Source organism: Leucobacter komagatae, assembly GCF_006716085.1.
GTDB classification, from domain to species: domain Bacteria; phylum Actinomycetota; class Actinomycetes; order Actinomycetales; family Microbacteriaceae; genus Leucobacter; species Leucobacter komagatae.
In genome coordinates this window covers 3,162,022-3,219,692 of sequence record NZ_VFON01000001.1, presented here as the reverse complement: position 1 = coordinate 3,219,692, position 57,671 = coordinate 3,162,022, and the positions used below count along the sequence as shown (strand labels likewise).

49 protein-coding genes (2 of these 49 only partly in view) are annotated in these 57,671 nt (G+C 67.5%); 15 read left to right on the top strand and 34 right to left on the bottom strand.

What is annotated here, in order from left to right; genetic code table 11:
* The 3 genes from FB468_RS14525 to FB468_RS14515 all read right to left on the bottom strand — a co-directional run.
* Positions 1-1,748, bottom strand: partial view of a DUF7507 domain-containing protein gene (locus FB468_RS14525; RefSeq protein ID WP_170219756.1) — the 5' portion only. The gene continues 226 nt to the left of window position 1, outside the view; only the first 1,748 of its 1,974 coding nucleotides appear in the window; the start codon lies at positions 1,746-1,748; its stop codon lies beyond the left edge, outside the window.
* A 263-nt stretch (positions 1,749-2,011) separates the two neighbouring features.
* Entirely contained in the window at positions 2,012-2,659 is a 648-nt protein-coding gene (locus FB468_RS14520) for a response regulator (RefSeq protein WP_141887963.1), read from the bottom strand.
* 93 nt (positions 2,660-2,752) lie between these two features.
* On the bottom strand, positions 2,753-4,540 hold the full coding sequence (locus FB468_RS14515) for an acyl-CoA dehydrogenase (protein WP_141887962.1): 1,788 nt from the start codon (positions 4,538-4,540) through the stop codon (positions 2,753-2,755).
* A gap of 180 nt (positions 4,541-4,720) precedes the next feature.
* On the opposite strand from FB468_RS14515, the gene FB468_RS14510 reads away from it, so the two are divergent.
* Positions 4,721-5,350: a TetR/AcrR family transcriptional regulator gene (locus FB468_RS14510; RefSeq protein ID WP_211359146.1), complete on the top strand. Its 630-nt coding sequence runs from the start codon at positions 4,721-4,723 to the stop codon at positions 5,348-5,350.
* Here the strand turns inward: FB468_RS14510 and FB468_RS14505 are convergent.
* Genes FB468_RS14505 through FB468_RS14495 form a run of 3 tightly spaced genes read right to left on the bottom strand, consistent with a single transcriptional unit; the run spans position 5,347 to position 8,417 of the window.
* Positions 5,347-6,774, bottom strand: coding sequence for a sugar transferase (locus FB468_RS14505; RefSeq protein WP_141887961.1), 1,428 nt, complete (start codon positions 6,772-6,774; stop codon positions 5,347-5,349). The genes FB468_RS14510 and FB468_RS14505 overlap by 4 nt on opposite strands.
* Before the next feature lie 39 nt (positions 6,775-6,813).
* Positions 6,814-7,254, bottom strand: a complete 441-nt coding sequence (locus tag FB468_RS14500) for a hypothetical protein (RefSeq protein WP_141887960.1) — start codon at positions 7,252-7,254, stop codon at positions 6,814-6,816.
* A gap of 44 nt (positions 7,255-7,298) precedes the next feature.
* The gene (locus FB468_RS14495) at positions 7,299-8,417 is read right to left on the bottom strand and encodes a glycosyltransferase (protein ID WP_211359145.1); all 1,119 of its coding nucleotides are present in this window, start codon (positions 8,415-8,417) and stop codon (positions 7,299-7,301) included.
* Positions 8,418-8,584: 167 nt separating this feature from the next.
* Here FB468_RS14495 and FB468_RS14490 point away from each other — a divergent pair, with 167 nt between their 5' ends.
* Positions 8,585-10,660, top strand: a complete 2,076-nt coding sequence (locus FB468_RS14490) for an acyltransferase family protein (protein ID WP_170219755.1) — start codon at positions 8,585-8,587, stop codon at positions 10,658-10,660.
* 124 nt (positions 10,661-10,784) lie between these two features.
* Positions 10,785-11,465 carry a GntR family transcriptional regulator gene (locus FB468_RS14485; RefSeq protein WP_141887958.1) on the top strand — a complete coding sequence of 227 codons (681 nt, stop codon included), beginning with the start codon at positions 10,785-10,787 and terminating at the stop codon, positions 11,463-11,465.
* A 58-nt stretch (positions 11,466-11,523) separates the two neighbouring features.
* Here the strand turns inward: FB468_RS14485 and FB468_RS17175 are convergent, their stop codons facing one another.
* The 4 genes from FB468_RS17175 to FB468_RS17470 all read right to left on the bottom strand — a co-directional run bounded on the left by FB468_RS17175 (position 11,524) and on the right by FB468_RS17470 (position 15,772).
* A complete protein-coding gene (locus tag FB468_RS17175; RefSeq protein ID WP_246055910.1) occupies positions 11,524-12,141 on the bottom strand; it encodes a GntR family transcriptional regulator in 618 nt (205 codons plus the stop codon).
* A gap of 299 nt (positions 12,142-12,440) precedes the next feature.
* Entirely contained in the window at positions 12,441-12,998 is a 558-nt protein-coding gene (locus FB468_RS14475; RefSeq protein WP_281290292.1) for an arsenate reductase/protein-tyrosine-phosphatase family protein, read from the bottom strand.
* A gap of 16 nt (positions 12,999-13,014) precedes the next feature.
* Positions 13,015-14,412, bottom strand: a complete 1,398-nt coding sequence (locus tag FB468_RS14470; protein WP_246055908.1) for a tyrosine-protein kinase domain-containing protein — start codon at positions 14,410-14,412, stop codon at positions 13,015-13,017.
* Positions 14,297-15,772 carry a hypothetical protein gene (locus tag FB468_RS17470; protein WP_246055907.1) on the bottom strand — a complete coding sequence of 492 codons (1,476 nt, stop codon included), beginning with the start codon at positions 15,770-15,772 and terminating at the stop codon, positions 14,297-14,299. Before FB468_RS17470 ends, FB468_RS14470 begins: the two co-directional genes overlap by 116 nt.
* Before the next feature lie 114 nt (positions 15,773-15,886).
* Between FB468_RS17470 and FB468_RS14465 the strand changes: the two genes are divergently transcribed.
* From FB468_RS14465 to FB468_RS14455, 3 genes are read left to right on the top strand one after another with little or no spacing between them, the layout of a single operon-like run.
* The gene (locus tag FB468_RS14465; RefSeq protein WP_170219752.1) at positions 15,887-17,359 is read left to right on the top strand and encodes a lipopolysaccharide biosynthesis protein; all 1,473 of its coding nucleotides are present in this window, start codon (positions 15,887-15,889) and stop codon (positions 17,357-17,359) included.
* 11 nt (positions 17,360-17,370) lie between these two features.
* Positions 17,371-18,453, top strand: coding sequence for a polysaccharide pyruvyl transferase family protein (locus FB468_RS14460; protein ID WP_170219751.1), 1,083 nt, complete (start codon positions 17,371-17,373; stop codon positions 18,451-18,453).
* Complete coding sequence (locus FB468_RS14455; RefSeq protein ID WP_141887953.1) at positions 18,450-19,325, top strand: glycosyltransferase family 2 protein; 876 nt, start codon at positions 18,450-18,452, stop codon at positions 19,323-19,325. The genes FB468_RS14460 and FB468_RS14455 overlap by 4 nt, the downstream gene beginning before the upstream one ends.
* Positions 19,326-19,348: 23 nt before the next feature.
* Here the strand turns inward: FB468_RS14455 and FB468_RS14450 are convergent, their stop codons facing one another.
* Positions 19,349-20,404 carry an LCP family protein gene (locus tag FB468_RS14450; RefSeq protein ID WP_141887952.1) on the bottom strand — a complete coding sequence of 352 codons (1,056 nt, stop codon included), beginning with the start codon at positions 20,402-20,404 and terminating at the stop codon, positions 19,349-19,351.
* A gap of 42 nt (positions 20,405-20,446) precedes the next feature.
* On the opposite strand from FB468_RS14450, the gene FB468_RS14445 reads away from it, so the two are divergent.
* Positions 20,447-21,559 carry a glycosyltransferase family 4 protein gene (locus FB468_RS14445; RefSeq protein WP_141887951.1) on the top strand — a complete coding sequence of 371 codons (1,113 nt, stop codon included), beginning with the start codon at positions 20,447-20,449 and terminating at the stop codon, positions 21,557-21,559.
* 144 nt (positions 21,560-21,703) lie between these two features.
* Positions 21,704-24,337, top strand: a complete 2,634-nt coding sequence (locus tag FB468_RS14440; protein WP_141887950.1) for an Ig-like domain-containing protein — start codon at positions 21,704-21,706, stop codon at positions 24,335-24,337.
* A 472-nt stretch (positions 24,338-24,809) separates the two neighbouring features.
* Here the strand turns inward: FB468_RS14440 and FB468_RS14435 are convergent, their stop codons facing one another.
* Positions 24,810-27,410, bottom strand: coding sequence for an Ig-like domain-containing protein (locus FB468_RS14435; protein ID WP_141887949.1), 2,601 nt, complete (start codon positions 27,408-27,410; stop codon positions 24,810-24,812).
* Between the two features lie 302 nt (positions 27,411-27,712).
* Here FB468_RS14435 and FB468_RS14430 point away from each other — a divergent pair, with 302 nt between their 5' ends.
* Positions 27,713-30,367, top strand: a complete 2,655-nt coding sequence (locus FB468_RS14430) for a helix-turn-helix transcriptional regulator (RefSeq protein ID WP_141887948.1) — start codon at positions 27,713-27,715, stop codon at positions 30,365-30,367.
* Here FB468_RS14430 and FB468_RS14425 read toward each other — a convergent pair.
* From FB468_RS14425 to FB468_RS14415, 3 genes are all read right to left on the bottom strand, one after another.
* Positions 30,353-30,730 (bottom strand): winged helix-turn-helix transcriptional regulator, encoded by a 378-nt coding sequence (locus FB468_RS14425; protein WP_211359144.1) that lies wholly within the window; start codon positions 30,728-30,730, stop codon positions 30,353-30,355. The two genes, FB468_RS14430 and FB468_RS14425, sit on opposite strands and share 15 nt — an antisense overlap.
* A 28-nt stretch (positions 30,731-30,758) precedes the next feature.
* Positions 30,759-31,394, bottom strand: a complete 636-nt coding sequence (locus FB468_RS14420) for an NAD(P)-dependent oxidoreductase (RefSeq protein WP_141887947.1) — start codon at positions 31,392-31,394, stop codon at positions 30,759-30,761.
* Positions 31,395-31,506: 112 nt separating this feature from the next.
* Positions 31,507-32,196, bottom strand: a complete 690-nt coding sequence (locus FB468_RS14415; protein ID WP_141887946.1) for a helix-turn-helix transcriptional regulator — start codon at positions 32,194-32,196, stop codon at positions 31,507-31,509.
* Positions 32,197-32,302: 106 nt separating this feature from the next.
* Here FB468_RS14415 and FB468_RS14410 point away from each other — a divergent pair, with 106 nt between their 5' ends.
* Both FB468_RS14410 and FB468_RS14405 read left to right on the top strand, forming a co-directional pair.
* A complete protein-coding gene (locus tag FB468_RS14410) occupies positions 32,303-33,046 on the top strand; it encodes an alpha/beta fold hydrolase (protein ID WP_141887945.1) in 744 nt (247 codons plus the stop codon).
* Positions 33,047-33,154: 108 nt separating this feature from the next.
* Positions 33,155-33,700 carry a VanZ family protein gene (locus FB468_RS14405; protein WP_170219750.1) on the top strand — a complete coding sequence of 182 codons (546 nt, stop codon included), beginning with the start codon at positions 33,155-33,157 and terminating at the stop codon, positions 33,698-33,700.
* Here the strand turns inward: FB468_RS14405 and FB468_RS14400 are convergent.
* Both FB468_RS14400 and FB468_RS14395 read right to left on the bottom strand, forming a co-directional pair.
* Entirely contained in the window at positions 33,615-34,262 is a 648-nt protein-coding gene (locus FB468_RS14400; RefSeq protein WP_141887943.1) for a TetR/AcrR family transcriptional regulator, read from the bottom strand. The two genes, FB468_RS14405 and FB468_RS14400, sit on opposite strands and share 86 nt — an antisense overlap.
* Positions 34,263-34,270: 8 nt before the next feature.
* Positions 34,271-35,509 carry an MFS transporter gene (locus FB468_RS14395; protein WP_211359143.1) on the bottom strand — a complete coding sequence of 413 codons (1,239 nt, stop codon included), beginning with the start codon at positions 35,507-35,509 and terminating at the stop codon, positions 34,271-34,273.
* 284 nt (positions 35,510-35,793) lie between these two features.
* Between FB468_RS14395 and FB468_RS14390 the strand changes: the two genes are divergently transcribed.
* Positions 35,794-36,954 carry an MFS transporter gene (locus FB468_RS14390; protein ID WP_141887941.1) on the top strand — a complete coding sequence of 387 codons (1,161 nt, stop codon included), beginning with the start codon at positions 35,794-35,796 and terminating at the stop codon, positions 36,952-36,954.
* Positions 36,955-36,965: 11 nt separating this feature from the next.
* Positions 36,966-37,310: an MFS transporter gene (locus FB468_RS14385; protein WP_170219749.1), complete on the top strand. Its 345-nt coding sequence runs from the start codon at positions 36,966-36,968 to the stop codon at positions 37,308-37,310.
* Between the two features lie 92 nt (positions 37,311-37,402).
* On the opposite strand, the gene FB468_RS14380 is transcribed toward FB468_RS14385, so the two are convergent.
* The gene (locus FB468_RS14380; RefSeq protein WP_141887939.1) at positions 37,403-38,779 is read right to left on the bottom strand and encodes an NAD-dependent succinate-semialdehyde dehydrogenase; all 1,377 of its coding nucleotides are present in this window, start codon (positions 38,777-38,779) and stop codon (positions 37,403-37,405) included.
* 304 nt (positions 38,780-39,083) lie between these two features.
* Here FB468_RS14380 and FB468_RS14375 point away from each other — a divergent pair, with 304 nt between their 5' ends.
* Positions 39,084-39,458, top strand: a complete 375-nt coding sequence (locus tag FB468_RS14375) for an SdpI family protein (protein WP_141887938.1) — start codon at positions 39,084-39,086, stop codon at positions 39,456-39,458.
* An 87-nt stretch (positions 39,459-39,545) separates the two neighbouring features.
* On the opposite strand, the gene FB468_RS14370 is transcribed toward FB468_RS14375, so the two are convergent.
* From FB468_RS14370 to FB468_RS14295, 16 genes are all read right to left on the bottom strand, one after another.
* Positions 39,546-40,361, bottom strand: a complete 816-nt coding sequence (locus FB468_RS14370; RefSeq protein ID WP_141887937.1) for a CPBP family intramembrane glutamic endopeptidase — start codon at positions 40,359-40,361, stop codon at positions 39,546-39,548.
* A gap of 159 nt (positions 40,362-40,520) precedes the next feature.
* Positions 40,521-41,879: a flavin reductase gene (locus FB468_RS14365; RefSeq protein ID WP_141887936.1), complete on the bottom strand. Its 1,359-nt coding sequence runs from the start codon at positions 41,877-41,879 to the stop codon at positions 40,521-40,523.
* The gene (locus tag FB468_RS14360; protein ID WP_141887935.1) at positions 41,876-43,018 is read right to left on the bottom strand and encodes an LLM class flavin-dependent oxidoreductase; all 1,143 of its coding nucleotides are present in this window, start codon (positions 43,016-43,018) and stop codon (positions 41,876-41,878) included. Before FB468_RS14360 ends, FB468_RS14365 begins: the two co-directional genes overlap by 4 nt.
* A 75-nt stretch (positions 43,019-43,093) precedes the next feature.
* Positions 43,094-44,212 carry an LLM class flavin-dependent oxidoreductase gene (locus FB468_RS14355; RefSeq protein ID WP_141887934.1) on the bottom strand — a complete coding sequence of 373 codons (1,119 nt, stop codon included), beginning with the start codon at positions 44,210-44,212 and terminating at the stop codon, positions 43,094-43,096.
* 34 nt (positions 44,213-44,246) lie between these two features.
* Positions 44,247-45,908, bottom strand: coding sequence for an ABC transporter substrate-binding protein (locus FB468_RS14350; RefSeq protein WP_141887933.1), 1,662 nt, complete (start codon positions 45,906-45,908; stop codon positions 44,247-44,249).
* Positions 45,905-47,614: a dipeptide ABC transporter ATP-binding protein gene (locus tag FB468_RS14345; RefSeq protein WP_141887932.1), complete on the bottom strand. Its 1,710-nt coding sequence runs from the start codon at positions 47,612-47,614 to the stop codon at positions 45,905-45,907. The genes FB468_RS14350 and FB468_RS14345 overlap by 4 nt, the downstream gene beginning before the upstream one ends.
* On the bottom strand, positions 47,611-48,498 hold the full coding sequence (locus FB468_RS14340) for an ABC transporter permease (protein WP_246055906.1): 888 nt from the start codon (positions 48,496-48,498) through the stop codon (positions 47,611-47,613). Before FB468_RS14340 ends, FB468_RS14345 begins: the two co-directional genes overlap by 4 nt.
* A complete protein-coding gene (locus tag FB468_RS14335) occupies positions 48,495-49,508 on the bottom strand; it encodes an ABC transporter permease (RefSeq protein ID WP_246055905.1) in 1,014 nt (337 codons plus the stop codon). The genes FB468_RS14340 and FB468_RS14335 overlap by 4 nt, the downstream gene beginning before the upstream one ends.
* The gene (locus FB468_RS14330) at positions 49,505-50,899 is read right to left on the bottom strand and encodes an amidohydrolase (protein ID WP_141887931.1); all 1,395 of its coding nucleotides are present in this window, start codon (positions 50,897-50,899) and stop codon (positions 49,505-49,507) included. The genes FB468_RS14335 and FB468_RS14330 overlap by 4 nt, the downstream gene beginning before the upstream one ends.
* The gene (locus FB468_RS14325; protein ID WP_170219748.1) at positions 50,896-51,897 is read right to left on the bottom strand and encodes an aldo/keto reductase; all 1,002 of its coding nucleotides are present in this window, start codon (positions 51,895-51,897) and stop codon (positions 50,896-50,898) included. Before FB468_RS14325 ends, FB468_RS14330 begins: the two co-directional genes overlap by 4 nt.
* Before the next feature lie 279 nt (positions 51,898-52,176).
* Positions 52,177-52,623 carry a DUF1801 domain-containing protein gene (locus FB468_RS14320; protein ID WP_141887929.1) on the bottom strand — a complete coding sequence of 149 codons (447 nt, stop codon included), beginning with the start codon at positions 52,621-52,623 and terminating at the stop codon, positions 52,177-52,179.
* 119 nt (positions 52,624-52,742) lie between these two features.
* The gene (locus FB468_RS14315; protein ID WP_141887928.1) at positions 52,743-53,696 is read right to left on the bottom strand and encodes a phosphotriesterase family protein; all 954 of its coding nucleotides are present in this window, start codon (positions 53,694-53,696) and stop codon (positions 52,743-52,745) included.
* A 15-nt stretch (positions 53,697-53,711) separates the two neighbouring features.
* A complete protein-coding gene (locus FB468_RS14310) occupies positions 53,712-54,644 on the bottom strand; it encodes an acetamidase/formamidase family protein (protein WP_141887927.1) in 933 nt (310 codons plus the stop codon).
* Positions 54,641-55,552 (bottom strand): ABC transporter substrate-binding protein, encoded by a 912-nt coding sequence (locus FB468_RS14305; RefSeq protein WP_141887926.1) that lies wholly within the window; start codon positions 55,550-55,552, stop codon positions 54,641-54,643. Before FB468_RS14305 ends, FB468_RS14310 begins: the two co-directional genes overlap by 4 nt.
* 79 nt (positions 55,553-55,631) lie before the next feature.
* Positions 55,632-56,432, bottom strand: a complete 801-nt coding sequence (locus tag FB468_RS14300; RefSeq protein WP_281290282.1) for an amino acid ABC transporter ATP-binding protein — start codon at positions 56,430-56,432, stop codon at positions 55,632-55,634.
* Entirely contained in the window at positions 56,429-57,355 is a 927-nt protein-coding gene (locus FB468_RS14295; protein WP_211359142.1) for an amino acid ABC transporter permease, read from the bottom strand. Before FB468_RS14295 ends, FB468_RS14300 begins: the two co-directional genes overlap by 4 nt.
* 293 nt (positions 57,356-57,648) lie before the next feature.
* Between FB468_RS14295 and FB468_RS14290 the strand changes: the two genes are divergently transcribed.
* Positions 57,649-57,671, top strand: the start of a protein-coding gene (locus tag FB468_RS14290; protein ID WP_170219747.1) for a helix-turn-helix domain-containing protein. The gene runs 592 nt beyond the window's last position; the window shows 23 of its 615 coding nt (coding positions 1-23); it begins with the start codon at positions 57,649-57,651; the stop codon falls past the right edge of the window.

Here is a 57,671-nt window from a genome sequence, read left to right as displayed (position 1 = left end):
TCCGTAACGGCGTACGAGGCCGTCGCGGTGACCTGCTGGCCCGGGGCGAGCACGCCCGGTTCACCCGGCCAGTCACCGTAGGCGAGCGCGGTGAGCCCCTTGAGGCCGTCAACGATCTCGACGCCCGAGAGCGTCACGTTGCCCGTGTTCGTCACGACGAACGTGTAGGCGATGCGCCCGCCCGACAGCTTGCCCGTCTTGGCGATCTCAATCGCCGGCGCGTGCGGCAGCGGAGTCTTCTCGGTGTCGTCGTCGGTCACGGGCTCTCCCGTCGGCGGGGTACCCGTTACGGTCGCGAGGTTCTCGACGGTGCCGCGGTCAACGTCGGCCTGCGTGAGCACGTAGGTCGCGGTCGCGGTGACCTTCTCGCCCGGCGCAAGTACACCGGCGGCTGCGGGCCACGCCCCGTAGGTGATCTCTGAGAGGCCCTCGAGCTTGTCGGTGATCGAGACGTCGGTGAGGGTCACGTTGCCCGTGTTCGTCGCGGTCAGGGAGTAAGTGATCGTGTCGCCGGCGGCGCCGGTCCCGCTCAGCACGCCGGTCTTGACGAGCTCGATCGCGGGCTCTGCTGGCGGCTCGGGGAGCGTCACCTCGGCATCATCCTCGGCGCTCACGGGAGGGCCCGTCGGCGGGTTTCCCGTGATCGTGGCGGTGTTGTGAATCACGCGAGTATCAAGGTCGGCCTCGACGACCGTGTATGTCGCCGTGGCGGTCACCGTCTGGCCTGGAGCGAGCACTCCTGGTTCGCCCGGCCAGGTGTAGGTGAGGTCAGACAGGCCCGGCTTCGGGTCGGTGATCACGACGTCGGTGAGCGTGCGCCCGCCGGTGTTCGTCGCGGTGAAGGTGTACGAGACCGTGTCGCCCGCAACGCCCGCCGCGCCGTCGGCGAGCACGCCGTCCTTCACCAGTGTGATGTCAGGGGCGGCGGCGCAGTTGTCCGCGATGAGGGTCAGGAGCACGTCGGCGAGGCCGTCGAAGTTCGTCGACAGGTAGTCACTGCCCTCGGTCGGGCCCGAGATCTGCGACATGTGCTCGCGGAACTGGTTCAAGTCCGAGAGGTTGTCGGTCAGCCCAACGCCCACGATGCGGGTGCCCGCGCTCTTCAGCGCGTTCGCGCTCTCGACCGCGGCGGTGATCGTCGCGGTGTCGGTCGAGCTGCCCGGGCCGCGCACGGGGTCGCCGTACTGCGTCGGGTTGCCGTCGGTCACGAAGAGCAGCGCGTCGTAGCTCTCGGGCGCGGACTGCACCGCCGAGAACGCGCGGTCCCAGTTGGTGCCCGCCTGAGCGCTGCTCGGGCGCTGCACGCCCCGCACCCAGTCGCCAATGGCGGCGACGCCCGCTGCGTCGAGCGCGGTGAGCGGCGTCGGCGCGTTCTGAGCGCTGGAGGTTGCCGGGGCGTTCGACGCGAAGTTATGCATCGAGACCCGCACCGGGTAGTCCGAGAGCGTGTTCGCGAGTTCGGTGACTCCGTCACGCATCTGCCGCAGCTGCGCATCATCGATCGACTTCGACAGGTCGAGACTGACGGCGAGATCGAGCGAGCAGGTGAGTGGCATCGGTGGGTTGGGCGCTGGCGCGGTGTAAGACTCCACCGCCTGGGCTGCGCCGGCGCCGCCGAGGGTGATCAGTGACGTGACCAGCGCCGCGGCTAGGGCTTTACCCCCGCGCCCGCGGCTACGCTCCTGGCGGGTCGTCACCTCCCCCGAACGGGTCGGGCCTTGCTGGCCGCCTCGAAAAATACGTCGCACGTGGTTCCTTTCGCAGAACCCGGGGCAGCATTGAGCCCCGAGCAGTGAGCTACACATCTGAGCGACTCGGTACGGCGTCCGTGACACCCCAAGCCATCCCCCGGTTAGGAGCGTAGGTTCTCCGGAAGCGCCCGTGGGGCGGCCATGGGCCTTTGACCCCTGCCGGGGGTCACAGCGCGAAGGGGCTGACCCCAAACGGGGGTCAGCCCCTTCGCGCGACGGTCAGAGACCTCCGTTCGGGCGCGGTGTTGGCCCGAGCACGGTCACTCCGCGAGCGCCAAGTATCCGTCGTCGTGGGCGGCCTTCCGCCACTCGATCCGAGACGCCAACGGCCGATTGACGGCGGCGTACTTGTCGCGAACCCGCTGCAGATACTTCTTGACGGTGTTCGGTTTCACGCCGATCGACGTCGCGACCGACTCGAGCGATAGGCCCGACGCGTACAGCACGAGCGCGCGCTCCTCCTGATCGCTGAGCGCCGGCCGCTTCGGATCGTGCGCGATGATTTCGGCAAGCTCGGGCGACACCCACTGCCCACCAGCGAGCACTGTACGCATCGCGGCGAGGATGCTCGCCTCCGGATCCCGTTTACTGATGAGCCCGTGCGCGCCCGCCCGGATGAGCTGCCTCGTGATCGGCGGCGAAATCGCCGCCGAAAAGATCAGCACACGGCTCCCCTCGCGGATCAGCCTGCGCACGACCTCGGGCTTCGCCGCCGGCCTGCGATCGACGAGTAAATCGAGCAGGATCAGGTCCGGTCGCTCTGCCTCGTCCGCGCCCTCGAGCCAAGTCACCAGCTCGGGCAATTCCTCCCCCGCAAATGTGATCGTCATATCTGGTTGTGCGCTCACAAGCGACATCGTGTATTTCCGTTGGAGCAGGTGATCCTCGATAATCGCGATCCCGTACATACTCCGCCCCTCCTCATGAGAAGCCGACCGCGTCACCCGAGCCCCCAATCGCGGCCGACACTGCCAATCTACAGTGACGAAGTGGCCGTCACCCTAGATCAGGGCCTCGTCGAGGTCGACGAGCTGCCTGTCCCCAGAACCAAGCAGGTCAAACGACGCGTCGACACGCGGCAGTACGTGCGTAATGAAGAACCGAGCGGTCGCGCGTTTTTCCGCCGCGAGCGCCGGGGCGACGCCACCGAGCGCACCGAGCTGGTCGAGGAAGAGCCACGCGACGACAGTGTCACCCACCGCCTCGAGATAGTGTGCGGCGTTCGCGAGCGCCGTCGTCGACTCCCCGTCTTCCCACAGCGTGCGCGTCACCCCCTCAATTCGGGCCACGCGCTCACCGACGAGCCGCGCGAGCTCGGGCTCGGAGGCGCCCACCCTGTCGAGCGTTGCGCGCATGCGCCCGAGCAGGTCGGCGAGCCCGGAGCCGCCGTCGAGCAGCACTTTGCGCCCGAGCAGGTCGAGCGCCTGGATGCCGTGGGTTCCCTCGTGGATCGGGTTCAAGCGGTTGTCGCGGTAGAACTGCTCGACGGGGAAGTCGCGGACGTAGCCGCTGCCGCCGAGCACCTGAATCGCGATGTCGTTTGCGGCGAGGCCCCACTGCGATGACCAGCTCTTCGCGATCGGGGTGAGCACGTCGAGCAGCAGCGCGAGTGACGCGCTCTTCGCCGCGTCGGTCTCGGCCTCGCTCTCGTCGAGCAGCTTCCCAGCGTAGAGAATCAGGGCGGTGCCGCCCTGGGCATATGCTTTCGCGAGCATGAGCATGCGCCGCACGTCAGGGTGCCGAATAATCGGCACCGCCGGTGCCGCGGGATCCTTCGCCCCAAGCTCCTTGCCCTGGATGCGCTCGCGAGCGTACTCTCGCGCGTGCAGAAAGCCCGTCGTGCCGAGCGCGACGGCCGAGGCCCCAACGCCGAGGCGCGCCTCGTTCATCATGAGGAACATGTAGTGCAGCCCGCGCCCCTCCTCACCGATGAGGTAGCCGACGGCGCCGGGCTCGCCCCCGACCGGAAACGCCCCAGAGCCGTACGACAGCGCCGTGTTCACGGTGCCGCGGTACCCCATTTTGTGGTTGACACCGACGAGCGAAACGTCGTTACGGTCGGTGAGTGCGCCGGCCTCGCCGAGCCACTTCGGCACGATGAAGAGCGAGAGGCCCTTCACGCCGGGGCCGCCCGTACGGGCAAGCACGAGGTGCACGATGTTCTCTGACAGCTCGTGGTCACCCGCCGAGATCCACATCTTGTCGCCCCGCACCCGGTAAGTGCCGTCCGCGGCCCGCACGGCGCTCGTCGTCAGGTCACCGAGCGCTGACCCGATGCCGGGCTCAGACAGGTTCATCGTGCCGGTCCACCGCCCGTCGAGCATCGGCGGCAGGAACTTCGCGGCGAGCTCCGCCGAAGCGTGCTCGCGGATGAGGTTCGCGGCGGCCGTGGTGAGTAGGGCGTACGAGACCGTGCCCACGTTCGCGGCCTGGAACCACATGAACGCGGCGCGATACACGACTGTCGGAACCTGGAAGCCGCCGTACTCGGCGTCCATGGTCGCGCCGAGGAACCCGGCCTCCGCGAACGCGGTGAGCGCTTTCTTGACCTCTGGGATGAGTTCGACCTTGTCGTCGACGAGGCGGGGCTCTTGGAGGTCGCCCTTGCGATTGTGCGGGGCGAAGTACTCTTCCGCGACCTCGCGCGCGAGATCTATGAGGCCCTCGAAGGTCTCGCGGTTGTGCTCAGAAAACCGCTCGTACCCGCTGAGCGATTCGACGTCGAGCCAGTCGTACAGGCAAAAATCAAGGTCGGCCGCGTCCAGAATCAGCGATTTCTTGTGCTCCACGCCATGCTCCTCTCGGGGTAACCACCGTGTTACGAGACCCAGCGTACACAAAAGTAAATGTGACGTCACTTTTATCTTTTGTGGCTGCGCTACCCCCGAGCCAGCCACACAGGGGGTACGCTGACACCGGTGGGCCGCGGGGGCGGTTCCACGCACACGACAACGGAAGCGAGTCGGAACGTGGTGCAACCTGCGACGCCGAAGGGCCGAGGCACCCGCGCGCGCATCATGGCTGCAGCGGAGGAGCTCTTCGCTGAGCGAGGCTACGCGAACGTGCGGGTCGCCGACCTTGCGGCCGCGGCGGGCCTCACCGCCGGCGCCTTCTACCGATACTTTCCCGACAAGCACGAACTCACACTCGAACTCCTCCGAGAGCTCACGGTCGAGGCGTTCGAGTTCATCCGCATCCCGCTCGAGGCAGACAGCCTCATCGATTCGGTGACGGAGTCGACCCACAAGTACTTCGAGTTCTACGAACGCCACCGCGCCCTGTTCGGCGTGATCGTCGAGCTCTCACAGTCCGACGCCGAGATCGCAGAGATCTGGGCGACGTCGCGCCGCGCCTTCTACGGCCGCATCAGCGGCGCACTCACCCGGGGCTCGGTCGCCGAGCGCATCAGAGGAGACCTCAACCTCGACCTCGCGGCCGAAATGCTCGGAAGTATGACGGAGTTCTACGCGTTCCAGCGCTTCGTACTGCGCGACCCCGCCGTCGCGGGGAGACCGCTCGGGGAGGCGAGCCGCACCCTCGCCACGATTTGGCTGTCGGGTATCGCCTCGGCCTCCCCGAGCGCTGAGCCACGCCCTTAGTAGGCGCCTGAGCTCTTCGTGACAGCCCGAACGGTGCGGGCAAGGATCGAGAAATCGAGCCCAATCGTCCAGTTCTCGACGTAGTCGAGGTCGAGCTTGACGCCCTGCTCCCAGCTCAGGTCGCTGCGGCCGGCGACCTGCCAGAGCCCGGTGATGCCGGGGCTCACGAGCAGCCGCCGCTCGACGTGCTCCTCGTACTTCGCGACCTCTGCGGGGAGGCCGGGCCGGGGGCCGACCAGGCTCATCGAACCGGTGAGCACGTTCCACAGCTGCGGCAGCTCGTCGAGAGAAGAACGTCGCAGGAGGCGGCCGAGCCTGGTCACCCGCGGGTCATTGCGCATCTTGAAGAGCGGGCCGCCGCCCTCGTTCTGGTCAGCAAGTTCGGCCTTCAGGGCCTCGGCGTTCGGCACCATGGTGCGGAACTTCAGGATGGAGAACGGTGTTCCGTTCCGCCCAATCCGCTCCTGCCGGAAGAAGACGGTGCCGCCGTCTTCGAGCTTGATAAGCGCGGCGAGCACCGCGAAGAGCGGGCTCAATAGGATCAGCCCGAGACCGGAGGCGACCCAATCAAATGCGCGCTTTGCGACCCGCCGGGCCCCCGAGTACTCGGGCATTTCGACGTGCAAGAGCGGGAGGCTGCCCGCCGGGCGGTGCTGCACACGCATCTGGTCAATGCCTACGAGCGGCGACGGCACGATGAGTTCGAGGCCGTGCTTCTCAAGCTCCCAGCTCACGGCGCGAGCGTTGAGGGGCTCTCCCCACGCGCCACCGGCGAGGATCACGGCCGACGCGTGGAGCGAATCCGCGGTATGCCCGATGCGCTCAACGGAGTCACTCGTGCCGACGACCTTCAGCCCGGAGCGCGGTGTGCTATTGATCTTCGCGACGAGGCCCTGGGTCTCGTCGGCGTTGCCGAGCACGATCACGTTGGTGAGGAAGTCGCCCTTTGCGCGCCGCCCACCGATCCAGGTGCGCCAGAGCTTGCGCGAGAGCAGCAACGCCCCAAGACCCAGCGGGAACGCTATCGCGAGGTAGCCGCGGGCCACCTCGAGCTGGAGCGCGAACGACACGAGCGCCACGGCGACGAAGGTCGCACCGCTTGCGAGCACGACACCCTTGTACTCCTGATCACCGACGCCCAAGACGCGGAGGTCGAGCGTGCGAAACGCCCCGAGCGCCACAACCCAGAGCACCGAGATCACGGAACTCACGATGAGGTAATCGATGCCCGTCGCGCCGACGGCGAGGCTCGGCGCGACGCTGGGGCCGCCGAAGCGGAACAGCTGCGCGCCGAACGTCGCCGCGGTGATGATGATCGCGTCCGTGAGCAAGATCGCGGCGCGAACGCGGGTGAGGTCTGCCCCGAGCTGCAGGCGGGGCCGTGCAAGACTCGCCTGCAGCGCTGTGGAGTCGAGAGCGACCATCGTGGTGAATCCTTCCTGTAGCTGGGGCGTTGCGGGGGCTTACTCGGGGGCGACGACCTCGTTCTGATCGCCCTCGTCAGTGACCTCGGGCTCGCCCGCCGTCTCGACGACGTTTCCGCTTGAGTCAGTAACGAAAGTGATCGCACCGGCCGACGTCACCACGACCTTGTTGATCGAGCCGCCGACGGTGAGGTTCTCTACGGCGCCGTCAATCGAGACGAGCGAGTTCACGCCGGTCACCTCGACCGCAGCGCAGTCGCCCGAGAGCGTGAAGATGGAGTTGCTCTCGGCCGCGGTGGCCTTCCCGTCCTCGCACTCAAGAGTGACTTCCTTGGGCACGAAGGTTTCTTCCTTCTTCTGCTCCGAGCCCTTGTCGTCCTTCGCGTCGCCGCCGGCGGAGTCACCCGTCGTGCAGCCCGTGAGCGCGAGGAGTGCGATCGAGGCTCCGGCGAGTGCGGTGAGTGCTGTGGTCTTCTTCATGGTGTTCTCCGTGATGCTGATAGTGATGGTTGAAACAAGCGGGTTTAGAGCGACATCCAGGCGCGGATCTCTCGCTGGAAGCGGTCTTCGCTGAACGCTTGGGCCTGAGTGCGGCACGCCTCGGAGTCGAGCTGCGCCGCGGTCGACACAGCCTCGGAAAGGCTGCGACCTGAGAAGTCCGAGAGGGTCACGCCAGACTTGCCCTCGGCGAGGGACTCGGAGGCGCCTCCTGCTCCGTTCACCACCACCGGTGTGCCGAGCGCCATCGCTTCGACGGGCATGATGCCGAAATCTTCGACGGGGGGAAAGACATACGCCGTCGCGTGCTGCATGAGCGCGGCCAGCAGCTCGTCTGAGGGCCGAATCACGAAGCGCACGTCGGCGCCGCTATCGGCCGCAACAGCCTGCAGGCGATCCTCATCGGGCCCGCCGCCGGCGATCACGACGGGGATCCCGGCCGCCGCGCCGGCCGCGATCACGACGTCGAGCGACTTGTACGGCACGAACCTCGAGGCGCCGAGGATGTAGGCGTCGGGAAGCGACTCAATGACCGCGGCGTCGGCAACGGTCAGCTCGTCACGCCAGTCAGGGACGGCCTGGAGTCGCTCGACATCGACGGGCGGGTGGATGACCTGCGCTTCGACGTCCCAGGTCCGCTCAATGCGATCGCGCACGAAGCCGCTGTTCGCGGCAACGTTGCGGTGGTTGTGGGCAGACTTGGCATCGATCGCGCGCAGCACCGGAGCGACCGCGCGCACGGCCATCAAGTCACCGCGGGCGTCGAGCTCCGGCTCCCAGAGATAGCGCGCCGGCGTGTGAGCGTAGACGAACTTCCGGTCGGGGTCGAGCCCCGGCAGGTGCGCCTGGTGAGCGAAGAGGTGCGAGCTGACGAGCATCCAGTCGTAGCTGTCGTTCTGCAGGTTCTTCCACACGCGCGGCATGAACGGCGTCGCGAGCGCTTTCCGCCCACGGAGCGGACCCCGAGAGAGCTTGCTCTCGGTGACGCGCTGGCGGTAGCGGCCGGGGGCGTCGTTCCAGAGGCAGAAGAGGTCGGAGTCGGGGAACTCGTCGACAAACGCGTCGAGCACCTTTTCGGCGCCGCCGACTCGCTCGATCCACTCATGGACGATCAGACCAGCCAACTTGCCCTCCGTCAGTCGCACGCACTACACGTTATCTAAAATATTAGAACACTAAAATTCACTTAGGCCGGTAGATACGGTATCCTGATATTTGAGTTACTGCAAAATCGCACTTCAAATTGCTGACACGGACGTGGAACTGACATTCCTCTAGACAACGAATGCGGCATATTCGATCGAGGGGACACATGGCGAGGAAATCTGCCGCCCGGAAGCACTTCCGCGGAGACATTCAGGGGCTACGAGCCGTCGCGGTGATCGCGGTGCTGCTCAACCACTTCACCGAGTGGCCCACCGGCGGCTTCGTCGGCGTCGACGTCTTCTTCGTCATCTCCGGCTTCCTGATCACGGGCATGCTGATCCGCGAGTACGACCGGAGCGCCACGGTCTCCTTCAGGGGCTTCTACATGGCCCGCGTACGCCGCATCCTGCCCGCGGCAATGCTCGTGATCGTCACGACCGTCGGGTTTGCCGCGCTCTTGTTCAACCAGGGCCGATTCCGCAGCACCGTGGTCGACGCGGTCTGGACGAGCCTTTTCGCGGCGAACTGGAATTTCGCAGCAACGGGCGCGGACTACTTCCAGGCGGGGCTCCCGGTGTCGCCGCTACGACACTTCTGGTCACTCTCCGTTGAAGAGCAGTTCTACTTCGTCTGGCCATGGCTCATCCTGCTCGCCCTCACCTTCATCACGAGGAGGGGCGGCGACGCGCTCACCGAGAGTCAGCGCAGGCTTCGACTCGGCCTCACGATCGGCGTCGTCGTCGCCGCCTCGTTCGCGTGGGCAATGTTCGAGACGCCGACCGCCCCAACCTGGGCCTACTACTCGACGCTCTCGCGTGCGTGGGAGCTCGGCATCGGTGCGCTCCTCGCGATCTTCGCTACGAACGCCCTCGCCATCCCCGCGCTCGCGAGGAAGCTCATGCTGCACACGGGCCTCCTCGGCATCCTCGCGAGCGTCGTGCTCATCACCCCGGCACTCCCGTTCCCCGGCCCCTGGGCACTCGCTCCGACCGTCGCGACGGCGCTCGTCATCCTCGCGGGCACCGGCAGCGACGCCCGTTCGAGCGCGATCCTCACGAACCCCGTGGCGCTGTACATCGGCAAGATCTCGTACTCGCTCTACCTCTGGCACTTCCCCGTCATCATCTTCGCGCAAACGCTTCCCGGCGAGGGCCCCAAGAAGCTCATCTGGACGGTCGGCCTCACGGCGGTACTTTCGATCGGGTCGTTCCACCTCTGGGAAGACCCGATGCGGAAGTTCCGGCTGCGGCCTCGCGGTTCCGCGAAGCGCGACCCGTGGGTAAGCCGCAAAGTGGTCGTGGCCTCATCGCTCACCGCGCTCGTCGTCGCGAACGCATTCCTGTGGACCGCCAACGATTCGCGCGCGGCCGCGGATGCCGACAGGATCGCCGCACAGACCATCGCGAGCCCCGTGGAGAGCGGCGACGAAGCGCCCCCGGCCGACGGCCCCGTGACCGAGATCGACACGCTTCGCGCGGAACTCACCGAAGCGCTCGGCGCGACCAACTGGGACGCGGTGTCTCCCTCCGTCGACGACACGCTCGCGTCTGCCGAGGCAAACTTCACCGCGACCGAGATCGCCGAGTGCGTCGCAACGTCGCCGTTTGATCCCGAGAAGTGCACGTGGGGTAACCCCGAGGGCACGAAAACCGCTATCCTCGCCGGCAACTCACACTCGGTCGGGATGGCGGTGCCGCTCAGGTCGATTTTCGAGGAGCGCTCAGACTGGCGCTTTGTCGTCGCTTCCAAGACCGGTTGCCCATTCGTCACCGAGGAAGACCTACCGCAGGGCGAGACGCTCGACGCCGACTGCAAGCCGCGCGCTGCCGAGGTCGTCGACGCAGCGAACTCGCTCGACGCTGACCTGGTGATCGTTGTGGGGGCAGGGCCGGGCGCCGACAAGCAGCTCGCTCAGATCACAACCGGTGCCAAGTTCGCGATCATGACCCCGCCGCCCGTCGATAAGGACATCCAGGAGTGCTACACGCCCCTCACCGGGCCAGAGGGCTGCGTGAGCAAGCCGCACGAGTTCTTCGGTGACCTCGAGCGGCAGGTGGCCAAGGATTCTGGGGCGGCATTCTTCTCGGCAACCGACTGGTTCTGCGTGCGCGGAATGTGCCCGCCCCTGAGCGAATCGCTCCTCACGAAGGGCGACCGGGTGCACGTCACCGGACAGTTCGCCAAGCGACTGAAGCCGGTCATCGAGGAGGCCTTTATCACCGAGGAGCTCATCGAACCGTAGCGACAGCCCCCGAGTGCTGGGCAGGCAAATACAGCGAAACCACACAGGAAAACTCCAGTATCGAATAATGCTGATATATTAGTGAACTGTAGTATTGCCCCCGCTGCTCGAAAGGCTGCCCCCAATGCCCCTCGTACAACTCCTCACTCCCCCCAGGTTGCCAGGTCGGCGACTCTTGAAAGATCGCGCGCAAGACTCGATCCGCGCCGCGATTCTTCGAGGAGACTTCCGCGCCGGTGAGCGCCTCGACCACCGGGCCCTGCAGGAGTGGCTCGGAACCTCCCGCACCCCCATCCGCGACGCACTCAACGCGCTCGCAACCGAGGGTCTTGTTGACATCCGCGCGCAGAGCCACACCTCGGTCATCTCCGCCGACCCGGGCGAGGGCGAAGACTCACTCGAGACCCTCGGGGTGCTCATGGGCGGGGTCATCCGACTCACGCTGCCGGCGCTCGACGACGAACAGTTGGGTGCACTCGATGCGAGAGTTGCCGACGCCCAGCAGCACGTGGTCAGCCGCGACCTCTACGCGCACACGGCCGCCGTACACCTGGTATTCACCTACCTCCTCGACCGCTGCCCCAATCGGGTGCTCGAACACCGCACTCGCTCCGCGCTCACCCCACTGCTGTACCGCGCCCGGGTCGCTGCGCAGCAACGCACCCCGCACTGGGTGGGCGCTTCGGAGTGCTGGTCCCTACTCCGGGCGGCCATTGAGTCGCGCGACGCGCACGCCGCCGAGGCGGCGGTGAAACAGCTGCACCACCTTCCCGCAGATGTAGGGCGCATGCCAAGCGGCGCCTAGCAGAACGGCCGGGTAGACACTGATGTGTCGACCCGGCCGTTTCGCTTGGTCACGCCCGTTAGGCGAGCTGGAACACCCCGTTCGATGCCGCAACCGCGCGGTCAGCGTCTTGCTCACGCGTTGCCTCCGCGAGTTCGCGGAGGTCGACGACAAGTTTGACGACGTTCGTCACTTCGAGGACCCGCTTCGCGCGGATCTTGAACGCGAGCCCGTCAACAGACTCCCTGCAGAGCTGCACGAGGATCGCGTTGCCACACTCGCGCTCGTAGAGCTCGAACGTGGGAAAGCCAAGTTTGCGAATGGAGTCGTGGTCGGCGCGCTCAATCGCGTCCGCGAATTTGTCGATGCCCCCCGCAATCGACGCCGCTGTCCGCTGACTCATCCGCGGCACTGCGAGCTGAATCACCCCCGCGTACAGTACCCCCAGTGTTTGCATGGCGAGAATAATCTCGTCCTCGCTCGGGTTTGCCACCCGCGTGTAGCGATTCGGCTCCATCTCAACGAGGCCCGACCGGGCAAGCTCGTTGAGGGCGTCACGAATCGGAGTGCGTGAGACCCCCAGCCACTCCTGCAGGTCCTTGTCGTTCAGAACCTCGCCGGGCGCAAACGTCCCATCCATGATTCCATCACGGAGCCTGTCGCGAACCGTGTCACGAAGGAGCAGGCGCCGCGGCATCACAATTTGTGTCGATGTAGGTACCGGCATTGTGCCTCTCTTGCTTCAAATATTCAGCGCTGTCCGCGCCATTAGAATACTAGCCTATTAGGCTACGTGTACATCAGAATTGAGCACGGTACCAGGCAAATTCGCACCGGTTTTCCCTCGCAGCGCACCGACTACTCTTACGGAAATCCCTTACGCACCGCCCACTCACTACGCAAGAAATTACGGCCTGCACGCACGGCCCCGGGTGCTCCACGCAAGCAAAAGGGTCAATACTCGGCATTAGCCAAGTATTGACCCTCAACTGACAACTATTTGGCGGCGCTGACCAGATTCTCCAGAATCAGAGCGATGCTCGCGTCGACTTCTGATGCCATCCGTTCAAACGCTTCCTCGCCGCGCCCGTAAGGGTCGTCGATGTCGGCGCTCGGCGAGTTCACGAGCTGCGCGTTCGCCGTTCGCCGCGAGAGCGCGTAGGCGGTCGCGAGCGCCAGCCATTCGCCAGAGGCAATCGATTCAGGCGCGAGCCGTACCCCGCAGAGCAACGCCGCGAACTCGCGCAGTGTGAACGCACGCCGCAGCGCGAGCGGTGAGATCTCGAGCACTTGAGCCCGCTGCTCGCGGCTCGCGGTGAGCAGAAGGTCGGAGTCCGCGACAATTGCAGTCGTCAGCTGACGCGCTTGAAACTCGCCTGCGACGGGCACCCCGCGCTCAGTGAGCAGGCCGAGCGTTTCGCTGGCCATCCCCTCGCCCGCCCGCGCCCGCGTGCCGGCGCTGCCCACGGCCAGGGGCGCCGAGGTGACCGAGCGAAGCTGCTCGCGCAGGCGCGCTTCCATGTACGGCGACCTACAGAGGTTCGCCGTACACACGACGGTAATCTGCGATCTAAACACTGGCGCCCCCTGCCTGCGCCACCGCGCGCCGTTTTTTCCGACGCTCAGCAGAACGGGTCGGAGCGTCGGGGTCGGGGCTCTGGTAGCTCGTCTCGTAGGTGTACCGGGCTTCTTCGCGCCCGAGGTCAAGGTTGTTGAGCACGAGCCCAAACAGTTTCGCGCGCACGAGCCGCAGCTGCTCGAGCGAGCGCTTGAACTGGTCTTTGTGCAGGCGGCCGTCCCCGCTTGCGACGAGCAGCACACCGCTCACGAGCGTCGCCAGGCCTGCGGGATCACTCACGCTCACCAGCGGTGGGCTGTCGAGCAGTACGACCTCGTACTCCCCCGAGGCCGCCGCGAGAAGCCGCTCCATTTTCTCCGAACCCAGCATCTCGCTCGGGTTCGGCGGGATCATGCCCGACGTGAGTACGTCAAGGCCCGCTCCGACAGGCACGGTTTGCACGACGTCATGCAGATCAACCCTGCCCGAGAGCACCGTCGTGAGCCCGACCGAGCCCTCGAGGCCGAGTATGTTCGCGAGGCGCGGCCGCCGGAGGTCAGCGTCGATGAGCAGGGTTCGTACCCCGCTTTCGGCGAGCACAATCGCGAGGTTCGCGACAGTTGTGCTCTTGCCCTCGCCCGGGATCGACGAGGTCACCAGCATGCTCCGCATCCCGCCGTCCACGTTCATGAACTGCAGGTGCGTGCGCAGCTGCCGGTAGCGTTCGGTTCGAATGCTGTAGGTCTCAAGGTCGTTGATCACGAGCGTCCCAGCGGCGGAGTGCTCTGCTGAGAATTCGCCGAGCACGCTCGTCTCGCTCAGCGCGGAGATGTCTTCACGGGTTCGCAATCGCGTGTCGAAGCGACCAATCAATAGCGCGGCCGAAATGCCCGTCAAGAGACCGAGCAGCCCTCCGAGCGCGAGGTTGCGGACCATGCTCGGCGCGAACGGAACGATAGGCGGTGCCGCCTCCTGCACCTGGGTCAGCGCGACCGGCGCAGACTGCCCACCAATGGCGTCGACGTTCTCGACCGAGGCCACGAGCTCGACGAGCCGCTCGGCAACCCCGTTCGCAATCTTCGCGGCCTGCACCGCGTTGCCGCTCTCGACGCGAACGTCGATAAGCACGGTATTGGGCGGGTTCACCGCTGAAATCTTGCCGCGCATCTCTTCGACGCTGAGCCCGAACTCATCACCAACCTCGGCCAGGATGCGGTCGCTCGTGGCGAGGGTCACGTACGACGCAACGCGGCCCTGCGCGAACGCGTTGCCCTGATTGAGGTCACCAACCGAGTCATTCCCCTGGGTTGCGACGAAGAGCTGCGCGGTCGCGGCGTACCGAGGCTTCGTAAGGAAGGTCGCCCCCTGGGCGACGACGGCCCCTACCAATGCCAGCGTAAGGATCAGCACCCACCTCCTCCGCAAGATCCGGAAGGTGTCTTTCAAGTCCATCTGAGGTGCCATTCTCCGGCCGCGCGAGCGCGCGATCCGGCGTTGTGATTTCGGGTGAAGATGTGGGGAGCGCCCACGCGATCTGGGCGCATGCCGCGATCAGGATCCACATGCCTGGCGTTGCGAGGTCGGGGAGGCTGACGGCTTTTGCCGCGAGAAACGCGAGCAGGCCCCAGATTGGCGCGGCCCCGAGTGGGTGCAGTCGCGCCCGAGCGACGAGCTGGAAGATCATGACGACGAAGGCGACGGTGCCGAGAACCCCGACGCACGACACCAGCATCGTCGCGAACGAAGATGGGCGGTTCGCCCCTAAGCCAACACCGAGGCCCCAGGTTTGCCAAAGCAGCTCGAGCGAGAACGCGTCGCTCGAGGACCTCACCTCCATGGAAGCGGAGCCGATCTTGCCGCCGAGAATCTTCTCACCCCACGAAAGCACAGTGTCTCCGGCCAGCAGCATCACGAGCGCGACGCCGCCCGCCCCGAACACAATGAGGGGCGCTCCACGGCCCGCGGCGACGAGGCGCCAGAGCGCCGTCGCGGCTCCGATGGCGAGGATGATGGCGAGGCCGCCGAGCGCGGTCCCTGCCTCCGAGTTCACGATGTTCAGCGCTGCGAGAGCCGCAAGCCCGACGAGCACCCCGCGACTCCAGCCTCGCGTGAGCACGGCCGCAACCGCGAAGAGCGCAACCGCGGCGACGGCGAAGCCGCCAAACTGCGACGGCTCGTTAAAGACCCCGCCGCGCATGCGGTGCGAGTAGATCACGTTGTGCGAAGTGTCGAAGAACCACGACGGCCAGGTCAAGCCGACGCTGACCATCGCCCAGTTGAGTGCGCCAAGCCCGGTCGCGACTGCAAATGGCAGCATCGCGAGCCACAGCGAAAACTGGCGCCTCGCGAGGTACAGGACACCTCCGACGGTGAGGATCAGGTACCCGGCCTGTGCGAACATCGAAATCGTGTACTGCAGCGGCTCTTGCGCACGAACCGCGAGGTCGATGCCCGTACGCGGGTTAAGCACCGGCTCACCGGCGAAGAGAAACGGGCCGGTGACCGTGATAAACAGCGACCACCCCAGAAAGAGGAGGAGTGCGGGCAGCCCCGGGCGGGCGGCCCCGCTTCGCTCCTCCGGTGCCTCAAAAAACAACAGCGCGCACGCGATCGCTGCGACCATGTGGAACGGGATGATCGAGTTGCCAGCGATCGTGACCGCCGCCGAGTACGGGAAGGCCGCGGAGAGCGCAAGCACCCAGGGAAACAGTGCGCGACGGAACAGTCCCACGATGATGAGGGCAGCGAAGAGCGCGCCGAGTCCGGTCATACTCTTCTCGTCACCTCCGGCCGATGTCCGTTGTCGCCACCGCTCCGGTGTGTGGCACTTCACCCAAAGGGATAGTATACTGAAATTTCTGCATATATGAAAGATCGATCCTCCATGCCTCCCGCGAACCCGTCATCGCCAAGGCTCGCGACGGCGCTAGCTCGCGGCGGAATCAGCACCGCTATCGGCGTTTGGGGACGCTTCGTGCTGCAGTTTGGCACGGTCATCATCGTCGCGCGGATTATCGGCCCCGTTGAGTACGGGTTTGCCGCAATCGTTCTCGTGTTTAGTTCAATCTCAGAGCTGCTCCGCGGCTCGGGCCTTGCCTCGGCCGTACTGCAGCGGCGAGATCTCACCGACGCCATCGCCAGCCGGGTGCACTTCATCAGCTGCGCCGTCGGGGCTGTTCTTGGCGTTGCGCTCGTCGCTGCGGCCCCGGCTGTTGGCTCGCTCATCGGTGACCAACGGGTCGCGACGTATTCCCCCGCACTCGCGGCCGTGCTCGTGTGCGCGGGCGTCGCTGCGGTTCCGACCGCGCTGTTCTCGCGGAATCTCCGTTTCCACGCACTCGCAGCAATCGATTTTGGCGCAGCCGCCCTCGGGTGCGCTGTCGCAGTCGCCCTCGCGGTCACCGGCTGGGGCGCGGCAAGCCTGGTTTGGCAAGCCGTCGCGGTCGCGGCGGTGCAGTGCGGCGCGGTGCTCATCGTCGGGCGGTGGCGGCCGACGCGGCCCGCGCCGCGAGAAGCCGCCCGCCCCTACGTGAGTTTCGGCCTCAACGCAGCGGTCACGCAGACGGCGCGCTACGTCTCCCAGAACCTCGACCGCGTGCTCCTTGGCGCCGCGGGCAGCTCGGCGGCCGTCGGCATGTACGCGCAGGCGATGCAGCTCATCCAGCTCCCCGTCGCCCAGCTCAGTGCGCCGCTGCAGCGCGTCATCATCCCCGGCCTGAGCCGGCTCCAGGGAGAGGGTGAGCGCTACAGGAACTACTTCAGGCGAGTGCTCGCACTCTTCACGCTCGTCCTGTGGCCCGTTCTCGCCCTCGTCGCGCTCCTCGCGCCTGAGATCATCGGGATCCTCTTCGGCGAGGCCTGGCTCGCGTCGGCCGCGCTGATGCGGCTGCTGCTCGGCGTCGGGTTTGCCGCGCCGCTCGTCTTCGCCGCCTCCTGGGTGTTCGTGTCGACGGGAAACGCTCGCGCGCAGTCGGCGCTCACCGTCGGCATCGCGGTGTTCACGATCCCTGCGATCCTGCTCGGCCTCCAGCACGGCGCGGGCGGCATGGCGATCGCCGTGAGCGCCGCGTCGCTCGCCTCGACCGTGCCCGCGCTCGTGCTCGCGTGCCGCCGCTCCCCGCTGCGCGCCGGTGATGTGCTCGGCCCGCTCCTCTGGCCCACGGTCGTCACCGTCCTTGCGGCGGGGTCCGCCGCGCTCGCGATCAGCTTCACAGGAACACCGCTCGTTCGGCTGCTGTTGGGCGGCGGCGTCGCGCTGGCCGTGGCTGGGGCCGCGATTGCGGGCATCCCGCCGATCCGCGCTTCGGCGCGCTCTCTCCTTGCGCTCGTGCGCAAGCGCACCCCTGACTCAGACTGATGGAGGCATCCGTGAATACGACCCGTAGGCGAGAGCTCGTCTACCTCGGCTGGCAGGACAACGCCAATTTCGGCGACGAACTGATCTACGACTATTGGAAGGCCGCGCTCGACGCCCCGCTCGACGCGACAGCTCCCCTCAGCCTCGGCCGCTACCTTGTGAAGGAGGCCGCTGCGTTCATCCCATCCCGGATCCGGCTCATGGGCAGTGAGCGCGCCATCTTGCTGGGCGGCGGCACGACCGTCGGGTTCGGCACGTGGGCGGAGCACGCGAAGCTTGCGCAGCGCATGTTCGGCGCCAAGCGGATGTTCGCGGCGGGCGCTGGCGCCGCCGAGGTTGGCGACGCGTTCACGCTCGACAGGCAGCCCCATGACTGGCAGGCCTGGCGCGAGATCGCCGGGTTCGACCTGCTCGGGGTGCGCCGCCCGCTCACGGCGTCGGCCTGCGCCGCTGAGCTCCGCCCGAGCCCCGTCATCGGGGACCCGGCGCTGGGCTATCCCGCGGTCGTCGAACTCTCCCCGCGCCGACGTGAGTCGATCGGGCTCTGCCTGGGCTCCGAGGGCAGCAGCAGGTTCAACGTTGCCGAGGTCGCCCGAGGGGTGAAAGATGCCGCCGAGCGCATGAACGCCGGCATCGTACTCTTCCAGATGACGGACGCGGACGCGCCCGTCAATGACGCCCTCCGCGGGGTGCTCGGGGACGTTCCGGTCGAGCAGTTCTCTGGCGATGTGCTCGGCATGATGAACGCGATCGCTGGCACGCGCGCCTTCGTCTCGGAGCGGCTCCACGGAACCGTCGCGGCCGTCGCAGCTGGCGTCGCCGCGACTCCGCTCGCCTACGCGAGTAAGTGCGACGACTTCTGGCTGAGCGTCACCGGAGAGCGCACCTCGCTGCAGACGTCAAGCACTGCCGCGGAGATCACGTCCGCGGTGCTCGCGAGCACTGATGAGCGCTCGCTCGGCCACATTGCCGGGCGCGTGGCCGAGCACCAGCGCACCCTCGCCGAGGCCGCCAGCCGCATTCGGGGGTGGCTCGACGGTGAGGATCGCCCGCTCGTTCCCGCCGTCGCTGCCGCGCGGGGGGAAGCGGCGTGAAGGGGTTCGAGGTGAGCGTCGCGATCGTGATCCCGGTCGGCCCAGACTACGGGCACCTGCCCGAGCAGCTCGCCGCGCTCGCGGGGCAAGAGGATCCTCTCGAGGCCGGGGTCGAGGTCGTACTGAGCTGCAACGGCTCTGACCAAGCAGAGGTCGAGCGGCTCACCGCGCGGGTGGAGTGGCCCGCCAACTGGCGTGTTCGCGCGATTGACTCCTCGGAACGCCGCGGCCCAAGTCACGCTCGCAACGCCGGCTGGCGGTCGACGGCGGCGACGTTCGTCGTCTTCTGCGACGCCGACGACCTTGTCGGCCCCACCTGGCTCGCGGGGCTCGTAGGCGAGCTCGAATCGGCCGAGCTGGCGAGCGGCGTCTTCGACTACAAGCGCCTCAACCCGGGCGGCGTCGGCACCTGGGGTGAGGTGGGCGTTGCCTCGCTGCCGCGAAAGTTTCGCCACCTGCCGTTCGTGCCGAGCGGCAACCTCGGGGCCCACCGGGCCCTGCTCGAGCGCCTTGACGGTTTCGACGAGTCGTTCGACCGCAGCGAAGACGTCGACTTCTCGTGGCGGGCCCAATACTCGGGCGCGCGGGTCGCGCTAGCGCCGGGGGCCCTGCTCTCCGTGCGCCGGCGAGAGTCAGGTGATGCGCTCTTTCAGCAGGCGCGGGAAGACGCGCACTTCGACGTCCCGCTCCTTCACCGCCACCGAGAACACGGAGCGCTGTGGTCGCTCCGAGACCTGCTCCGCGAAGCGGCCGGTGTGGCCGTCGCGCTCGTGCAAGCGCCGTTCGGCGGCGGGTACCGCGCCAAGCTGTCGACGCGCTCCGGCAGGTTCATCGGGCACGTCCTCGCGGCGCCGCAGATGCTCCGCGGATAGCCTGACGGAGCATCCGCGGGCGCTCACCCTCCGATGCGTGCGGCGAGGAACTCGTCAACCGTGTCGTTCGCGAGCGCGGTGCGCAACTGCTCGAGTGACGCCTCATCAAGGTAGACAACCGACTGGTCGCCCTCCATGCCCGTGCCCGTCGCGGGCACCGTGAAGTAGGCGATGTTTGCGGGGTCGAGGCCACGCATGCTCAGCCCGAGATCGATCATGCGCTGCGGCGTGAGCTCGGGGTCGACTGAGAGGTTCTGCGCCACCGCGGTGACGAGGTCGCTGAGTTTCGCCGGGTTCGTAAACGTCCCGCGACTCACCGCGTTCTCAGCGAGCGAGCGAATGAACGCCTGCTGATTCTTGACGCGCTGGAAGTCGCCGTCTGCAAATGCGTAGCGCTGCCTCACGAACACGAGCGCTTGGTCTCCGCCCATCGTCGTCTCGCCCGCGGTGAACCTGTACCCGCCCTCGTCGAACGCTTCGGGCACGTTGACGGTCACGCCGCCCAGCGCGTCCGTCATCTGCGCGAACCCGTCAAAGCCGATGAGCGCGACGTGATCGATCCGCACCCCGAGGAGCCCCTCGACGGTCTGCACCGCGAGTGGTGTACCTCCCCACGACAGGGCGGCGTTGATCTTGGCCTTGCCGTGACCGGGCACCTCGACGAAGCTGTCACGCATGATCGACATGACCTGAACCTGCGAGCGATCAGCGCCGAGGTGCACCACCATTAAGACGTCCGAGCGTTGGTCCGTGGCGCTCGTGTCCTCCGGGTCTTTCGCCACCTCTGCAACGTCGCCCCGTGAGTCGGACGCGAGCAGCAGGATGTTCAGCGCGCCATCGCTGCTCGGCTCGGGCCGCCCCTCCTCCGCGGGGAACGCTTCGGAGGTGGTGAGCACGTCGACCTGGCCCTCAAACACGTTCACGAGATTGTTGAGGAACAGGCCGACTGCGCCGGCTGCGATCGCGATAAGCGCGACGACAAGAGCCCCGACGGTTAGCGCGATTCGCGAACGGCGGCTTCGCCGCTTGGGGGCTGCGGGCCGGCCATCGTCCGCCCCTGAATCGGTTTCAAATTTCACAATGCTAATATATCATTTGCTTTCCTTGAGACCTGGAGCCCCATGCTCACCGTTGCTTTCTTCACCCACAGCGCCCGCCCATCCGGCGCCGAGCTGCTCGTCGCGCGAGTCGCCGCAGCAATGACGCAAGTGCGACCGCTCGTGATCCTTGGCGAGCACGGGCCGCTCGAACAGATCCTGCGCGAACGCGGTATCGAGACGCTGGTCGTGCCGCTTCGCGCCGGGGAGGGCGCTCGCGTGCGGCCCTGGAGGTACGCACGGGGCCTCGCCGCGACCCTCCGCGGGCGCAACGTCGACCGCGTCTACACCCACTCGGCCAAGGCCCACCTCCTTGGCGGTATCGCCGGCAGGCTGGCGCGCATCCCCGTCATCTCCCACGCCCACGACCTCCTGGGCGCGCCCGCCCACGGCCCCCTCCCCTCGCTCGCCCTCCGCACAGCCTTTGCCACGCTCCCATCCACCCGCATCGCGAACTCCACGCTCACCAAGCAGTCGGCCGGTTGGGCCGCGCGGCTCGCCTGGGCGACCGTCGCCTGCCCAATCGACACCCCCGAGCAAGCGGCGCCACCCAGCGCCGAGCGGGCCCGGGCGCCAGGCCAGCCGATCAGGCTGCTCGTGCTCGGCCGAATCACCGAATGGAAGGGGCAGGATCTCGCAATCAGGGCCCTCTCGACCCTCAGGTCCGCGGGCCACCCCGTCGAGCTCGACATCGCCGGCGACACCCAGTTCCCGGGGGACGACGAGTATCTCGCGCGGCTCAAACAAGCGGTCGCTGACCTGCGCCTCACCCCGTTCGTCCACTTCCTCGGGCACGTCGACAGGCCAGATGAAATCATTCGGCACGCAGACATTGTGCTGCACACGAGCACGCGCCCAGAGCCCTTCGGCCAGGTGATCATCGAGTCACTTGCCGCCGGGCGACCAACGGTCGTCGCTGCAAACGCCGGGGCCGTTGAACTCCTGACGCCAGGGGTCGACTGCGAGACCTACCCGGCGGGGAGCGCGAGCGGCCTCACCCTCGCCATCCGCCGCCTCATCGACGAGCCGATGCGCCGCACGACCGTTGGCGCGGCCGCGATCGCCAGCGCCTCTCGGTTCACCACCGGTCGCATTGTGCCGGAGATCGAAAACCTCCTCATAGCAACACGCAAATAAGCCTCGCCTAAATTGACAGAAATACTAGAATTTCACATACTGGACTGAGCGTGACCTGCTTCTCCGGGCAACCTCTGCGAGCAGGCGGGTTGTGCGCGTGTTGGCGCTGCCGACACGAACATGCAGTCTGAGAGGTAAAGGTATATGTCGCAAAGACAACACAAACGCCGACTCGTTGGGGCCGGGCTGGCCGCAACGCTGGCGTTTACTGGGCTTTCCGTCGGAGTCGGGCCAGTATTCGCCGACAGCACGGCGTACGCCGCGACGGGCGAGGGCCGGCTCAAGGGCAAATTTGTCGTTGACCACCACAACGAGACCCGCCTCGGAATCATGGCTGACGCCGGTGACTCCTCTGGCTCGCTCGTGGCGCGAGTCGGGAGCTACTCAAGCGCGCGCGACGCGGCAGGTATCTACACCTTCCCGAAGCCCGGCACGACCGATGTCATCCGCAACGAGGCCGGCCTCTGCGCCGTCTCAGGGACCCCGATGAAGCTCGCAACCTGCAACGGGTCACCCGAGCAGCTCTGGAACCTCACGACCGCAGGCATCCTCACCTCGCGCGAAGGCCGCGGCGTGCAGGGCTACGGCTTCCCGGGCACAGACCACTCGGTCATGTACGCGGCGAGCAACGCCCCCGTGCCGACCTCACAGCTTGACCTGCGCGACATGACGCTCGAGCACCCGGGCTTCACGGCCTTGGTCGAGTCGACCGATCTGCCGTCGCGCTCCGCGGTGCTGAAGGGCAGCGCCAACCCGGGCGCCTCGGTCGTGATCAACGGCACCCACGAGGTGCGGGCCGACAGCCAGGGCACCTGGTCATTCAAGGTCACCGGCCTGAAGCTCGGCGCGAACCAGGTGTTCGTCGAGCACTACGAGGGCGGCACGCTCACCGACTCGGCAACCGTTGAGGTCTCGCTGAAGGCTGCGGAGATCACCGCAAGCATCGACTTCGCAGGCGACGTATTCCAGAGTGCCACCGTCTCCGGCACCGCACACCCCGGCGCCACCGTAGAGATCTGGCGCGCCGGCACCAAGGTCACCACTACGACGGCGCACGCTGTCACCGGCAGGTTCTCGACGGCGCTCCGCGCACCCGGCGCGGGCGGCACACAGGTCTACACCGTGAGCCAGGTCGTCGGCGGCGAGACCGCACCCGGCGCAATCGAGGTGCTCGGCGAGTACGGCAGCGCCGTCTCGATCGACACCCCGGCAAACGGCCAGGTCCACCCGGGTGGACCAGTCACGTTCCAGGGACGTGGCGTCCCGGGCGGCAGCGTCCAGCTCCAGGAGAAGGGCAAGCCCGGCAGCGTCGGAAGCGCGACAGTGCTCTCGAACGGCATGTGGACCATCCAGGTCGCAAACGTGGTGAAGCACAACGTCACCTACGTCGCCGAGCAGACCGGCCGTGGCGCGAACGTGACCACCGCGACCGTCGAGCTGAACCCCGGCATCACCGACGAGGTTCTCGACGTCCTCACACCCGCTGAGGGCGCCGAGCTGCCCGAGGGCACCGTCACCTTCACCGGCAAGGCCAACCCGGGCGCGACAATCGAGCTCCTCTCGAGCCACACCGGCGGCGTGCTCGGCTCGACGACGGCCCGCGCCGATGGCACGTGGACGGCGACGACCAACCGCGCACTCACGGCTGGCCAGTACGTCGTGACAGTGAAGAACGGCGGCCTGCAGGTGCTGCGCGCCTTCACCGTGAAGGCACCCGTTGTGCTCCCGCTCACCGTGACCGCACCCGCGCAGAACGCCACGCTCGATGCGGGGAAGATCACGTTCACGGGTACCGCAACGCCCCACATCCGCGTTGAGCTCCGCTCGAACGTCACGAGCTCGCTCCTCGGGGTTGCCACCGCAGACGCGAATGGCAACTGGAGCGCCGACATCACCAAGAATCTGGGCCCTGACTTCTACAGCATTCGTGTCGTTGCTGGCACGCAGAACGTCGACCGGCAGTTCACGGTGCAGGAGAAGCAGACCGAGGGCTTCCTGAACGTCTCCTCCCCCGCACAGAACGCTGTCGTCGACCCTGGCGTCGTGACCTTCGCGGGCTCCGCGAACGCGGGTGCAGCCATCGAACTGCGCTCGAACGTGACCGGCGCTCTGCTCGGCTCGGCAACCGCGAACGCGAACGGCGATTGGACCGCGGATACCAACCGGGCGCTCGGCACCGCTCGCTACGTCATCGTCGTCACCAACGGCACGATTCGTGTTGAGCGCTCGTTCGAGGTCGGCGAGCAGCCGCTTCAGCGCCCGCTGAGCGTAAGCTCGCCGGCACAGAACGCAACGCTGACCTCGGGCACGGTGACCTTCACCGGCAGGGCGGCAGACAACGCACGCGTCGAGCTTCGCTCGAACGTGACCGGCTCGCTCCTGGGCGTTGGCACCGCAGACGCTTCGGGCAATTGGAGCGCGACCATCACCCGCACGCTCGCACCTGATTTCTACAGCGTGCAGGTAGTGTCGGATGGACAGCGGATCGACCGCCAGTTCACCGTGAAAGAGAAGCCCGCCGAGGGCCACCTCGACGTGCTCACCCCGGCCGAGAACGGCGTGGTCTCCCCCGGGCCCGTCACGTTCACGGGCACGGCTACCCCGGGCGCTAAGGTCGAGCTGCGCTCGAACGTGACCGGCATCCTGCTCGGTGAGGGCCTCGCGAACGCATCGGGCAACTGGAGCGCGACCACGTTCCAGCAGCTTGGCGTCGCTCACTACGTCATCCTCGTGAAGTCGGGCGGCCTGCAGATCGACCGCTCCTTCCAGGTGCTGTAACTCCCACCCCTCAAAAGGGGCCTGTGGCGATTCGTCGCCACAGGCCCCTTTTGCGTCCCCGCAAGTGGCTGGGTCATGCGACAGCGGCCGTTGCGGAGGGCCTGCGAGGGCCGCTCTGCAGAGGGTGGGAGCTCGAGAGCAAACTACGCTTCGTCGGCGACCTCGCTAACCCAGCGAAGCTCTACCAGACCGGAATAGTGGTTCCTCCGGCGTAGCGCTCCGGGACCGCCATCCGGACTCGTGAGGAGCCCACGGACCACGCTCGCTCTCAGCCCATGCGGTCTCAAGGGAAGCCCCGTTCGCGGAGCAACCAGCCCTACGGGATCAGGCGCACCCCCACACGCCCCCGCAGGTGAGCTCAGTTCGCGGTAGCAGCCGGATCTCCGATCGCGAAGCATCACGCAAAAGACCCGGCGGCCGCCTCTGTAATAGAGACGGCCGCCGGGCCATTGGGAACTAGTTCAGAGAGGAACTAGCGAACTTGGAATGCCCTCTGGACTTCCTGGTTACCCGCCTTCACCACGATGACGTAGCTTGCAACGCCAAGCTGCTGGTTCGTCGTAGCGGTCCAGTAGCCCGATGCGTCTGCCGTGCCCGAGCCAAGGACGAGTCCGTTGACGTTCGAGCGCAGCTCAACGAGGATGCCGGGGTTCGCGGTACCGGTGAAGGTAACCGGGCCCGGGTTCACGGTGGCGTTCTGTGCGGGGGATGCGACGATCAGGGGCTTGTCAACCTGCGGCTCAGCCACGGTGAACGCCCTGTCGACCTGCACGGCACCGTTCTTCACGAAGACCACGTAGTTGCCCGCGGCGAGCGGACGGGTCATCGCAGCCGACCAGCTGCCAGCCGCTGACGCGGTGGTCTCACCGAGCAGTGCACCGGTGACGTTCGAGCGGAGCTCGATCTTCGCGCCCGGGTTCGAAGTGCCGGTGAAGATCACGACGCCGGGGTTCACGCGGCTGCCCTCTGCCGGGGTGGCAACGCTCAGGCGTGCCTCTGCGGGCGGCGCTGCGACGGTGAACTGGCGGTCCACTCGCTGGTTGCCCGTCACGACGCGCAGGCTGTAGTTATCAGCACCGAGCTGGCGGTTGAGGTCGATGACCCAGCTGCCTGCCTGGTTCGCGGTGCCGGTGCCGAGAAGGGCGCCGGTGATGTTCGACTTGATCTCAACGGTCGCGCCGGGCTCAGCGGTACCTGCGAAGGTCACCTTGCCCGGAGCAACGGTTGCGTTCTGCGCGGGTGCGGTCACCACGAGGGGTGCGTCAACGTGTGCGGCCCGAACAGTGAACGCACGCTCGACCTTGACCTGGCCGTTCTTCACAACGAGCACATAGTCACCAGCACCCAGCTGGCGGTTCACGTCAACGGCCCAGTTGCCCTGAGCCGTAGCGGTGCCCGAACCGAGCAGGCCACCCGAGACGTTCGAACGCAGTTCGATCGTTGCACCGGGGTTTGCCGTGCCAGTGAAGGTCACGATACCGGGGAGCAGCACCTCGCCCTGGGCGGGGCTCTTCACGGTGAGCGTCTCGACCGGAGCCGGGGCCTCAACCGTGAACGAACGCGCAACCTGCAGCGCACCGTTGTGCACGAGGATGTTGTACGCGCCGGCACCGAGCGGGCGGTTCACCTGCGCGGTCCAGGTGCCGTCGGAGGCGGCAACAGCCGTGCCGAGCACTGCACCGGTGAGGTTCGAGCGGAGCTCAATGTTCGCGCCAGCGTTCGCCGTTCCCTTGAAGATCACGGTGCCAGGCTGGAGCGTGGCGCCCTGCGCGGGAGTGGTGACCTCGAGCTTTTCGCTGGTCACGCCGGGGTTGATCTCGACCTTGGCAGTCGTGACGTTCGCGCCACGGCCGGTTTGCTCGACCGAGTACCTGATGTTCTTGTTCGGAACGTTCGGCAGGGTCATCGACCAGATACCGTTCGAGCCAACCGTCGCAACCTCGAGGACGCCAGGGCGGCCGTCCTCGCTCAGCAGCACACGGCCGCCGGCCACGCCACGGCCCTGGAAACGCAGGTCGCCGCCGTTGTGGATGAGGTTGTTCACCGGGGTCTCGATGGAGACTGCGCTACCGAAGTCGGCGTGAACGTCGACCTCACCGGGAGCCTGCTGGTTCTCAACGGTCTGCTTCAAAGTGTAGACTTGGCCGCCAGCCGCGTTCGGGGCGGGGAGCTCGGTCGAGAACGCACCGGTAGTGCGGTCTGCCACGGCGCTGGCGATCATCGAACCGCCCTGCCAGACGGTGACCTCGCCACCCGGGTGAGCGGTGCCAGAGAGCACAGCGCGCTGCGAGACGTCAGCCGGGAACGCGACGCTCGCGTCAATCGCGACGACCGAGAAGTCAATCACCAGCGTGGCCGAGTCGGTGACGGCACCGTTCTCGCGGTGCTCAACGAGCACGCGGTTCTCGCCCAGCGCGAGGCCCGAGACAGTGAGGGTCCACTCGCCATCCTTGTTGATCGTGGCGGACTGACCGCCAGCGGTCACCGTGGCGCCGGGGGTGCCGTGACCGGAGATCACAGCCGAACGCTGCACGTTGTTCGTGTTGTCGATCTTCGCGTCGAACGGTGGCGTCTCGGGGCCCATCAGCTCGAGCACGAGGCGTGATTTCGAGCTCGTGTAGTACGCCTTGGGAGTAACCTCGCCCGATGAGCCGTGAGCGATCAGGCCGCGGTTCTTGTAGGAGGTCAGGAGCCCGTAGGGGTCAACGTTCCACCGCTGAGTTGTCGAACCGTTGCACGACTCGAGGCGCAGGCTGAGCGTGCTCACGTCCGCGAGACACAGCCCCGACTCGGAGCGAACCTCGCCAGAGGTGCCGAGCGCGGGAAAGGTGTAGTCCTTCGCAGCGACCATCTCAGCGAATGCCGAGGTGCCCTTCTGTCCGACGATGTTCAGGCCGGGGCTCTTCGGGTAGATCCCCATGTGGTACTTGCCGTTCTCTTGGTAGATCACGAACGGGCCCTTGAGGCGACCCTGAATGGGCGCTGCTGCCGGAGCAGCGGCGGCTTCTGCAGTCTCGGCGACCGGCGCGGGAGGAGTGGAATCCTCGACCACTGTCGCAGAGGCGGGGCTCATACCAGCCCCCGTGAGCAGCATGAGAGCGGTTAGGCCCACTCCAGCTGCGCGGAGTTTGATTGGTTTAGCAAACACGCGTATCTCTTTCTATTTACTGGAAGCGATGATTCACTTCCAGGTGGTAGCCCCCAACCCCGGAGGCAACGGCTATCATATGTTAATATTTCAGTATTTAGAAATCACAACAGCGACACGCTCTTCCCGGGAGCCTGTTCTCCCTTCGGGTAAACTCCCGCGACACCAGCGTGATCAGTCGCCAGCAGTAGCCTTCGCGCCAGCCCAGAGAAAGAAGTGGAATCTCGATGATCGCGCCAGAGGGCCGCAAGTATGTACGCACCGCAACGGAGGGCCGCCCCACGGGTGCCAAACGCCCGCAACCGCCCCAGGAATTTGAGGCGACGTGCCACCGAGAAACCACGGTCGAGCGAGTCATCCAGCTCGTCACCGGGCGCACGTCGGTCTCCGTCATCGGGCGCCACTGGGTCGGCCGCACCGCATTCTTGGGCCAGGTTGCGTCCGCGCTGCACGAGCGCGGCATCTCACCGCTGCGGCTGCACGGAATTGAGCGCGCTCCCTCCCTCGAGGCGTTTCGTCTCGCCCTCCGGGGCGCGTCTCCCGTTCGACGACAGGAGGTGCTGGGAAGCTTCGAGCTTCCGAGTTCGATGTCCCAGCTGCTGAGCGACCCGCCACCCGTCGTGCTCATCGACGACGTCGATGCGCTCGACGAGATGTCGTGGGTACTTATTGAGCACCTGCACAAGTCGACGGGCGTGCCAATCGTTGGCACCTCGGAGCTGAAGCATCACATCGATCCGAACGAGCGGCTCCTCATCCGCAAGGCCCAACCCGTCGTCAAGATCGTCCTTGAGGAGCTTCGCCTCGACGAGATCCACGACCTGCTCGAAGAGCGCCTCGGCGGGCCCGTTGCGCCCTCACTGAGCGGCCGGATCCACATCAAGTCGGGCGGCCTTCCCGGCTTCGCGATCGCGTTTGCCGACACGGCGCGCAGCCAGGGCAGGCTGCGCAAGCAGGGGGCAGTCTGGCACGACGGCCCCGACCTCTGGTCTGAGGAGGTCGACGGCGCATTCGAGTCGCTTCTCTTCAGGTACCCTTACGAGACCCGCGAAGCCCTCGAGATGCTCGTTATCACGGGACCACTCACCGTCGAACAAGCTGCCACCCTCGTCGGGCAGGATGAGCTTGAGGCGATGGAGGGGCGCGGCCTGGTGCGCCTCATCTCTGCGGGCGACGGCACGCTCGTCACGGTTGACCCGCCAGGGATCAGCGACTACTTCAAGCACAAGAACCGTTCGGTGCGCAGCCTCCGCCTCCGGGCGCGCATCGAAGAAACGCTCGGGGCCGCCCAGCCGTTCGAGGCGGCCGAGCCGCTGCCCCCGCCGCGCCACTTCGCCGACGTCATCCCCCAGCCCGAGGTCCCGCTCATCGCCCGCGCATTCGGGGACACGTTCGCCGCCGACCTCACCCGCACCTGGGCCCAGTGGCTCGAGGAGCCGAGCGTGGAGCACGCGATCGATGCCGCGAAGCTGCGATTGACCGGTGAATCACCGAGCGGTGAACTCGAGCAGATTTTCACGCACACACGGCGCACCAACAGCACGCCCGAGCGGAAGCTCTACCTGCGCTATCTTCACGCCCGCTGGCTCGTGCTTCAGGAGGCTTCCTTCGGCGACATCGAAGCGGCGCTTCGGGGCACCAGCGACCTCGGCCTCCCCGCGGTGATCGAGGCGCTGACGATCGGTTTCCACGCCGAACGCTTCGACATCACCGAGACCGCACTGCGCCGCATAGAGGAGATCGCTGACGGGTCCGAGCTGGGCGGCACCGTCGGTGGCCTCGTCTCCGTTGCACTCCACGCGCTGAGCGGCCGCCCCGCGGCCGCGCTCGAACGGCTCGAGAACCTCCCCCAAACCGGCTGGGTCGCCGAGTACGCAGCCCCTCTTCGAGGGATGGCGCTGCTCGCTGCGGGAAACCCACGCGAGGCGCTCGAGTGGGCGTCATCCCAGCTCGCCCTCGCGCGGGGCAGGTTCCACCGATCCTCGATGATCACGCACTCTTACGTCGCGGTGACCGCCCTCCTCACGATGAATAGGTCGTCAGACGCGGTTCTCGCGGGGAGCATCACTGCGAGCGGTCAGTTCCGGGCCGCGAACATCCTCTTCTCACCGGACCAGGCGCTCTCGAACGCCCTCACCCTCGCCACCCGGCGAAACGGCCGCCCCGGGTCGGTCGCTGCCCTGCTTGAGCGCACACGCTCGTACGGTGGCAGCAGCGACGCCCTCCCCATGGGCGCACGCGGATTCCCTACCGCCCTCATCGCAGAGGAAGAGCTCCCACCGGGCACGAGGCCGGGCGAGCACTACAGGCAGCTCGCAGACGAGCTCCAGGAACGGGGCTACAACTTTTCGTCCGCCGGACTCAGGATGTTCGCGCTCGAGGCCGACTTCGATACCGTGGAGGCGGCAGACCAACGCCCCTTCATCGCGGCTGGCATGCACGACACGATCTACCTTGCATACCTTGACGCGCGCCAAGCCCAGAACGGGGGCGACGCACACGGCGTCCTCGAGGCGGCACGCCTCATGCGAGAACAGCACGCGAACGACCCCGCGTTCAAGAACTTTACGGTTGCCGCCCAGCTGTTCGAGGAGGCCGGGATGGAGGCGGAGGCAATGGAGGTGCGGGAGGAGATCGCGAGCCTCATGGCGTCGGATGACCCCGCGACCAACCTCGCAGTCGCCCAGGTAGAGGCAAACCCGAGCTTCACGCACCGCGAACTCGAGATTATCCAGCTCATCGCCCGCGGTATGAAGAACTCGCAGATCGCAGAAGTCTTGCACCTCTCGATTCGCACGGTGGAGTCACACTTGCGCAACATCCGCAGAAAGTCGGGCGCCTCCGATCGCGACGAGATCGCCGAGTTCTCACGCCTGCGGTAACCGCGCGTCGTGCGCCTCCCGCGAATCGAGCACCGCCTGGGCGTGCTCACGGGCCCAGTTTTCGACCGCGAGCAGCACAGGCCGGAGGCTCTCGCCGCTCGGGGTGAGGCTGTAAACGACGCGGGGCGGGATCTCGGCGAAGGCCTCACGCGCAACGAGCCCATCGCGCTCGAGCGCTTTGAGCGTCTGCGAGAGCATTCGCGGCGAGATACCGGCCACGCTCTCGGCGAGCTCCCCATAGCGCGCGGGCCCCGCGGAGAGCGCACCGATGAGCAAGACCGTCCAGCGATCGCCGATACGGTCCACAAGCTGCCGGCTCGGGCAGCCCGGGTCGTACGGGTCGAACTCCAGGTCCTCACTCACGGTGCCCTCCTTCTGCGTCAGTCGCCGCCTAGTATGCGACGCTGAAGCGTGCGCGGCGGTGCTCGCCGCGCTCGATCTCGTCGACGTAGGCAATAGCGTAGTCGGCCCCCGAGATCGTCGACGACCCGTCGGCTGCGGTGAGCAACACGTCGCCGCCGACGCGGAAGGATCCGGTGCGCTCGCCGGCGGCCCAGGCACCAAATTCCGCCGCGGGGCTGACGTAGAACCAGTCGAGCTCGGCGGGACTCTCGCGCAGCGCGTCGAGGATCGCACCGTGGGCGCGCGCCTCGGGCAGGTACGCCTCGGGGAAGTCAGGGGTCTCAAACAGCCGCGGGCCGTTCTCACTCACCCGGAGTGAACCGGCGCCGCCGACAAAGCTCAGCGTCGCCCCCTCGGCGATGGCCGTGGCGGTCAACGCGGGCAGCGCGGTCACGAGGGCCGGATCGCCCTGCGCATGCAGCGCGACCACGAGGTGATCGGCACCCGCCGCAACCTCGCGCACGAGCGCCTCGTCAAACACTGATCCGGCCCGAACGGCAACCTGCTCGCCGGCGGAAGGGGCGGTGCGCGACACTCCAAGCACCTCGTGCCCGCGCGCCACCAGCTCGCGCGTGATCGCGCCACCGGCATACCCAGAGAATCCAAACACTACGACTTTCGACATTTCACGCCTTTCGGATCAAGTTTCACATTACTACCGAAAGTATAGTGACTATGTTTTCCATAGCGCAAGAGTGAGTTGTGAACCGCCGGGCACGGCGCGAACCCCCGGGAAATCACGAACCCACCGGGCGGGCTCCCGCCGGGGGCTCCCCCACCTCCGCGACGGTGTGCCCGCTGCACTCCTGCTGGGTGACGCTCGCCCGCTCGATGCGCGACACCGCGAACCAGCGCATGGCGTCGCGCAGCCGGCACCACCCGATGAGGTACCAGCTTCCTCCCGTCGCGGCGAACAGCACGGGCTCGACATCGCGGGTCGTCGTGGCGCCCGCGCCCGAGGTGTAGCGAATCCGCACTACCCGCTGCTCCGCCATGGCCTGCTCGATCGCCGAGCGCACGGCGCGGGTGGGCGCGGGGCCCGCGTTCACCCACACCCGATCCGCGAGTTCCGAGGCGCGCGCACGGGTGGCCGGGTCGAGTACGTCGATGAGCTTACCCACCGCGGCCCCGGCGAGGTCGGCGTACGGAGCGTCGCGTGCGGCCGCGACCGCCGCCATGAGCGCGACGGCCTGCGCGGGCGAGAGCGTCACCGGCGGCAACGAACCGCCCGGCGCGAGGCCGTAGCCGCCACCCGGCCCCGGCCGCGACCAGACCGGGGCGCCGCTGCGCTCGAGCGAGGCGAGATCGCGCTTGATGGTGCGCACCGACACCTCGAACTCGCGGGCCATCCGCTCCGCCGTGTACCCGTGGGTACCGCCCCGCCGCAGCATCTCGGTGAGCGCGTGCAGGCGCTCGGCCCGCTTCATCGCCGGCCCCGTCTTGAGAGCGCGGGCGGCGGCCCGCAGCAAGTCGTCACATTCATGCCATAAATAGTGACACACAGGTGTCCGCGCTCCCTGCGAGAGTGGAGACATGACGCACCGAAACACCGCACCAACCCTGATCCTCGTCGCCGGCCACTGGCTCGGCTCCTGGGCCTGGGCCGACGTGATCCTGAACCTCCCAACGGAGCGCGTGCGCGCGCTTCCACTAACGCTGCCGGGCCTCGACCCCACCGACCCCGACCGCGCGACCCGCGACCTTGACGACCAGGCGGCAGCGATCCTCGATCACATCTCGGGCGCGGGCGGCTCGGCTGAAAGCCCCGTGTTCATCGCCGCGCACAGCGGGGCGAACGCACCCGTGACCCTCGTACTCGACCGCGCCCCCGAGCTTGTCGCCGGCGTGGTCTGGGTCGATTCCGGGCCCATCGGCCACGACTCAGCGTTCGCCCCCGACCTCCCCGCCGAGGTCGCGGAGCTCCCCCTGCCACCGGTCGAGGAGCTCACTCAGCAGGCGAGCCTCGACGGGCTGTCGGCCGAGGCACTCGATCGCTTCCGGGCGCGAGCCGTGCCGCAACCGGGCCCGGCGGTTCGCCAGCGCGCCCGCCTCACGAACCCCGCCCGCCGCGCTGTCCCCGCCACGTTCGTGTGCTGCTCCATTTCCGGCGACCAGATCCGCGAACTCGCCGCGGCTGGCCACCCCATGTTCGCCGAGGTGGCCGAGCTCAAGCACCCCACCTTCGTTGACCTCCCCACCGGCCACTGGCCCATGTGGAGTCGGCCGCGGGAGCTCGCCGCCGCTATTGAGCAAACGGTGCGGGGCAAGAGCCACTGATTCACACCCGGTTCCAAGGCCCAGCGGGCCCAGCTGTTGCCGCGGGGTCATAGGCTATCGACTCCACGTCGGGAGCAATCCCGCTGTTATCGCTTTGAAGGAACCCATTTGCTGGCAACGATCCTCGTTGGATATCCGTGGCTTACGCCCTTCCTGCTCGTAAGCTTCATCGCGGCGAGCCCGCTCCTCGCCCGCTGGCTACTGCCGCGGCGAGGGCTCACCTGGGCTCTCCTCTGGGCGGCGGTCGCGGTGGTGCTCGCCCTCGTGTTCTGGCCGACAGCGCGCGAGATGACGGTGAGCTGCGAGACCTATTGGTCGATCCCGCACCCGCGCGCCGTTGAGCCGTTCGCGAACCTCGTGCTGTTCGTGCCGCCAGTGTTCTTCGCCGCGGTGCTCGCGGGCCGCCCGCTCCTCGCCGCGATCGGCGGCAGCGCAGCATCAGCGGTCATCGAGCTGACGCAGGCACTCGCTCCGGCGCTCGGCCGCAGCTGCTCGGCAAACGACTGGCTCGCGAACTCGCTCGGGGCGTTCATCGGTGCGGCACTCGCCTGGGCCGCGATCGCAATCGCTACCCGGCAGGCGCGACCGTCGCCGCGATACCCGCAAGGACGACCTCAAGCTTCGCGGCGAACCACTCGCTCGGGTCGGCGGTAATCGCGGCGTGCACCTGCGCGGAGAGCGCGGCGCGCTCTCCCGCAAGCGGCCAGTTTTCGCCGATGTTCCCGCGCCCGGGCCCGGCGGTCGGCACGAGCGCGTCGAAGTGCTCGACCCCGCGCCGATTGTCAGTCGCGAGATCGAATACGAGGTCGCCCGCGAGCACGGCCTGATCAGCCGAGAATCCAGCGCGCATGAGCGCGGCCCCGACCCCGTTGAAGATCGAGGCCATCGCGGGCGGCACGATGCCCCGCGCCACCTCGGTCGCCGACCCGGGGTAGGCCGCCAGGGCGTGCCAGGCAGCGTGTCCGTAGGCGCGAAGCATCGGCAGCCACGGCCCTTCAAGAGCCGGCCAAACAGTCTCGGCGAGCGCGCGCTCGAGGCCGATGCGCACGAGCTCATCGCGATCCGGCGCGTGCCGATAGAGCGTTGACTCCCCCACGTCGAGCCGGGCCCGCACCGCCGCAAACGTGAGCTCGGCAAAGCCGACGTCAAGCACGGCGCGCGCGATACTCTCGCGAGTCAGCCGCGGAGGCCGGCCCCGCTTGGCCGCTGCTGTCATACCGCTCCTTACTCCGGGCGTTCACCTTTCCCCTGCAATGCTGCCAGATCGCGGAACCTGGGGTGCACCGTCACAAAGACCCACACCACCGCCATCACCGCGGCCCCCACGATGACCGGGAGCGGCGCCCACACCCCGTACAGTGCGGTGCTCACGGTTGGCGCGACGACAAATGTGAGGCCGTTGGTCGCCCCGATAAGCCCGGCGAGCCCGCCCTGCTCCTCGCGCGACATGAGCAGCGACGGTCCCGCGGCGTAGCCCGGCATGGCGACGCCGAGCCCCAGGCCGATGAGCGCCATCGCCACCACGAGCGGCACCGGGCCCGCGCTCGGAATGAGCACCACGAAGCCTACGGCAGCGATCGCCGAGCCCACCCGCAGCAACCGGGGCGGCGCCCAGCCCGTGCGCGGCACGACGACGGTTTGCGCGAGCACCATACCGAGCCCGGCGGCGAGGAGCGAGCCGCCCGTGACGAGCCCGGTCGCCGCGGCGTCGAGCGCGAGCCGATCTTGCACGATGAAGCCCGCGATCACCTGCACGCACCCGAGCGAGGTGAGCATGCCGAATCCTGCAAGCAGAAATGGCCACACCCGCGCATCGCCGACACGAACTCGGGGCGGGTCGACGATGAGCTCGTGCCGCGGCTCGCGACGCAGCCCGAACGCCACGACGGCAAGGCCGATCGCGAGCAGGATCGGCACCACGGCAAGCGGTGTGAGCAGACCGAAGCCGGCGAGGGCACCGCCGAGCACGGCGCCGGCCATCATGGCAATCCCCTGCACGGCGCCGACCCCCGCGAGCCCCTTCACCCGCGTGGCCTCGTCAGGCGTCACGTCGGCAATGTAGGCCTGCGCGGTGGGAGGAACGGCGGCGAGCGCCGTGCCAAACCCCACGCCCCGCAGCAGCACAAAGAGCGCAAAGAGCGCCCCGCCCGTGAGGGCGTCGCGCGTACCGGCGGCGGCGACAAAGGCAAACGCGGCCATCGAGGCCGCCGCGAGCGCAAGGGCAGCGACGAGCACTGGCTTTCGGCCCCATGACTGTGAGCTGCGCCCCCAGAACTGGCTCGTCGCGACGACCATCACGGCGGCGGCGCTGATCGTTACCCCGATCTGCCACTCGGCGAGCCCCACCTCGCGGGCGAGCGGCGCGATGATCGGGTTCAGCGTCATCTGCGCGAGGTAGGCGAGAAACACGGCCGAGAGCAGGAGCGGTATCTGGGGGCGTTGCGCGGTCTTGGCCGATGTCATGGATCTCCTGGTTGTGGCGGCAGCCCGATCAAGCGAGGGGCCCATCCAGATTAATGGGGGCTTACCCCCATTAAAATTCCTCGGAGCATTCACTCAGGGTTCGCGAGGCCTGGCGAAAGCGTGTTATGTTGATTCAGCCGAAAAAGAATGAGGCGCCAGCCGGTGGTCTGGTCTTTGTAGCTACTTCTACGCTCTGCGTCCGCGGCATCTAACACACGACAATTTCGTCGGGTAGATGCTTGCGACCTGCAACGCATCTTCCCGGCCTCGAAGGGAAGCAACCAGTGAACAGTTCCACTGCGTCGGCACCGCCAATTACCGCTCCGGCAGGCTCTCCTGCCGCAGCGCTGTCCACGCCGCCGGCAGCACCACTCGCGTCGGCCGCAGCGGCGAAGGCGCACCCCACACCGCGCAGGTGGCTCGGGCTCTCGATTGTCTTGACGGCGGCGTTCCTCGCGATGGTGAGCATCACGAGCGCGAACGTTGCGCTACCGACGATCCAGCACGCGCTCGGCGCGAGCGGATCCTCTCTGTCACTCGTGCTCACCGTCTACGCCCTCGGGTTCGGCCTCGTGCTCGTGCCCGCTGGCCGCCTCGGCGATGTGGTCGGGCATCACTGGGTCTTCATCTCTGGCGCCCTCATCTTCGCCGCGACAAGCCTCTGGTGCGGGCTCGCAACCGACATCACCCAGCTCATCGTCGCGCGCGCCGTCGCGGGCGTTGGCGCAGGCCTCGCCATCACACCGATCACGGCGCTCATCCAGCTGTGGTTCGCTGGCCCCGAGCGCGCGAAGCCGTTCGCTGTGATGGGCACCGTGTTCGCCGTCTCCGTCGCGCTCGGGCCGCTCGTCGGCGGCTCCCTCATCGCCGCGGCTGGCGAGGATATCGGGTGGCGCCTCACACTCGCCGCGGGCGCTCCCATCGGGCTCCTCGCTGCGATCCTCGCCGTCTTTCTGCTTCCCCGCCCGGGCAACAGCGCGCACGGCGGGTTCGACGGGCTCGGCGTTGTCTTGCTCATCGCCGGGCTCGGGCTCATCATGGTACCGCTGTCGATCGCGCGCGACGCGATCGGCCTCGTCATCGCGTGCGCCGCGGCCGGCATCGTGTTCATCGGGCTGCTGCTCTGGTGGAGCGCGAGCCGTGAGGCCCGGGGCCGCTCGGGTCTCGTACCGCCGAGCCTGTTTCGCAGCGCGTCGTTTGACACCGGGCTGCTCGCCTCGTTCTTCGGCTTCGCGTCGTTCACTGGCGCGTTTCTCGTGCTCAGCCTCGTGTGGATGCGCGGTCAGGGCGCCAGTCCGCTCGAGGCAGGCCTCATGCTGCTGCCGTACTCGCTCGGGTCAGTACTCGGTGCGCTCGGCAACGGCCGCCTGTGGGCGAAGCTCGGGAGGCACACGGCCACGCTCGGCCTGAGCCTTCTCGTGGTGGGCTCTCCGCGGTCGCGCTGATCCTGCTACTCGTGCCGCAACCCGCGATCACGCTCTGGCTGCTTGCGGCCCCGCTCGTCATCACGGGCATGGGCACCGGCCTCTTCGTTGGCCCGAACACGAATGCGACCGTCGCATCAGTCACCCCGAAGCACGCCGGCGTCGCGAGCGGCCTCATCGGCACGGCCCAGCGCTTCGGCACCGCCGTCGCGATCCCAGTACTCACGGGCATCATGGCCACGTCGGGCGAGCCCGGGCAGAGCCTACCGACCGCGGGCGTCGCGCTTCTCGTGGCGGCCGGGTTCGCGCTCGCCGGAATCATCGTGGTCGCCGTCGACCGGAGCCCGCGCTTCGCGGTGCCGGGGCGCAAGCCCTAGCGAGCTACGAGCTCCCTGAGACACAGAGTGGGGGTGCGGGCTTCGGCCCGCACCCCCACTCTGCGTTATTCGCTGACTACTCGGCGTACCCGTTAGGCCGACACGAAGTAGAGTCGCTTGTTCGCGAACTCGCCGATGCCGACGGGGCCCATCTCGCGACCGAAGCCCGAGCGCTTCACCCCACCGAACGGGATCTCCGCGGCCTCAGCCGCGATGATGTTCACGTGCGCCATGCCGACCTCGAGCTTCGAGGCGACACGCGCCGCGCGCGCCTCGTCGGTCGAGAACACGGAGCCGCCGAGGCCGAGCGCGCAGTCGTTCGCGAGCTCGAGCGCCTCTTCGTCGCTGTGCACCTTGTAGACGGTGGCGACGGGCCCGAAGATCTCTTCCTGGTACGACTCCGAGTCGCGCGGCACTCCCGTGAGCACAGCCGGCGAGTAGTACGCGCCGGGGCCGTCGGAGAGCACGCCGCCAGCCTCAAGCGTCGCGCCCTCTTCGATCGCGCGCTGCACCTGAGCGTTGACAGTCTCTGCTGCGGCACGGGTCGAGAGCGGGGCGTACTCGCCCTCACCCAGGTTCAGCTGGTCGCCGGGCTTGAGGCCCTCGGCAAGCTTCTTCAGCTCGGCAACGAACTCGTCGTAGATATCGGCCATGACGATCATCCGCTTGTTCGAGTTGCAGACCTGGCCACCGTTGTAGGTGCGGAACTCCCACGCGGTCTTCGCGATCTCGGCGACGTTGTCACTGTCGAGCACGACCATCGGGTCGATGCCGCCGAGCTCGAGCACGGCCTTCTTCAGGTGAGTGCCCGCCTGCGCGCCAATGATCGCGCCAGCGCGCTCGGAACCGGTGAGCGAGACGCCCTGCACGCGCGGGTCGGCGATCATCGTCGCGATCTGCTCGTGCGAGGTGAACACTGCCTGGTAGCCGCCGACGGGAACGCCAGCCTGCTCCATGATCTCCTGGATCACGAGGTTCGACTTCGCGCAGATATCCGCGTGCTTCAGCATGATCGTGTTGCCGAGCACGAGGTTCGGCGCCGCAAACCGGGCGACCTGGTAGTAGGGGAAGTTCCACGGCATCACGCCGAGCAGCACGCCGACGGGCAGGTGTTCCATGACAGCCTTACCCGGGATGGTGCTCGGGATCTCGTAGTCGGTGATGAGGCCCGGGCCGTACACCGCGTAGTACTCGATGATGTCGGTCGCGAAATCAACCTCGTCGAGGCTCTCGGCAATCGACTTGCCCATCTCGAGGGCGATGATTCCTGCGAGCTCTTCGCGGCGCTCCGCAAAGATCTCAGCGACGCGCTTCACGACCGCCGCGCGCTCCTGCACGCTGCGCTCACGCCACTCGCGGTAGACCGAATCGGCGGCTGCGAGCTGCTGCTCAACCTGCGCGTCGGTCGCGGATTCGAAGCTCTCGATGATCTCACCCGTTGCGGGGTTTTGTACTCGATACTTCGCCATGGATATCGGTTTCCTGTCTGCACTCCCGTGCAATTGAACGGCACCCAATGGATATGCCATTACTCTGATTGATCGCATCACCAACCGGCGCGGTTGCCCGGCAACTCCGGCGGTCAAGCGGTTCCATCCTACTCGGGGCAGGCATGGAGTTTGCTGGCTCAAGCCGGGTCGTGCACGTATCACCCCGACCACTTTCACAACAGACGTTGACGAAATCGCGTGCGGCTCATTAGCGTGGGAAGGGCCACGAAGCTTCATCGTGTCGCCACACCGCTCAGCAGACAGTCACTCAGCGAAGGAGACCATGGCAATGCTCACAGGAGTCCTCTTCATAGTCGTTTCCGTAACGCTTCTCATCGTTGGGTTGCTTGTTCGAGCGGCGAAGATCAAACCCAACGACTTCTTCGGGCTGCGCACGCGTGCCACCGCGCGTTCCGAGGCCGCTTGGTACGCCGGAAACCGCAAAACTGCGCCGTTCATGCTCAGCCTCGCAGTACTGTGGGCGGTCACGGGAGCACTTCTCATTGCGCTACCCGAAGACAAGTTCATCGTGACGTTTTGGACGCCCGTTATCCTCACCCTGCCTGTACTCGCGGTCATGGTTCACCAGGCCAATAGAGCCGCCCGTGACGCGGACACGAAGCGCGGCACTGCCAATCGCCCGGAGACGACAGCGTAGATCCGAAGACCCCGAGGCCTTGCGCACCAGATTCCCCGCAAGTCGATCAGGCACGGCTGACGCCCCTCAGGGCCGAGCGCATAGCGCCTAGCTTCGGGCGAACCAGCGCGGCACGCCCGCGCTACTCACGACGATCGCGGCCACAGTGAACGGGATCATGCCGAGGGCGAGCATCGAGAGTCCGGTGCTTCCAGAGAACTCAACAACGCTGTGGCTCAGGACGAGCTGGGAGCCTGTCTGGAAGGCCGCGTGAAAACCGATCGCAGCCCAGACTGATCCCGTGATCATCCGGAGGTACCCGAATCCAACCCCCATCGCGAGGAAGAGTGAGAGGTCTGTCGGGTCCCAGCTCTGTCGGACCATCCCGGCGAAGAGCACAAACAAGACCGCCTGAACGGCAATGGTGCCCCACCCACGGGTCACGGCACCGAGCGCGGTCGTCACGTAGCCACGAAAGATCACTTCCTCAGGGATCGCTTCGGCCAGCAACACGGCGACGAGCACGAGTCCGACGGTCTGCACGAGTTCCCCCGCGGAGACGGTCGCGCGAAGCGGTCTTCCGAAGAGCGCGAGCACGCCAAAGCTGGCGGCGGCCGGAACGATCCATAGGAGCGTTCCCCAGACAGCGAGCCGCCATCCGCTGCGCAACGATGTGAGCCCCACGTCGTCGAGCCGCAGGCCGTCGGCGTACCGTGCCAGGAGCACGATCACGAGCAGAGTCAGCGCACTGAGCGCGGCTCCCGCGCCGATCCTGATCGCGAGCGTGCCCGCATCCGAGGGGTCGCTGTGCGGCGGCACCACGGCGGTGAGGATCACGAGTCCCACCCAGAGTGAGCCCACAGCGACGGCTACGCGCCATGCGGCAGCCCCAACTCGGCGGGCGGACGGTGGTCGTCTCGTCATTTGCTTCCCTCACGGTGACTGTGCGGCGGACGCGTTCTTCAACGTTAGCTGCCGGTCGCGACCGCTGTCGCCTGGCTCACCGTGTGGCGCGGCCGGCGCCAGGCCTCCGGGCACCGACCCCGACCCCGACCCCGACCCTGACCCTGACCCTGACCCCGACTAGATCATGTACTCGAGCTCCCGGTAGCTGCCCCGGTGGAACACGAGCGGCTCCACGTCGGGCGCCGTGTGCAGGGCGCTCACGCGCACGAGGAAGATGAGGTGGTCGCCGGCCTCGATCTCGCGCTCAATGTCGCCCGCGACCCAGCCGGTGACCTCGTCGAGCACGGGTGATCCGTTGTCGGCGGCCGGCGTCCAGGCGACGCCGGACCACTTGTCGGTGCCGGAGCGGGCGAACTGGGCGCTGAGGTGGCGCTGGGCTGCTCCGAGGAAGTTGATGACGACGCGCCCGCTCGCCCGCACGGCGGCGAGGCTCTTCGAGGTGCGGGCAATCGAGAACGACACGAGCGGCGGGTCGATCGAGACGCTATAGAACGACTGGCAGGTGAACCCGACCGGTCCGTCCTCGCCCTGCGTGGTGACGATCGTCACGCCCGACGGAAACGCGCCCATGACGTCACGGTACCGCCGCGTGCGCGCCTCCTCGTCAGCATCACCGGCATCGCCAGCCTCAAACGGCACCACCTCACGTCGCCGCACGGTACGCTCACCCGCTGCGACCCTCACTGGCAGGCGGTTCCCCGGCGCCGGCAACGGGCACACGAACTGGTCACTGAACGCGCACGGCGGAAGGTAGGCCCGGTTGAAGTCGACCGCGGTGCGGCCGGCCTCGTCTGGCGCGGGCACCGTGAGAAACCGGAAGCCGTAGCTCTCGACCCCGTTGGTCGCGTCGCCAAAGACGACCGCGATTGCTCCCCCACGAAGCGCCCCGGCGAGCCGATGTTCGGCCCCGGCGAGTTCGAAGACCAGGTCGCCGGAGGCCTCCGCGAGCGTTCGATGCCCGTCGGCTAGCTCGATCGGCACGGTGCGCTGGTTCGGGTCGAAGCGCGCGGGCACGACCCAGCTCTCGTCAGGTTCGAAGGCCTCGATCGCATCGAGCGCCACGCGCCCTGGAGCCTCGGGGTCGAACACCCGCACAGCGAGCACGCCCTCCCGCGCGAACGGGCGCACGAGCACACCACCGGAGGTCACCTCGGCGTACGCACCGGGCGTCACGCTCGGGTCGCCGAGCCGCAGCGGCGCGGCGGCGGGGTCTCCGCCCGGCAGCAGGTAGTCACCCTCCGCAAACTCTGTCGCGGTGAGTACGCCGCCCACCGCCGCCCAGAGACCGGGCAGCCCTGCAACCTCCCGCGGATCCTCACCCGTCACCCACTGAGTAAGCACGAGCGCCGCGGGCCCGTGCGGGGCGGTCGCCGCGGCGAGCCGCTCCCGCTGCCAGACCCGCCAGTCGCGAGCGAGCTCGAGGTCGAGGGCCGCGCCCACCCCCGCACCCTCCTCCGTGCGCACCGCGAGGCTCACGAGGCGACCCGCGCTTCCTCAGCCGAGAGCAGCCCGGCCCGGCCCGTCGCCCACCCCTCGCGCACGAGCGGCACGACCTCGTCGAGCAAGATCTTCGCCTTCGCGATGGTCTCGTCGACCGAGTGGAGGGCGGGGTGGATGCCGAGCACGAGTTCGTCGGTGAGCAGCACCGTCGGGTCGGCAATCAGGTCAGCGGCGAGCGCCCGCGGGTCGCCCCACACGAAGTTGTCGGAGAGCAGCTGGTCGGCGGGCGAGTAGGCGGGGTTCACGCGGCCGAGGATCCCGGCGTATTCGTTCCACCGCGCCGCCGTGGTTGAGGCTTCGGCAAGCGCGGCCTCGGTCGTCGCTCCCGGGTAGGCGCTACGCGAGGTCACGACGTAGGGGGTGCGAGTGTCGCCCCACGTCTCGCGGAACACGCGACGGTAGTCGAGCACGGTGCGCAACTGGCGGCGCTGGAACGCCTGCCGCTCCCCCGGCTCACGCTCGGGCCCGTTGCCGAAGCGCTCAAGAATGAAGCCGTCGCCTCGCTCGGCCGCGTACCTGATCGTCGCGTCGTTCGAGCTGCCGTGGAAGAGCCGCCCCTGCAGCGAGGTGTTCGCCGGGTAGATCGACTGCGAGCCGCCCTCGACCTGGTTCCCCTCGAGCGCCCAGTGCAGCGTCTCGATCTTCTCGGTGAAGCTCTGGTCGCGGTCGGGCGAGTACGCCTCAAACACCTGATACGAGTCGCTCGGCACCCCCTTGCCGAGGCCGACGAGCAGGCGGTGGCCCGCGAGGTGGTCGATGACTGACAGCTCCTCCGCCGCGCGCACCGCGTCGTCGAAGATGATCGGGAGCACGGCGGTGCCCAGCCCGATGCGCTCAGTCGAGGCGGCGAGCGCCCCAAGCAGCCCGTACGGGCTCGGCGCCGCCGCCCACCCGCTGCCGAAGTGGCGCGTCGCGATCCAGGCGCTGTCGTAGCCTTGCTCCTCGAGCGCCTGCACGAGGCGGATGTTCTCGCGATAGATCGACGCGGTGTCTTCGCTCTGGTCGAAGTGGGTGATGAACCCGATGCGCAGGCGCTCGCCGATATCGGTCGTGCCGAGCGGGCTGCGCGTGCCTGACTGCGGGTGCAGGGGTTCGGGCGCTGGTGTGGTGGTCATTGTGAGTCTCCTGGTTCGTTCGTGTGTGGCGGGCCTGCGGGCGGCCCGGCGCGGTTCAGTGCGGTTCAGTGCGGTTCAGCGGGCTGCGGGCTGCGCCCCAACGAGCCGGCGCACGTCGGGGTCGCCCACGCCATCGCTGTAGGGCGTGAGGCCCGCGGGCACCGGCCTGTCAGGGATCCCCCGGTCCTCCCACGCGACACTCGTGCGCGGGGCGTCGGCCTGCAAAGCATCGAGCTGCGGGGCGAAGAGCTCAATGGATTCGAGTACGTGCGCGTGCTCGACGCGGGGGCCGTGGAACTGGATCGCCGTCTCCTCGGTACCCCCGAACTGCTCCGTCCACTCCCAGATCTTGTCGGCGACCTCCTCGGCGGTACCGACGGCGAACGAGAGCTTCTCGGCGATGTCGTCGAAGGCCTCGCTGTCTGGGCCGCCGCGCCAGTCGGTGCGGAGGTAGACGGCGGCGTACTCGCGGAGAAACTCGACGGCGCGCTCACGCGCGATCTCGCGGGTCGGGCCAACGAGCCCCGAGCGGAGGTGGATGACCTCGCCGCCGGGTACCTCCGCGCGGTACTCGTCGTTGATCTGCAGCCGCTGCGCGAGCGGCAGCGGCCGCGGGATCATGAGGCGGAACCCGTGGGCGGTCGCGAGCGGGATCGCGTTGCGGCCCGCGGCCGTCCAGATGAGGTCGCTCGCCGGGCGGCCGGCGGGCGGCGAAATGCGCACGTCTGCGAAGCTATAGAACTCGCCGGCGTAGTTCACCACGCCGTCATCGAAGGCCTGGGTGAGGATCTCGTGGACCTCTTTCGCGCGCCTGGCCGCGTCGTCGGGCTGGAATCCCCACACGGCCGCGAGCTCGGGCGTCGTCATCCCGGTGCCGACGCCGAGGTCGAGCCTGCCACCAGAGAGGGCGTCGACGAGCGCCGCCTGCTCGGCGAGCCTGATCGGGTGGTAGTACGGCGCGCAGGCGATCGAGGTGCCGAGGCGGATGCGCTCGGTCGTGCCGCTCAGGCGTGCGAACAGCGTGAGCGGGTCTGGCACCTCACCGCGCGCCTGGAAGTGGTGTTCGGTCACCCACGCGCCGTGGTAACCGAGCTGGTCGCCGAGCACGATCTGCTCCTCGATCTCGCGGTAGAGCTGGGCGGGCGACTGCCCGGGCGAGGTGTCGCCGTAGTAGAAGAGGTCGATTCGTGGCATTGCTGTGGTCCTTTCGGGTGTGGCCTCGCGGGCGCTACTTGGTCAGCCAGACGTCGAAGAACGAGTCGGTGTAGCCGACGGCGTCGAACTTCCAGCCCTTGACGCTGTCGGTCGTACCGACGATCTTCTTCGGCACGTAGATCGGCACGACGTAGCCTTCGTCGATAATGCGGTGCTGCACCTGCTGCGCGGCCGCAATGCGCTCGGCGGGGTCGAGCGAGCTGCTGATGACGGCGTAGGCGTCGTCGATCGCCGGGTCGCTGAGCAGTCCGTAGTTGATGCCGGAGCCGCCGTTCGAGCTCGGAATGCCGCCCGTGGTGAACGGGTAGACCGAGGTACCGACGTCGGCGAACCCGCGCGACGAGTCTGCGAGGTGGTGTTCGCCCTTCGCGAGCTGGGCGGTGTACGCGGCGGTGTCGTACGGGGTGCGGATGACCTCGAAGCCGGCGTCCTTCAGCGACGACGCGATCGCCTCGCCAAGCTGCTGCCGCTGGTCGGTCTGCTGGTACAGGCTGTCGACGCTCCAGCGCAGCGTGAGCCGCTCGCCGTTCTTCACCCGGTAGCCACCGGAATCAACCTCGGTGTAGCCCGCCGCGTCGAGCAGCTTGGCGGCGTGCTCGGGGTCGTAGCCCCAGCTCCCCTCGAGTGTTTCGTCGAACGACCCCTCGGGCGGGGTGCCCGGCAGCGTCGTGCTCCACGCCTTGTCATAGACCCCGGCGTAGACGCCCTTAAGCAGCCCGTCGATGTCGACGGACTCGCGGAATGCGAGCCGCACGTTCTTGTCATCGAAGGGCGCGAGGTTCGGGTTGAGCGCCACGTAGTAGGGAGTGCCCGTGTTGTCTTTCTCGAGCACGGTGAGCCCGGCGCCCTCGACCTCGGGGATGTTCAGCGGCGGGATCTGATCGATCGCGTCGGCCTGCCCCGACGTGAGCGCGCCGATGCGCGCCTGCGTCTCGGGCACGAACTGGATGACGACCTCGTCAAGGTACGCGGGCCCGTCGTGTTCCCACGTCTCGGGCGCCCAGTCGTACTCCTCGTTACGTTCGAGCACGAGCTTCGAGCCCTTCTGGTACTCGCTCACCTTGAATGCACCCGTGCCGATCGAGAGCTCGGGCGACGCCGCGAGCTCGGCCGAGGTGTGCTCAGAGAGCACCTTGCCCGAGTAGATCGGCCAGTGTGGGGTCGAGAGCGCGTGGATGAACGCTGCGTTCTGCCGGCTCAGCACGACCTCGAGGGTGTGCTCGTCGACGACCCGGGTCGAGGCGATACCGGTCGAGACCGTCGCGAGGTCGGGCTCGGCGAGCGGGCGGTCGAGGTTCTGCTTCAACACCTCAGCGTTGAACGGCGTGCCATCGTGGAATGTCACGCCGTCGCGCAGCGTGAACGTGTAGGTGAGCCCGTCGTCGCTGATCTCCCACTTCGTCGCGAGGCCAGGCTTATAGGTGCCGTCATCGGCCTGCGCGACCACGGTGTCGAAGATCGAGCTGTTGATCGAGTTCGCGTTGAGGCTCGGAATGCGCTGACCGTCCCAGACGGGCGGCTCGGTGTTCGCGAAGTAGGTGAGGGTGCCGCCGGGTGTGGGCGTCGACGCTGCCGCGCCGCCCTCCCCCGCGTTCGCACCGGTGGTCGTGCAGGCCGACAGCGCGAGGAGCGCGGTTGCGGCGAGCGCGGGCAGGGTGAGGAGTTTTCGGTTCATGATGTCGGTGTTCTTTCGATGGATGCTGATGGTTCTGAGGGACGTGCTGGGCCAGGACCCCCACTACTGACGGACCGGAGGCGCGGGATCGCGGCGATGAGCTCACGGGTGTAGTCGTGCTTCGGCGCGGTGAAGACCTGCTCGGTGCGGCCAGCTTCGACGACTCGGCCGCCGCGCATGACGATGACCTCGTCGGCGATGCTGCGAATGACGCCGAGGTCGTGCGAGATGAACAGCAGCGAGACGCCGAGACGGCGCTGCAGCCCGTCGAGCAGATCGAGCACCTGCGCCTGCACCGACACGTCGAGTGCCGAGACCGCCTCGTCACAGACGAGCACCTCGGGCTCGGTCGCGAGTGCCCGCGAGATCGCGACCCGCTGCCGCTGCCCGCCAGACAGTTCGAGCGGGTTGCGCGCGAGGTGCTCGACCCCGAGCCCCACCTGTTCGAGGAGCGCCACCGCGCGGTCGGTGTGCTCGGCGCGGGGTGCCCCGACGGCCGCGAGCGCTTCGATGAGTATCGCCCGCACGTCGGCACGCGGGTCGAATGAGCCGAGCGGATCCTGCGAGATCGCCTGGATCCGGTGCCGCCTGGCTCGCCGGTTGCGCTCGCGCACGGCCGACCACGGTTCGCCGTCGAGCAGCACTTCGCCCGCGTCGGGGGCGGTGAAGCCGAGCACGGCGTTCGCCGCCGTCGACTTCCCCGACCCTGATTCGCCGACGATGCCGAGCGTCTCGCCGCGGTTCAGCGCGAACGAGACGCCGTCGAGCGCGGCGGTGTGCCCGCCGCCCGGCCGCGCGTACCGCTTGCGCAGGTTCAGCGCCTGCAGCACCGGGGGCTTCGGGGCGATGCCCGCGGGTGACGCGTCGCTCCCGGGTGACGCGCCGCCCGCGGGCGAGGCGGCCCCCGCCACCGACCAACTGCTGTCGCGTCGGGGCCGCTCCGACGGGATGGCCGCGAGCAGGGTTTTCGTGTACTCAGTGTGGGGCGAGCCGAGTACTTCGTCGGCGCTCCCCTGCTCGACGACCTCGCCGCGGTGCAGCACAAGAATCTCGTCGGCGAGCTGCGAGACGACGGCGAGGTCGTGGCTCACGAGTAGCAGGCCGGTGCCGCCGGAGCGCAGCTCGCCCAGCAGGGTGAGGATCTGCGCCTGCACGGTCACGTCGAGCGCCGTCGTCGGTTCGTCGGCGATGAGCAGGCTTGGGTCGCCCGCGACGGCGCTCGCGATGAGCGCGCGCTGACGCAGGCCGCCCGACAGCTCGTGCGGGTACTGCCTCGCCCGGAGCCCCGCTTCCGGGACGCCGGCGCGCTCGAGAAGCTCGATGGCGTGCGCGGCGCGGGCGGGGCCGCGCAGCCGCCGGCGGGCGGTGATTGTCTCGGTGACCTGCCTGCCGACCCGCATGAGCGGGTCGAGCGACACGAGCGCGTCTTGCAGCACGAACCCGACCTCGGCACCGCGCACCCCGAGCCACTCCCGCTCCGGGAGCCCGAGGAGGTCGCGCTCGCCGAGGCGCAGCCTATCGGCGCGCACCTCGGAGCCCCGCCCCACGAGGCCGAGCAGGCTGCGGGCGGTGACCGACTTGCCTGACCCGGATTCGCCGACGAGGGCGACGCACTTGCCCGGTGTGACTTCGAACGAGACGTCGCGCACGGCGACCTGCCCGCCGAAGGAGACCGTGAGCCCCTTGACGTCGGCGATGGGGGTCATAGCGAACTCCGTTTCGTGATGAAGCGCTGCTGCGCGTAGCGACCGACGACCGTGATCGAGACGACGGTGATGGTGATGAACAGGCCCGGCCAGATCGCCACCCACGGCGCGATGCTCAGGTATTGCCGGGCCTCCGAGAGCATGAGCCCCCACTCGGGCGTCGGCGGTACCGCGCCGAGCCCGAGGAAGCTCAGCGAGGCGCCGAAGATGATGCTGACGCCGACCCCGAGCACCGCGTGCACGAGCACGGGGCCGAGGCTGTTCGGCAGCACGTGCCGCACGACGAGGCGCGCGGGGCTCAGGCCGAGGCCGACCCCGGAGCGCACAAACCCGGTCTCGCGCACCCGCAGCACCTCGCCGCGCACGAGGCGAGCCGAGCCAGGGATGCGTCCGAGGCCGACGGCCCAGATGAGGCTCCACTCGCCAGGCCCGAGCACCGTGATCGTCACGAGCGCGACGAGCACGTCGGGGAACGCGAGCAGCACGTCGAGCAGGCGGGTGATCGCGCGATCCCAGGTGCCGCGGGCGTAGCCGGCGATGACGCCGAGCACGATGCCACCGGCGAGGCCAATGACGGTCGCCCCCACTCCGAGCAGGATCGAGTACCTGGCGCCGTGCACGAGCCGCGAGAACTGGTCGCGGCCGAGCTGATCGGTGCCAAGCCAGTGCTCGGTGCTCGGGCCTGCGAACGAGTTCGCCGGGTCGCTCGCAATCGGGCTGTGCGGGGCAATGAGGGTCGGCGCGACGGCTGCGATGACGAGCAGCGCAAACACCCCGATGGCGACGAGCGCGCCGATGGGTGGGCGGCCCTGGCGCGAACCGCGAGGGCGTGCGGCGTTTCCCGCCGCGGGGCGCTGTTCGCGGACGATGTGGCTGACCATCATGCCCCCTTGAGTCGCGGGTCGATGAGCGGGAGAAGTAGGTCGACGACGGTGTTGATGACGATGAAGACGACGGCCGCGAAGACCACGAAGCCGAGCACGACGGGCACGTCACGGTCTTGCAGCGCGAGCACGATGACCCGGCCGATGCCGGGGCGCGCGAACAGCGTCTCGATGACGACGGTGCCGGTGAGGAGCGACCCGAAGATGATGCTGCTCAGGGTGAGCACGGGCACGCTCGCGTGGCGCAGAAGGTGCCCCGAGCGCAGTCGCGCCTCGCTCACGCCACGGGCCCGCACCGTCGTGACGAAGGGCTCGTGGAGCTGGTGCTCAACGCGCTCGCGCAGCAGCTGGGTGATGACGCCGACGAGCGGCACGGCGAGTGTGACGACGGGCAGGATCAGCCCTGCGGGCGAGTCCCCGCTGAACGCGGGCACCCACTTCAGCCAGAACGAGAAGACCGTCATGAGCACGATGCCAAGCCAAAACGACGGCACCGAAACCGCGACGACTTCGAAGCCCTGCGCGGCGAGGCGCACTCCGGGGCGCTGGCCGCTCGTTGCGAGGGCGAGCGCGACCGCCGCGATGACGGCGACGAGCATCGCAGCGACCGTCAGCTCGACGGTGGGGCCGAGCTCGCTGAAGAGCACCTGCGTCACGGGCGAACCGCGGTGGTAGCTCGTGCCGAGGTCGCCCTGCACGACGCCCCAGAGGTAGCCGAAGTACTGCACGATCGCCGGCCGGTCGAGCCCGTAGTGCGCGGCGATTTCAGCGCGCATCTCGGGCGTCGCGTCTTGCACGCCCGAGAGCAGCACGTCGAGCGGGTCACCTGGAATGAGGCGGAGCGCGAGGAACGCGACCGTCGCTGCGAGCCAGACAACAAGCACGAGATCGAAGAGGCTCCGCAGCAGGATGTGCAGCCAGCGGGGTGCGCCCCGGCGATCCTCATCGGGCACCGCAACCGGTTCGCCCGCAAGGCCGCTGCGCTCTCCCGCGAGCGTGGCCGCGCTCACGACGTCCACCGCCTGGCGCCGCCGTTCGCGTCGAACTCTTCGCGCACCGCGGCCCGCAGCCCGCCGTCGGCGAGGTAGTCGGCGGCGAGACCCGCGAGCGCGATCGCGGCGTCGACCAGCGCGTCAATCGCCGGAGGCTCGACCGTGGATGCCGCGAAGGCAGCGTTGTGCGGCGCCACGTCGGCCGGGCCGCCGAGGCCGAGCGCCGGGTGCACCGCCGGGATCGCCCAGCTCACGTTGCCCATGTCGGTCGACGGGCCGCCGAGCCTGACCCGCGCGGGCGTCAGCGGGACAGCGCGGCCGCGGGCCTCGAGGCGCCTGGCCCAGTGCTTCGTGAGCAGCACGTTCGGCTTCAGCGGCAGGTACGGCGGCTCGAAGTCGACGTCGATCTCGGCGGTCGTGCCCGTCGCGAGCGCGGCCGCCTCGAGCGCGTCGATGACGCGCTCCGTGAGCACCTTGAGCGTGTCGATCTCGCTCGAGCGGACGAGGAACTCGGCCTCGGTGAGGTCGGGCACCACGTTCGCTGCGGTGCCGCCGTTCGTGATGATGCCGTGGATGCGGTCGATCGGCAGGATGTGCTGGCGCAGCTGCGCGATCGACTGATACGCGGTGACAACGGCGTCGAGCGCGTTGAGCCCGAGGTGCGGGCTTGCCGCAGCGTGCCCCGCGCGCCCGTGGTAGCGCACCCGCAGCCGCCGCACGCCGCTCGTGCCCGAGCCGTAGATCGGCGAGACTTCGGAGCCGACCGACGGGTGAACCATCCCGGCCGCGTCGACGCCGTCGAAGCCGCCCGCGCGCAGCACGTGTTCTTTGCCCCCGCCGCCCTCTTCGGCCGGCGTGCCGATGATGCTCAGCCTGCCGCCGAGCGCGGCGACCTCGGGCGCGAGGGCTGCGAAGGCGCCCGCCGCGACCGCGGCGATGATGTTGTGGCCGCAGGCGTGCCCGATGCCCGGAAGCGCGTCGTACTCGGCGACGATCGCGAAGTGCGGCGCTCCCGTCCCGACGCTCGCGCGGAACGCTGTCGGCAGCCCGAACGACCCGGTCTCGACCTGGTGGCCGCCGGAAGCGAGCAGCTCGGCGATGCGGGCGACGCTCCGGTGCTCCTCGAACCCGACCTCCGGGTCTTCGAAGAGCGCGACCGCGAGGGCGCGCAGATCGTCTCGGGCCGCCTCGACGCTGTCGGCGATCCTGCCGTGCACGGCCTCCGGTGCGCCGGCGAACGGGCTTGCGGCGGTGAGGCCCTCGGCCGATCCTGCTCCTGGTTCGCCGCCCGCGTGGCCGCCGAGCGCCTGTTCCGCCTCGGCGTGGGCGAGGTAGGTCGCAAGCGGGTCGGTGCCTGTGCGGGGCTGCGCAGTGCGGGGCTGTGCGGCGGTGGGTGCGGTGGTGGTCATGAGTTCTCCTCGGGGAAGCGTGGGTCGAATGGGGTGTCTCCGAGCACCGCCTGGACGGCGGCCTCGACCTCGGAGCTGACGCAGGAGTCCAGTCGCGTGCCCGCGGCCTGCTGGTTCTGCACGAGATGGATGAGTGAGCGCGATCCCGCGACGGCGAGCGCGTTCGGGTGCGCAGAGAAGATCCAGGCGAGGCTGAGCTGGTGCGCGCTCAGGCCGACGGTCTGCCCGATGCGCTTAAGCTCGGCGAACAGCGGGCGCTTGTGCTCGGCCCTGAGCCCGCGGCCGATGAGCGGCCAGTACGCGACAAACGGGATCCCGAGCCGCTCCAGGCGCGCGGCGATCTCGCCGTTCTGCCTCGCCGCAACGTTGAACAGGCTCTGCACGGCGGCGAGGCCCGGCTCGAGCTCGAGCACCGCGTCGAGCTGCGCGGCGGCGGGCTCGCTCACGCCGATCGCGCCGACGTCACCGCGGTCGCGCGCGTCCTGGAGCGCCCCGAACTGATCGGCGAGCGGCACGGTCGGGTCGATGCGGTGGAGGTACAGCAGGTCGATGCGGTCGCGGCGCAGCCGCTGCAGGCTCAACTGAATCTGCTGCCGCAGGTAGTCGGGCCGGCCGAGCACACCCCACGCGTCGGCCGAGGGGCGGAGCATGCCGACCTTCGTCGCGACGAGCACGTCTGCGCGGTTACCAATGGCCTCGCCGATGAGGCGCTCGCTGACGCCGGGGCCGAGCGCGTCGGCGGTGTCGACGTAGCTGAAGCCGGCGTCGACGGCGGCAAGCAGCAGATCTTTCGCGGCCTCGGGGTCAGCCGGGGTGCCCCAGCCGTCGCCGGCCGTGAGCCGGGCCGCGCCGAACGCGACCCGCGAGACCCGGTGGCCGGCGAGCTCGATCGCGGGCTCGCCCTGGGACCGCCCGCGGGGTGCTGGCGCTTCGGGCTGGCCGCCCTCGGCGTGCGGCGGTGCCCCGCTTCCCCCAACGATTGTTGTCCGTGTTCCCACTTCGCCACGCTCCCTGCCCATTCGTGGGCTGTGATTCAGCCCAACAACTTGGACAGAATCTAATGGGAGACATAACTAAAGAGAAAGTATTGTTACGGGCCGACGGCGATGTTCGTGTCCGATTCCGTCACACTTCGACACGGTTCGTCACGAAGGAATAAACGGGCGGGCGGTGACAACGCGGCCCGCCCCCGCGGAGATTGGCGCTCAACATCGCACGCACAGGCCACCCGAATGGGCCCGTCGCGGCGCGGAGTTTCCCGGCTTGGGCGGATCGGCTTAGGCTGAACGACCAGCGTAGTAGGTGAGAGCGAGGCCCACGAACGCACGCAGTTCGTCTACTGGGAGGGGCCCGCTCAGGGGCAGCAGCACAGCGCGTTTGCCCGAGAACTCGAGCTCACTCGCGAAGCTTCGCGCATCCGAGATGAGTGACGTGCCGCAGTGCACAAAAAGTGCGGGGCGCTCCCCCTCGTGCACGCCGAGCCGCACCGCGGTGCCCACTCTGGGGCGAAGCGGGCGATAGCTCGGCTGCCCCCAGGCGAGGTATTCCTCAAGCCCACCGCACTCGGGTAGGGTAGCCGCGACCTCGAAGACGAGTTCGCGCACGAGACTGAGGCGACTCACCAACGCCTCCGGCAGCGCCGCAAAGGCTTCCGTGACGTCCGCGGGCACCGGGGGCGTCGCGGGGGCTACGGGATTACCTGCAAGTGCGCGCCGGGTACTCATATTGCTGAGAGTACAGGCGCTGGCTGAACGAGGGGCCTGGGCAGGCAAACAGGCGCGCCCGCGGGCCGCGCACCCGGCGTTGCGCGGCAGAATGATGCTCAGCCACGCAACGGCCCTGGTTACACATTCGCGGATCGCACTCCAGTGAGTAGCCGCAGCGGGTTCTCTCTCGTGAGCTGACTCACGGCCGACTCAGCGACTCCCGCGGAGCGAAGCAGATCACAGAAGCCCGCAATCGCCCACGAATAGCCGAGGCCGCCGCGAATCTTCAGGTCGGTCATGTGGCAGCGATCACTTGAGATGAGGAGGGAGTCGACCCAGCCCTCGTCAATGAGACGCACGAGCATCTCGACGCGCAGACTGTCTGGCATGAGGTGTTCACGCCCGCACGTATCGAACTGCAGGTAGACGCCCCTGTTGAGCAGCCCAGTGAGATATGCATGGTCGAGGAAGGTGTCGACGTGCCCAATGGCGATGCGGCGCGGGTCGACCCCCTCCTCTTCGAGAATGCTCAGCTGGTCGACGCCGGTCGGGTACATGAAGGCGTGCGTCGTGACCGCGGCCCCGGTGGCGTTCGAGGCACGTCCGGCCGCGCGCAGCACGCGTTCTTCAGCGGGCGAAAGCGTGCTCCCGTGCGTGCCGATTTCGCCGATAACACCGGCGCGAATCCGTGTCCCGTCTGCGGCGAGCACGCCCTCCTCGATCTCTTCAATCATCTGCGCAGCATGCCGCTCGGCGGAGATCTCGTACACCTGCTTCGGGTAGTACGGTTCGAGGTACCAACCCGTACCCATGACCACGTGCGTGCCTGACTCCCGCGAGATTCGGCGCATCCCCTCAGGGTCCCGCCCCAGGTCACGAAGCGTCACCTCGACGATGGCGTGCTGTGCGCCTTGGGCGGGCGGCACGTCCTCGTTCATGTATCCGAGTTCGCGCACGGCGAGCGCCGGGTTGTTGAAGATGTGGTTGCGGTCGCCCGTCACTGGGCTGAAGTCGCAGAGCAGGTGCTCGTGCGGCAGTACCCGGTCGACGAGTTCAACGCTCACGTCACCCAGCACGGTTCTGAGGTTCACTAGGGTTCCTTTCGCCTACGCAGTCGTCTGATTCGAATCTACGACCCGAAGCACGCGGTCGAGCCCGCCATCGAGCGAGACCGCGACGCTTGTTCGCGGGTTCACGACCTGGCAAACTTTCACGTTCAAGAGCAGCCCGACCGAGAGGTACGCCTCATCCTTGCTGATTCCCGAGTGTTCGGCGACCTTGGCCACACAGTAAGCGGTCGCCTCCTTCAGCGCCTCCTCGACGGAGGCGCCGACGCCGATAACCCAGAGCCGGCCATCGATGTCTTCCACGGTCGGCAGGATCGACCCGACGCCCGCGAGCCGGTTCAGCCGCAATGAGACCGAAGCGCCGGTTTCCGCGCCGGTACCGCACACCTCTCCGTCGCCGATCGTCGCGTGCACGTCGCCGATGAAGAAACCGCCGCCCGGCACGGACGCGGTGATCCACAGTTTCGCGCCAACGCCGACCGCGCTGAAATCGATGTTTCCGCCATAGTGCCCGAGCGTGCGCGCCGGCTCGACCGAGTCGGTGAGTAGCCCGAGCGCCCCGACGTGCGCTTTGGGCTGCGCTGCCGCGAGCAGCGGCGTGCCCGGTCCGCCCGGCCTGAGCTCGAGCGTGGCCGTGTCGACGGCCATCACCGCGAACCGATCCTGCCCGAGGAGCCCCAGGCCTGACCTGGTCCACGTGTGTGCGACTGGGTCAAGATCCATGTCGAGAATCTCGATCTCGACGACATCTCCCCGTTCCACACCGACGACCTCTACCGGGCCAACGACCGGAAAGAACTTGCTTGCATCAAGCTCGCCGTAGTCGACATCGGTGCGGATCTGACCGCCGGACGAGTCAAGCGTGTGCACGGTGAACTCGCGCCCCGGTACGACCGACCCGGCCATCGTCGCGTCAGGAGCGAGTTCGTACATGCGGCCGTAGGGGCCGAGATCTTGCGTATCCGTGGTCATTTCACAATCTCGCTGTTGATCTCGACCTGCGCGAGGCGGCTGTTGTCCGAAACGTTCCACTTGTCCATTACCTCGCCGTACACGCCGGTGTCGATCAGGTGCTGAATCGCTGCGGCGATGGCATCACGGAGCTCGACGTTGTCTTTGTGGAAGGCCCATCCGTAGTTGTTGCTGAGGTAGCCCTCGCCGGGAACCACCTCGATGTCACGCGCGGTGCCCTGCTCGATGCCGAACTCGGTGACGATCGGGTTCGCGATGGTCGCGACAGCGCGCCCGGTCGACAGCCAGAGCAGCTGGTCGGCCGTCGTCGGCGCGATGAGCACGTTAATGGGATCGCTGCCGCACTTCGGCTGGAACTCTTCAAAGAGTTCGACCATCATGCTCCCCTCAAGCGTGGAGACGTTCTTACCGCACAGGTCTGGCAGGTCCTTGATGCCAAGCGGGTTGCCCTTCGCAACAACAATGTTGTTCGCCGAGATGAGGTTGTCTACGAAGTCGATCTGTTCGCGGCGCTGCTCCGTGTCCCACATCGCCTCACTCATCATGTCGTAGCGTTTTGTTGCGACGCCCGTAATCAGGCCCCCGAAGTCTGCGCGCGACCATTCGAGCTTGACTCCGAGCACGCCCGCAACCTCGGCCGCAAGGTCGGGGTTGATTCCGACAATGTTGTCGTCGTCGTCGGTGAATTCATACGGAGCCTGTGACGGGTCAGTCACCACTTTGATGGTGTTCGAACTCAAGATGCTGTCGGGCAGCATCGCACGGATCTCCTCGACAACGGCTGCGGAGTCAACCGGAGCCGCTTCTTTGTCTGCGGATGCTCCCGCTGGAGCGCATGCCGAGAGCGCAAGGCTCGCGGCTACGAACGCCGGGATGGCGATCGCCAGGGAAGTTGCATGTCGTTTCATGGCGTGTTCTTTCTCGTTCGGTTCAAGACTCACCCCGTCGTTGGGGTGAGTCGCTGGTGAGGTGCGCCCTGGTCGCGCGTCAGATGACGCGGCTCAAGAAGCGCTGGGTTCGTTCGTGGGTGGGGTTGTCAAGTACCTGCTCCGGTGGCCCGATCTCTTGGATCACGCCGTCTTCGAGGAAGGCGACCTGATCACACACCTCGCGAGCAAACCCGATCTCGTGAGTAACGACAATCATCGTCATCCCCTCACTTGCCAGGGTTCGCATAACTTCGAGGACCTCACCGACGGTCTCGGGGTCGAGGGCGGAGGTTGGCTCGTCAAAGAGCATGAGCGTGGGCTCCATCGCCAGTGCCCGGGCGATCGCGACGCGCTGCTGCTGGCCGCCCGAGAGCGAGTCGGGGTAGGCGTCGCGTTTGTCAGCAAGACCGACCTTGCGGAGCAATTCGAGCGCACGCTGCTCGACCACCCGCTTGTCTTGTTTCAAGACCTGCACTGGGGCGATCATGATGTTCTCGAGCACGGTGAGGTGACCGAACAGGTTGAAGCCCTGAAACACCATTCCGAGCTTTGCGCGCCGCTTGGCAACGATTCTCGGCTTGAGTTCGTAGGCCTTCGTGCCCTCTCTCCGATACGCAACGCGTTCACCGTCGACGAGGATGTCACCCGAGTCGAACGTCTCGAGATCGTTGATGCACCGGAGAAACGTGCTTTTACCTGAGCCGGATGGGCCGATGAGTGCGGTCACCGTTCCCCGTTGCACTTCGATGCTCACGCCGCGAAGCACCTCGTTGCCGCCAAAGCTCTTGCGCACCTCGACGGCTTGCACCATCGGCCGCTCGGTGGGTTCTGCGCCCATGTCTCGCTCCGCTGCGTTCATCGTTGTGCTCCCATCTGGGTGAGGCGCTTGAACAAGCCCCGGTTGTTGCCGCGGCCGGCGGTGTTACCGCTGCGACCGGCGTATTTCTTCTCGAGTTGGTTCTGCAGCAGTGTCGCAACAGTGGTCAGCAAGAGGTACCAGGCACAGGCAACGATGAGCAGCTCAATGACGTAGTAGTTCCGCGAGTAGATCATCTGGGCGTTTGTCAGCAAGTCCCGAGCCGAGATGACCGATACCAGCGAGGTGACCTTGAGCATCGCGATGGCCTGGTTACCCGTGGGCGGAATCACCATCCGCATAGTCTGCGGAAGGATAATCTTTGTCATCATCTCCAGCGGCGTAAAACCGAGAGCAACTGCCGCTTCGCGTTGCCCCTTGGGCACGCCAAGAATGCCGCCTCGAATGATCTCAGCCATGTACGCGCCCTCGTTCAGGCTCAGGCCGATGAGCGCGGCAATAAAGGGCGTGATGAGCGCGTTCGTGTCCCAACTCACAAATCCCAGGCTGATCGTCGGGAAAAGAAAGGCCAGGTTGAACCAGAAGATCAGCTGGATGAGCTGAGGGGTTCCGCGGAAGAACCAGAGGTACAGGTCGGCAAGCACGGTGAGTACTTTATTGTCGGAGAGCTTCATCAGCGCGAGCACGATGCCGAGAACGATGCCGATGATCACCGCCAAGACCGTGAGCTGCACGGTGAGGATGACGCCCTCGATGATGACGGGGGCGAAGAGGTACTGCCCAACGACGCTCCAGTCGAGGTTCTTGCTCGTAACAAGGGCGAAGACAAGGCCGCCGACGAGCAGCGCGGCTATGGCCGCGATCACCATGCGTCCGTAACGCTTCAGCGGAACGATCTCTAACGGGGTGATGTCCCGTGCTGCTCCAGCCGACGCTGGGGCGTGGGGAGGGGATGTGGTTTTCACTCGGCCACCTTTCGGTCGAGCCCGGCCCGGGCTTCGTCTACGTTGACGCACCTGCGCTTTCAAGAGGAGTTCCTCAGGAGACCGCAAGGTCGATGGATTCACTGTAAATGAAATTCAGTATTTCTACAAGCGAATTGAACCAATCGCGATCAACGACTCCAGATTTCCGCGAAATTCCGCCAATTTCCTCGTTAGTAAATCTCGAAGCCTGCCTTATTTACTTCAATTTGATTTCAGTAACGCTACATCCTGGGTACAGACACAGCGCCTCAAAACCTGTAACATCCGAAGGGATGAGTACTCAAAAACGCAAATC

Coding starts and splice junctions, on each gene's coding strand:
- FB468_RS14520 (WP_141887963.1), bottom strand. CDS start 2,659: ATGTACGGGATCGCGATTATCGAGGATCACCTGCTCCAACGGAAATAC.
- FB468_RS14505 (WP_141887961.1), bottom strand. CDS start 6,774: ATGGTCGCTCTCGACTCCACAGCGCTGCAGGCGAGTCTTGCACGGCCC.
- FB468_RS14500 (WP_141887960.1), bottom strand. CDS start 7,254: ATGAAGAAGACCACAGCACTCACCGCACTCGCCGGAGCCTCGATCGCA.
- FB468_RS14490 (WP_170219755.1), top strand. CDS start 8,585: ATGGCGAGGAAATCTGCCGCCCGGAAGCACTTCCGCGGAGACATTCAG.
- FB468_RS14485 (WP_141887958.1), top strand. CDS start 10,785: ATGCCCCTCGTACAACTCCTCACTCCCCCCAGGTTGCCAGGTCGGCGA.
- FB468_RS17175 (WP_246055910.1), bottom strand. CDS start 12,141: ATGCCGCGGCGCCTGCTCCTTCGTGACACGGTTCGCGACAGGCTCCGT.
- FB468_RS17470 (WP_246055907.1), bottom strand. CDS start 15,772: ATGACCGGACTCGGCGCGCTCTTCGCTGCCCTCATCATCGTGGGACTG.
- FB468_RS14465 (WP_170219752.1), top strand. CDS start 15,887: ATGCCTCCCGCGAACCCGTCATCGCCAAGGCTCGCGACGGCGCTAGCT.
- FB468_RS14445 (WP_141887951.1), top strand. CDS start 20,447: ATGCTCACCGTTGCTTTCTTCACCCACAGCGCCCGCCCATCCGGCGCC.
- FB468_RS14440 (WP_141887950.1), top strand. CDS start 21,704: ATGTCGCAAAGACAACACAAACGCCGACTCGTTGGGGCCGGGCTGGCC.
- FB468_RS14435 (WP_141887949.1), bottom strand. CDS start 27,410: ATGAGCCCCGCCTCTGCGACAGTGGTCGAGGATTCCACTCCTCCCGCG.
- FB468_RS14430 (WP_141887948.1), top strand. CDS start 27,713: ATGATCGCGCCAGAGGGCCGCAAGTATGTACGCACCGCAACGGAGGGC.
- FB468_RS14420 (WP_141887947.1), bottom strand. CDS start 31,394: ATGTCGAAAGTCGTAGTGTTTGGATTCTCTGGGTATGCCGGTGGCGCG.
- FB468_RS14415 (WP_141887946.1), bottom strand. CDS start 32,196: ATGAAGCGGGCCGAGCGCCTGCACGCGCTCACCGAGATGCTGCGGCGG.
- FB468_RS14410 (WP_141887945.1), top strand. CDS start 32,303: ATGACGCACCGAAACACCGCACCAACCCTGATCCTCGTCGCCGGCCAC.
- FB468_RS14400 (WP_141887943.1), bottom strand. CDS start 34,262: ATGACAGCAGCGGCCAAGCGGGGCCGGCCTCCGCGGCTGACTCGCGAG.
- FB468_RS14395 (WP_211359143.1), bottom strand. CDS start 35,509: ATGACATCGGCCAAGACCGCGCAACGCCCCCAGATACCGCTCCTGCTC.
- FB468_RS14380 (WP_141887939.1), bottom strand. CDS start 38,779: ATGGCGAAGTATCGAGTACAAAACCCCGCAACGGGTGAGATCATCGAG.
- FB468_RS14375 (WP_141887938.1), top strand. CDS start 39,084: ATGGCAATGCTCACAGGAGTCCTCTTCATAGTCGTTTCCGTAACGCTT.
- FB468_RS14370 (WP_141887937.1), bottom strand. CDS start 40,361: ATGACGAGACGACCACCGTCCGCCCGCCGAGTTGGGGCTGCCGCATGG.
- FB468_RS14360 (WP_141887935.1), bottom strand. CDS start 43,018: ATGACCACCACACCAGCGCCCGAACCCCTGCACCCGCAGTCAGGCACG.
- FB468_RS14355 (WP_141887934.1), bottom strand. CDS start 44,212: ATGCCACGAATCGACCTCTTCTACTACGGCGACACCTCGCCCGGGCAG.
- FB468_RS14350 (WP_141887933.1), bottom strand. CDS start 45,908: ATGAACCGAAAACTCCTCACCCTGCCCGCGCTCGCCGCAACCGCGCTC.
- FB468_RS14345 (WP_141887932.1), bottom strand. CDS start 47,614: ATGACCCCCATCGCCGACGTCAAGGGGCTCACGGTCTCCTTCGGCGGG.
- FB468_RS14340 (WP_246055906.1), bottom strand. CDS start 48,498: ATGATGGTCAGCCACATCGTCCGCGAACAGCGCCCCGCGGCGGGAAAC.
- FB468_RS14330 (WP_141887931.1), bottom strand. CDS start 50,899: ATGACCACCACCGCACCCACCGCCGCACAGCCCCGCACTGCGCAGCCC.
- FB468_RS14320 (WP_141887929.1), bottom strand. CDS start 52,623: ATGAGTACCCGGCGCGCACTTGCAGGTAATCCCGTAGCCCCCGCGACG.
- FB468_RS14310 (WP_141887927.1), bottom strand. CDS start 54,644: ATGACCACGGATACGCAAGATCTCGGCCCCTACGGCCGCATGTACGAA.
- FB468_RS14305 (WP_141887926.1), bottom strand. CDS start 55,552: ATGAAACGACATGCAACTTCCCTGGCGATCGCCATCCCGGCGTTCGTA.
- FB468_RS14300 (WP_281290282.1), bottom strand. CDS start 56,432: ATGAACGCAGCGGAGCGAGACATGGGCGCAGAACCCACCGAGCGGCCG.